The sequence below is a fragment of the Algoriphagus vanfongensis DSM 17529 genome (genome assembly GCF_000429465.1).
In the GTDB taxonomy this organism is placed as follows: Bacteria; Bacteroidota; Bacteroidia; order Cytophagales; family Cyclobacteriaceae; genus Algoriphagus; species Algoriphagus vanfongensis.
On record NZ_AUBX01000009.1, the window covers coordinates 403,213 to 460,883 of the forward strand.

Annotated in this window: 55 protein-coding genes, 2 tRNA genes and 1 riboswitch (2 of these 58 only partly in view); of the genes, 26 read left to right on the forward strand and 31 right to left on the reverse strand. The window is 42.2% G+C overall.

The window, feature by feature from the left end; all coding sequences use genetic code 11:
* A protein-coding gene (locus tag G460_RS0103000) for a hypothetical protein (RefSeq protein WP_026953981.1) crosses the window boundary here: on the forward strand, nt 1-758 show its 3' portion. Its footprint begins 412 nt before the window's first position; the window shows 758 of its 1,170 coding nt (coding positions 413-1,170); its start codon lies beyond the left edge, outside the window; it ends in the stop codon at nt 756-758.
* A 13-nt stretch (nt 759-771) separates the two neighbouring features.
* On the opposite strand, the gene G460_RS0103005 is transcribed toward G460_RS0103000, so the two are convergent.
* Complete coding sequence (locus G460_RS0103005) at nt 772-2,778, reverse strand: LTA synthase family protein (protein WP_035463789.1); 2,007 nt, start codon at nt 2,776-2,778, stop codon at nt 772-774.
* Nucleotides 2,779-2,928: 150 nt separating this feature from the next.
* Between G460_RS0103005 and G460_RS21310 the strand changes: the two genes are divergently transcribed.
* The 6 genes from G460_RS21310 (at nt 2,929) to G460_RS0103035 (ending at nt 6,705) form a co-directional block, all read left to right on the forward strand.
* The gene (locus tag G460_RS21310; protein WP_051315891.1) at nt 2,929-3,168 is read left to right on the forward strand and encodes a DUF3253 domain-containing protein; all 240 of its coding nucleotides are present in this window, start codon (nt 2,929-2,931) and stop codon (nt 3,166-3,168) included.
* A 33-nt stretch (nt 3,169-3,201) separates the two neighbouring features.
* Complete coding sequence (gene msrA, locus G460_RS0103015) at nt 3,202-3,780, forward strand: peptide-methionine (S)-S-oxide reductase MsrA (protein ID WP_026953983.1); 579 nt, start codon at nt 3,202-3,204, stop codon at nt 3,778-3,780.
* 153 nt (nt 3,781-3,933) lie between these two features.
* Nucleotides 3,934-5,604 (forward strand): DUF6909 family protein, encoded by a 1,671-nt coding sequence (locus tag G460_RS0103020; protein ID WP_026953984.1) that lies wholly within the window; start codon nt 3,934-3,936, stop codon nt 5,602-5,604.
* 70 nt (nt 5,605-5,674) lie between these two features.
* Nucleotides 5,675-6,016, forward strand: a complete 342-nt coding sequence (locus G460_RS0103025; RefSeq protein WP_026953985.1) for a hypothetical protein — start codon at nt 5,675-5,677, stop codon at nt 6,014-6,016.
* 1 nt (nt 6,017) lies between these two features.
* On the forward strand, nt 6,018-6,359 hold the full coding sequence (locus G460_RS0103030) for a hypothetical protein (RefSeq protein ID WP_026953986.1): 342 nt from the start codon (nt 6,018-6,020) through the stop codon (nt 6,357-6,359).
* A 1-nt stretch (nt 6,360) separates the two neighbouring features.
* Nucleotides 6,361-6,705 carry a hypothetical protein gene (locus G460_RS0103035; RefSeq protein WP_026953987.1) on the forward strand — a complete coding sequence of 115 codons (345 nt, stop codon included), beginning with the start codon at nt 6,361-6,363 and terminating at the stop codon, nt 6,703-6,705.
* A 1-nt stretch (nt 6,706) separates the two neighbouring features.
* Here G460_RS0103035 and G460_RS0103040 read toward each other — a convergent pair whose 3' ends face one another.
* The 4 genes from G460_RS0103040 to G460_RS0103055 all read right to left on the reverse strand — a co-directional run bounded on the left by G460_RS0103040 (nt 6,707) and on the right by G460_RS0103055 (nt 11,879).
* Nucleotides 6,707-7,156, reverse strand: coding sequence for a DUF4440 domain-containing protein (locus G460_RS0103040; RefSeq protein ID WP_026953988.1), 450 nt, complete (start codon nt 7,154-7,156; stop codon nt 6,707-6,709).
* Between the two features lie 269 nt (nt 7,157-7,425).
* Nucleotides 7,426-8,871, reverse strand: coding sequence for an amidohydrolase (locus G460_RS0103045; RefSeq protein ID WP_026953989.1), 1,446 nt, complete (start codon nt 8,869-8,871; stop codon nt 7,426-7,428).
* A 65-nt stretch (nt 8,872-8,936) separates the two neighbouring features.
* Entirely contained in the window at nt 8,937-10,805 is a 1,869-nt protein-coding gene (locus G460_RS0103050) for a gamma-glutamyltransferase family protein (protein ID WP_026953990.1), read from the reverse strand.
* 18 nt (nt 10,806-10,823) lie between these two features.
* The gene (locus G460_RS0103055) at nt 10,824-11,879 is read right to left on the reverse strand and encodes a carboxypeptidase-like regulatory domain-containing protein (protein WP_026953991.1); all 1,056 of its coding nucleotides are present in this window, start codon (nt 11,877-11,879) and stop codon (nt 10,824-10,826) included.
* Nucleotides 11,880-12,070: 191 nt separating this feature from the next.
* Here G460_RS0103055 and G460_RS21315 point away from each other — a divergent pair, with 191 nt between their 5' ends.
* From G460_RS21315 to G460_RS0103070, 3 genes are all read left to right on the forward strand, one after another.
* A complete protein-coding gene (locus G460_RS21315) occupies nt 12,071-13,411 on the forward strand; it encodes a DEAD/DEAH box helicase (RefSeq protein WP_035463791.1) in 1,341 nt (446 codons plus the stop codon).
* Between the two features lie 73 nt (nt 13,412-13,484).
* Nucleotides 13,485-14,315, forward strand: a complete 831-nt coding sequence (locus tag G460_RS0103065) for an N-acetylmuramidase domain-containing protein (RefSeq protein WP_026953992.1) — start codon at nt 13,485-13,487, stop codon at nt 14,313-14,315.
* A gap of 2 nt (nt 14,316-14,317) precedes the next feature.
* A complete protein-coding gene (locus tag G460_RS0103070; RefSeq protein ID WP_245578689.1) occupies nt 14,318-14,764 on the forward strand; it encodes a DinB family protein in 447 nt (148 codons plus the stop codon).
* 37 nt (nt 14,765-14,801) lie between these two features.
* Here the strand turns inward: G460_RS0103070 and serA are convergent, their stop codons facing one another.
* A complete protein-coding gene (gene serA, locus G460_RS0103075; RefSeq protein ID WP_026953994.1) occupies nt 14,802-16,694 on the reverse strand; it encodes a phosphoglycerate dehydrogenase in 1,893 nt (630 codons plus the stop codon).
* A gap of 232 nt (nt 16,695-16,926) precedes the next feature.
* On the opposite strand from serA, the gene G460_RS0103080 reads away from it, so the two are divergent.
* Both G460_RS0103080 and G460_RS0103085 read left to right on the forward strand, forming a co-directional pair.
* Nucleotides 16,927-17,457: a DUF4920 domain-containing protein gene (locus G460_RS0103080; protein WP_245578690.1), complete on the forward strand. Its 531-nt coding sequence runs from the start codon at nt 16,927-16,929 to the stop codon at nt 17,455-17,457.
* Between the two features lie 3 nt (nt 17,458-17,460).
* The gene (locus tag G460_RS0103085; protein WP_026953996.1) at nt 17,461-17,664 is read left to right on the forward strand and encodes a hypothetical protein; all 204 of its coding nucleotides are present in this window, start codon (nt 17,461-17,463) and stop codon (nt 17,662-17,664) included.
* A gap of 35 nt (nt 17,665-17,699) precedes the next feature.
* On the opposite strand, the gene G460_RS0103090 is transcribed toward G460_RS0103085, so the two are convergent.
* Nucleotides 17,700-18,569: an HAEPLYID family protein gene (locus G460_RS0103090; RefSeq protein WP_026953997.1), complete on the reverse strand. Its 870-nt coding sequence runs from the start codon at nt 18,567-18,569 to the stop codon at nt 17,700-17,702.
* Nucleotides 18,570-18,651: 82 nt separating this feature from the next.
* Nucleotides 18,652-18,984 carry a hypothetical protein gene (locus G460_RS21320; RefSeq protein ID WP_157366852.1) on the reverse strand — a complete coding sequence of 111 codons (333 nt, stop codon included), beginning with the start codon at nt 18,982-18,984 and terminating at the stop codon, nt 18,652-18,654.
* A 189-nt stretch (nt 18,985-19,173) separates the two neighbouring features.
* Between G460_RS21320 and G460_RS0103100 the strand changes: the two genes are divergently transcribed.
* A complete protein-coding gene (locus G460_RS0103100; RefSeq protein ID WP_281171645.1) occupies nt 19,174-19,530 on the forward strand; it encodes a DUF983 domain-containing protein in 357 nt (118 codons plus the stop codon).
* Here G460_RS0103100 and G460_RS0103105 read toward each other — a convergent pair.
* A complete protein-coding gene (locus tag G460_RS0103105) occupies nt 19,522-21,048 on the reverse strand; it encodes a BCCT family transporter (protein WP_026953999.1) in 1,527 nt (508 codons plus the stop codon). The genes G460_RS0103100 and G460_RS0103105 overlap by 9 nt on opposite strands.
* Nucleotides 21,049-21,236: 188 nt before the next feature.
* Between G460_RS0103105 and G460_RS0103110 the strand changes: the two genes are divergently transcribed.
* The 8 genes from G460_RS0103110 (at nt 21,237) to G460_RS0103145 (ending at nt 29,206) form a co-directional block, all read left to right on the forward strand.
* Nucleotides 21,237-21,914, forward strand: a complete 678-nt coding sequence (locus G460_RS0103110) for a TetR/AcrR family transcriptional regulator (protein ID WP_026954000.1) — start codon at nt 21,237-21,239, stop codon at nt 21,912-21,914.
* Nucleotides 21,907-23,613 (forward strand): peptidase domain-containing ABC transporter, encoded by a 1,707-nt coding sequence (locus G460_RS0103115; RefSeq protein WP_026954001.1) that lies wholly within the window; start codon nt 21,907-21,909, stop codon nt 23,611-23,613. Before G460_RS0103110 ends, G460_RS0103115 begins: the two co-directional genes overlap by 8 nt.
* A gap of 3 nt (nt 23,614-23,616) precedes the next feature.
* Nucleotides 23,617-24,972, forward strand: a complete 1,356-nt coding sequence (locus G460_RS0103120) for an HlyD family secretion protein (protein ID WP_026954002.1) — start codon at nt 23,617-23,619, stop codon at nt 24,970-24,972.
* Nucleotides 24,969-26,354: a TolC family protein gene (locus G460_RS0103125; protein WP_026954003.1), complete on the forward strand. Its 1,386-nt coding sequence runs from the start codon at nt 24,969-24,971 to the stop codon at nt 26,352-26,354. The genes G460_RS0103120 and G460_RS0103125 overlap by 4 nt, the downstream gene beginning before the upstream one ends.
* An 11-nt stretch (nt 26,355-26,365) precedes the next feature.
* Nucleotides 26,366-26,650 (forward strand): DUF1330 domain-containing protein, encoded by a 285-nt coding sequence (locus tag G460_RS0103130; RefSeq protein ID WP_026954004.1) that lies wholly within the window; start codon nt 26,366-26,368, stop codon nt 26,648-26,650.
* A gap of 127 nt (nt 26,651-26,777) precedes the next feature.
* Nucleotides 26,778-27,404 carry a hypothetical protein gene (locus G460_RS0103135; protein ID WP_026954005.1) on the forward strand — a complete coding sequence of 209 codons (627 nt, stop codon included), beginning with the start codon at nt 26,778-26,780 and terminating at the stop codon, nt 27,402-27,404.
* A gap of 142 nt (nt 27,405-27,546) precedes the next feature.
* Nucleotides 27,547-28,536 (forward strand): sugar kinase, encoded by a 990-nt coding sequence (locus G460_RS0103140; protein ID WP_026954006.1) that lies wholly within the window; start codon nt 27,547-27,549, stop codon nt 28,534-28,536.
* A 4-nt stretch (nt 28,537-28,540) separates the two neighbouring features.
* Complete coding sequence (locus tag G460_RS0103145; protein WP_026954007.1) at nt 28,541-29,206, forward strand: beta/alpha barrel domain-containing protein; 666 nt, start codon at nt 28,541-28,543, stop codon at nt 29,204-29,206.
* 25 nt (nt 29,207-29,231) lie between these two features.
* On the opposite strand, the gene G460_RS0103150 is transcribed toward G460_RS0103145, so the two are convergent.
* Complete coding sequence (locus G460_RS0103150; RefSeq protein ID WP_026954008.1) at nt 29,232-29,867, reverse strand: peroxiredoxin; 636 nt, start codon at nt 29,865-29,867, stop codon at nt 29,232-29,234.
* Between the two features lie 212 nt (nt 29,868-30,079).
* Between G460_RS0103150 and G460_RS21325 the strand changes: the two genes are divergently transcribed.
* Together G460_RS21325 and G460_RS0103160 are read left to right on the forward strand one after the other, a co-directional pair.
* Nucleotides 30,080-30,691, forward strand: coding sequence for a TIGR04282 family arsenosugar biosynthesis glycosyltransferase (locus G460_RS21325; protein WP_035463915.1), 612 nt, complete (start codon nt 30,080-30,082; stop codon nt 30,689-30,691).
* A 41-nt stretch (nt 30,692-30,732) separates the two neighbouring features.
* Nucleotides 30,733-31,347: a DUF6134 family protein gene (locus G460_RS0103160; RefSeq protein ID WP_026954009.1), complete on the forward strand. Its 615-nt coding sequence runs from the start codon at nt 30,733-30,735 to the stop codon at nt 31,345-31,347.
* A gap of 21 nt (nt 31,348-31,368) precedes the next feature.
* On the opposite strand, the gene gap is transcribed toward G460_RS0103160, so the two are convergent.
* The gene (gene gap / locus G460_RS0103165; protein ID WP_026954010.1) at nt 31,369-32,382 is read right to left on the reverse strand and encodes a type I glyceraldehyde-3-phosphate dehydrogenase; all 1,014 of its coding nucleotides are present in this window, start codon (nt 32,380-32,382) and stop codon (nt 31,369-31,371) included.
* A gap of 189 nt (nt 32,383-32,571) precedes the next feature.
* Between gap and G460_RS0103170 the strand changes: the two genes are divergently transcribed.
* The 3 genes from G460_RS0103170 (at nt 32,572) to G460_RS0103185 (ending at nt 36,401) form a co-directional block, all read left to right on the forward strand.
* Nucleotides 32,572-32,646 (forward strand) — tRNA-Glu (locus tag G460_RS0103170).
* Nucleotides 32,647-32,731: 85 nt separating this feature from the next.
* A tRNA-Glu gene (locus tag G460_RS0103175) sits at nt 32,732-32,803 on the forward strand.
* A 178-nt stretch (nt 32,804-32,981) separates the two neighbouring features.
* Nucleotides 32,982-36,401 carry a HEAT repeat domain-containing protein gene (locus tag G460_RS0103185; RefSeq protein WP_026954011.1) on the forward strand — a complete coding sequence of 1,140 codons (3,420 nt, stop codon included), beginning with the start codon at nt 32,982-32,984 and terminating at the stop codon, nt 36,399-36,401.
* 86 nt (nt 36,402-36,487) lie between these two features.
* Here G460_RS0103185 and G460_RS0103190 read toward each other — a convergent pair whose 3' ends face one another.
* The 20 genes from G460_RS0103190 to G460_RS0103285 all read right to left on the reverse strand — a co-directional run.
* Nucleotides 36,488-37,954 (reverse strand): hypothetical protein, encoded by a 1,467-nt coding sequence (locus G460_RS0103190; RefSeq protein WP_035463797.1) that lies wholly within the window; start codon nt 37,952-37,954, stop codon nt 36,488-36,490.
* An 11-nt stretch (nt 37,955-37,965) separates the two neighbouring features.
* Complete coding sequence (locus G460_RS0103195) at nt 37,966-40,851, reverse strand: TonB-dependent receptor (RefSeq protein WP_026954013.1); 2,886 nt, start codon at nt 40,849-40,851, stop codon at nt 37,966-37,968.
* A 299-nt stretch (nt 40,852-41,150) separates the two neighbouring features.
* On the reverse strand, nt 41,151-41,492 hold the full coding sequence (gene gldC, locus G460_RS0103200; protein ID WP_026954014.1) for a gliding motility protein GldC: 342 nt from the start codon (nt 41,490-41,492) through the stop codon (nt 41,151-41,153).
* 52 nt (nt 41,493-41,544) lie between these two features.
* A complete protein-coding gene (locus G460_RS0103205) occupies nt 41,545-42,201 on the reverse strand; it encodes a 3-oxoacid CoA-transferase subunit B (RefSeq protein WP_026954015.1) in 657 nt (218 codons plus the stop codon).
* A 26-nt stretch (nt 42,202-42,227) separates the two neighbouring features.
* Nucleotides 42,228-42,926: a CoA transferase subunit A gene (locus tag G460_RS0103210; RefSeq protein WP_026954016.1), complete on the reverse strand. Its 699-nt coding sequence runs from the start codon at nt 42,924-42,926 to the stop codon at nt 42,228-42,230.
* A gap of 9 nt (nt 42,927-42,935) precedes the next feature.
* On the reverse strand, nt 42,936-43,859 hold the full coding sequence (locus G460_RS0103215) for a bifunctional riboflavin kinase/FAD synthetase (RefSeq protein WP_026954017.1): 924 nt from the start codon (nt 43,857-43,859) through the stop codon (nt 42,936-42,938).
* On the reverse strand, nt 43,846-44,532 hold the full coding sequence (gene truB / locus G460_RS0103220; protein ID WP_026954018.1) for a tRNA pseudouridine(55) synthase TruB: 687 nt from the start codon (nt 44,530-44,532) through the stop codon (nt 43,846-43,848). The genes G460_RS0103215 and truB overlap by 14 nt, the downstream gene beginning before the upstream one ends.
* A gap of 29 nt (nt 44,533-44,561) precedes the next feature.
* Nucleotides 44,562-44,774 carry a DUF3098 domain-containing protein gene (locus tag G460_RS21330; RefSeq protein WP_035463799.1) on the reverse strand — a complete coding sequence of 71 codons (213 nt, stop codon included), beginning with the start codon at nt 44,772-44,774 and terminating at the stop codon, nt 44,562-44,564.
* Between the two features lie 2 nt (nt 44,775-44,776).
* Entirely contained in the window at nt 44,777-45,667 is an 891-nt protein-coding gene (locus G460_RS0103230) for a cell division protein FtsX (protein ID WP_026954019.1), read from the reverse strand.
* Nucleotides 45,668-45,724: 57 nt separating this feature from the next.
* On the reverse strand, nt 45,725-46,390 hold the full coding sequence (gene pdeM, locus G460_RS0103235; RefSeq protein WP_051315893.1) for a ligase-associated DNA damage response endonuclease PdeM: 666 nt from the start codon (nt 46,388-46,390) through the stop codon (nt 45,725-45,727).
* Between the two features lie 140 nt (nt 46,391-46,530).
* A complete protein-coding gene (locus G460_RS0103240; protein WP_026954021.1) occupies nt 46,531-47,583 on the reverse strand; it encodes a homoserine O-acetyltransferase family protein in 1,053 nt (350 codons plus the stop codon).
* A gap of 8 nt (nt 47,584-47,591) precedes the next feature.
* The gene (locus G460_RS0103245; protein WP_026954022.1) at nt 47,592-48,896 is read right to left on the reverse strand and encodes an O-acetylhomoserine aminocarboxypropyltransferase/cysteine synthase family protein; all 1,305 of its coding nucleotides are present in this window, start codon (nt 48,894-48,896) and stop codon (nt 47,592-47,594) included.
* 154 nt (nt 48,897-49,050) lie between these two features.
* Nucleotides 49,051-49,159: riboswitch (SAM riboswitch) on the reverse strand.
* Between the two features lie 105 nt (nt 49,160-49,264).
* Nucleotides 49,265-50,809, reverse strand: a complete 1,545-nt coding sequence (locus tag G460_RS0103250) for a SulP family inorganic anion transporter (protein ID WP_026954023.1) — start codon at nt 50,807-50,809, stop codon at nt 49,265-49,267.
* Nucleotides 50,810-50,902: 93 nt separating this feature from the next.
* The gene (gene argH / locus G460_RS0103255) at nt 50,903-52,246 is read right to left on the reverse strand and encodes an argininosuccinate lyase (protein WP_026954024.1); all 1,344 of its coding nucleotides are present in this window, start codon (nt 52,244-52,246) and stop codon (nt 50,903-50,905) included.
* 4 nt (nt 52,247-52,250) lie between these two features.
* The gene (locus tag G460_RS0103260) at nt 52,251-53,333 is read right to left on the reverse strand and encodes a M20 family metallo-hydrolase (protein ID WP_026954025.1); all 1,083 of its coding nucleotides are present in this window, start codon (nt 53,331-53,333) and stop codon (nt 52,251-52,253) included.
* Complete coding sequence (argB, locus tag G460_RS0103265) at nt 53,333-54,133, reverse strand: acetylglutamate kinase (RefSeq protein ID WP_026954026.1); 801 nt, start codon at nt 54,131-54,133, stop codon at nt 53,333-53,335. Before argB ends, G460_RS0103260 begins: the two co-directional genes overlap by 1 nt.
* Before the next feature lie 11 nt (nt 54,134-54,144).
* Nucleotides 54,145-55,098, reverse strand: coding sequence for a Rossmann-fold NAD(P)-binding domain-containing protein (locus G460_RS0103270; protein ID WP_026954027.1), 954 nt, complete (start codon nt 55,096-55,098; stop codon nt 54,145-54,147).
* Nucleotides 55,099-55,116: 18 nt separating this feature from the next.
* The gene (locus tag G460_RS0103275) at nt 55,117-56,250 is read right to left on the reverse strand and encodes an aspartate aminotransferase family protein (RefSeq protein WP_026954028.1); all 1,134 of its coding nucleotides are present in this window, start codon (nt 56,248-56,250) and stop codon (nt 55,117-55,119) included.
* Between the two features lie 144 nt (nt 56,251-56,394).
* The gene (gene argC / locus G460_RS0103280) at nt 56,395-57,363 is read right to left on the reverse strand and encodes an N-acetyl-gamma-glutamyl-phosphate reductase (protein WP_026954029.1); all 969 of its coding nucleotides are present in this window, start codon (nt 57,361-57,363) and stop codon (nt 56,395-56,397) included.
* Nucleotides 57,356-57,671, reverse strand: the end of a protein-coding gene (locus G460_RS0103285) for an argininosuccinate synthase (protein ID WP_026954030.1). 878 nt of this gene lie beyond the right edge of the window; the window shows 316 of its 1,194 coding nt (coding positions 879-1,194); the start codon falls outside the window, past its right edge — the gene reads right to left on this strand; its stop codon occupies nt 57,356-57,358. The genes argC and G460_RS0103285 overlap by 8 nt, the downstream gene beginning before the upstream one ends.

A 57,671-nucleotide genomic window follows, 5' to 3' on the forward strand; every position in this document is an offset into this window, starting at 1 on the left:
AGTTTTCCAACAAAGTCTATGGAGGTCTGGATCAAAAAGAAATCAATCTCTTGGCCCAGGCCAAGAAGCAGGAAAAGGTCATCATCGCTGAATACAATACGATGGCTTCTCCCACAACTTTGAATAACCGGGCCCAATTTGAGTTATTGATGGGCTTAAAATGGACTGGATGGATTGCTCGCTATTTTGACGAGTTGGACACCTTAGCCAATGATGAATTGCCAAACTGGCTGGTCAATAATTACCTGGAGCAAAACGATGAGCAATGGGGATTTGTAGGTCCAGGCTTAGTCTTTGTTCACGAGACTGGTGAAATCGAGATTTTCCGTCAAGGTGTCGAGTTTGAGCAAACTGTCCCTTTGATCAGAACGCAGCATTTCAACAAGCCTGAGTTTAAGCTACCAGAAATCGTCCCTTATCCGGACTGGTTTGAAGTGGTGTTTATCGATCGGGGCTATGAGGTCATTTCCTACTTTGATATAGGTCCAACAGCTCAGGGCATGGAGCGATTGAAGGAGATGGGGCTTCCCCGCTTTTTTCCGGCTGCCGTCGTCCAAAACAACGGAAAAGGCCAGCAGTATTATTTTACTGGAGATTTCTCGGATATGAGACAGAATCTTGGTTCAGCCCATTTCAAAGGACTTCCCTTCTTATTTCGTGGACTTTATTCTCCCTTGAATTACAGAGATCGGCAAAGCTTTTTTTGGAATTATTATTTGCCACTCATCAGACAGATTCTGGACCGAGTGGAGAAATAAGAAGCAGCAGGTTTTACTCTTCAGGAAAGAGCTTTCTGGTCTGAACCATGTAATTGTTTTTGTTCTTGAAGTCTTCAAACTCTCCAAGAAGCTGATTCAAGTCCTGAGGCGATTCCAGTGGATCGATATTCAAGTTGTCCGAGATCTTGTACAATTGCCCATCTGAGTAAAACAAATCTCCGTGTATATAATCCACTAGCTGATTTTTATTACGCATGAGAGGCATCGCGATTTTAGACTGGAAGTTTTGAGCAGTGTCCAGCACCTGACCGAGCCAAGTCGACTCTACTGGCATGTCCAATCCGACCTGAGAATCCAAAAACGCGAGCAAACTAGGAGTGATCTCAAAGTGTGAACTCATCCCTCTGAAATATCGAGGATCCTTGATCAGTGGAGAGTAAACAATCAAAGGAACATGAAAGCGATCCAGACGGCTCGACATCGGTATCTCCGGAAGCCTGTGATCTCCTGTGATGATGAATATTGTATTGGCAAATTCTGGTCTTTGCTTGTATGCCTGAATAAAATCCTTGACCGCATCATCAGCATAGAGCACCGTCATATAGATATCCTTATAGGCTTGATAATCTGTAATTTTAGATTGGGAAAAACCGAGGTAGTCCTCCAGATGACGGTCAAACTTCTGCTCATAATATTCCCGCTGTGGCACCAGGTAGGGATCGTGGGAAGTCTGTGTTTGAAATGCCATGATCTGAGGTTGGGTAAATGGAAAAGCCAGTTTTTCCATCCCGTTCAAGAAAAGCTCTTTATCACCATAGCCCCAGGTGTAATTGCCGGAATTTGATGGCGCCTTGCTGTACTTCGCGTCAAAGTTTTTTTCGTCTACCACAGCGACTGGATGCTGGTACTCGATGAATTCTGATACATGGTCAAAATTCTTGTCCGCTCCCGTGAAATAGCGGAATTCGTAGCCATTCTCTCCCAAAATTGCAGGGAGTGTCTTATGATTTGGAAATTCCTGATATAGTTCCAGGAAACCCTTTTCCCCATAAGGCAGACCCGCAAAGATCCCTGACTGCAGGCCAAATGTTCGTCCGGTGGATGAGATGGCATTGAGCCAAACCAAACTATGCTGTTCCAAAGAGTCTAGGAATGGCGTAAAACTTCCCAAATAGGCATCTTTTCCCGAATAGGCCCGGCCCAAACTTTCTACAAAAATGAAGACCAAGTGTGGAGCCTGCTGCAAGGAGTCAAAATAAGGACTCAATACGTCCGGATAATTTGCTTCGTGTAAAAAAGGGTAGGAGTCATCCACATATTCTTTTTGGATCAATAGGTCATCATGACTCGTCCGGAGATAAAAATCAAAGTAGTATTCACCTCCATACATCAGGTAGTCAAATGACTTCTCAGTCAAAAACCGGGTTTTATTCAATTCGAGATTTTGCTCCATCTCACTGCTGAAGGATTTAGAGTCAGCATCCCAGATCCCAAAACCAATGGCTCCGACAATCAATACGCCGGTCATAACACCGTATGTAGTCAGAGAAAATCGAAAAATCCGAGTTCCAACCTCAAATAAAAACATAAATAAGCCGATGGCTAGTAAGGCACCGATCAGGGTTTTGATATTCCAAGTCCCGGATGCCTGCAGCGTGATCTGTAGATCTTGCCAGCTATAGGCAAAAAGATCATCGCCCAAAGGAAGTAAGGTCTTGAAAAAATAGGTCATCAATGCCAAATGAATCAAAATCAACACTGTGAGCAGAACCTGAAGTATGATTTTAGAAAGCTTCCTAGAAATGAGAGACAAAAAGAAATAGCCTATAAAGATCAGCCCCAAGAGATAAAAATTCCAAGAGACATCTGCCAGCACACTATCCCAAATGACCTGTCGAAAATCCAGATTAAGCGTGTGATAAGTGTACATCAGATACAGCTCTGTGGCTCTCAGAAGAGTCATTGCTATGAAAAATACCAGTGCTGTACCCCAGAAATTTCCGAGTAAGGAACGTAATCTATATGGTAATGTAGATCGAATTGCAGCCTTTTGGGCCATAGTCTAGATTAATTTTGAAAGGATGATGGGGAAAAGATAGGTCAAATTCGGGTATCTTCAAGCGTCTGATTGATATATATCAATTAGATTGAAAAGAAATGGACTGGTTTTCGTACCCTTTGGTATACCAGACAAAACAGAAAGTAACACATGGATATTTTAGAAGTTGCGATTTTAGAGATGTGCCGAAAGTATAAGCAGGCCAGCTTTCCTGCAGAGGAGGTCGTACAGACAATGTATCCAGAAGATTGGCAGCTTTTTCTCCCTGATACTTTGCAAAAGGCCTGGGAGATGTATTTGGAAGGTGTATTGATTTTGACACAGAATGGAGAATCTTTGGACAAAACCTGCTTGCCTGTAGGTAGTTTTTATATTTCGAAACCAAAATAAAATCCCTTTGGTTTTAGAAAAAAGCAAAGAATTATGAATGAACTGAAATTGCCCACTACTGATGTAGAAATTCCAAAAGGTCAGGATGTACTTACCTTGGGAGGGGGATGTTTTTGGTGTACAGAGGCTGTTTTTCAGAGACTAGAAGGAGTTTACAAAGTGGTTTCAGGCTATGCAGGTGGGCATGTCGCGCATCCTAGCTATCAAGAAATCGGGACAGCCACCACTGGCCATGCAGAGGTGATCCAGGTGTTTTTTGATCCAAAAATCATCACCATGGTTGAGCTATTGGAGGTATTCTGGATGACACATGATCCTACCACGATGAACAGGCAAGGAGCAGATGTAGGCCCGCAATATCGATCCGTTATTTTTTATCATTCTGATATTCAGAAGGAAATAGCGGAGGATCTCAAAAGCAAATTAAATGAGGCGAAGGTATTCCCCAATCCAATTGTGACAGAGATCAGTCCTTTTTCAAATTTCTATCCGGCTGAAAATTATCATCAGGATTACTTCAAACTCAACGGGCATCAGCCATACTGTCAATTTGTAATCCGTCCCAAGGTGGAAAAGCTCCAGAAGCTCTTTGCAGTAAAGTTGAAAAATTAGTTTTAGGCTGCTGCAATGGAGGAGAAGAAATCACAATAGATTATTCTTTTCTTCATGCTGTTTTCATTCTATTTCCCAATATTTATACAGTTTTTTAACCGTTGATCCAAAAAATCAAGATATCTTTGCTGAATTTAACCTATTCAAAAAAGTATGAAGAGAACCAGAGCACAAGAGTCAAGAGCAGCTATCGAACGCTTGTACATCACAATGAGACACCTCTTTACAAGAGGAAGTTACAAGCCAATGGGGGTTTCAGGAGAAAGCTTGGTTCAGGCATTGAGAGTCCTGAGCCCGGAGATTTACGGTACGGTGACAGACCCGGAAAAAGTAGAGCTAGACGGACTTTTGTATGTGATGGAGAGACTTCCTCGCGGGATCGAAGAGTGCAGGTTTGTACGATTGATTAGCCGTGAAGGCTATGAAACTTCCCATCTGACAGCTTTGGTACCTGCCAAAAGAAAAAGGAACTGCTATCGACTCGATGAGCAGGTGATGTATGTGGAAATGACCCGAGGCAGATCAGATATATATGATATTCTGACGCATTTGACTTTTCTCTATATCGAATCCAATAAGATCTACAACAACAGCACAGACCCGAAGAGTAAAATTTCACTCAATTGGACGATGCTGGAAGAGGTCGTTCAGAAGGAAGCCAAAGGACTGGAGTTTGACAGAGAAGCCGCTGCGGCATATTTGAGTCATTTGATAGGTCGGACCTATGAAGAAACGGTCGTTGCAGTAGAGAAATTTGAGAAAAGCAGCAACTCAAACAGTCTTTTCAGTATTGTTTATCACATGGGCAAGCTGGCCCTAGAGGAATCCAAACATCATTTGGATCGTGAGATATCTTTTTCTGCTACACTTCGTGAAAGAATAGGCCATCACGTCTACGGGGAACTTTGGGCCAGAAGGATCAAGATGAACTTGCAGGAACTTGGCTTGATCAAAAGGCCAATCCATATTATATCTGCCAATCTCCATTCGGTTCTGAATACGATTTATGCTTACCAGAAGCTGGGCTCCAGTACTTATGAAGAAATCGAGCAGGTAGCGATGGACGTATCTGTGAAAGCCAAAGGAAATCATGGGAAAGCTCTTTACGACTACGCTTCCAAACATGGGTTTGTGGATCTACCAGATGAGTCTGGGACCAATATAGGTGCTCAAATAATCGATTCGGCCAAGTTTGAGAAAAATGAAATCCTGCCCGGAATCGTCCTACCGGAGGCTGCCGATAAAAAACCTGTTTTCGTGGTGATGGATTATGCGTTTGGAGAGCAAGCCTACGAGTGTTTTGATGAATTGCTAAAACCATTCAAACAGGGAGTACAACAAACCTCTCTCAATGTGGTGTCCACCTCTATTATGGGTAAAGCGGGCATTCTCTATGGAGGCAAAGGTGATCTGATGATACCGGATGCCCACGTATTTGAAGGAACAGCAGACAATTATCCATTCAAGAACGAACTCAAAAAATCTGATTTTGAAGGCTATGGCTTGGGAGTATATTCTGGGAGTATGGTCACTGTATTAGGTACATCGCTGCAAAACCGTGATATTCTCAGTTATTTCATGGAATCCTCCTGGAATGCTATAGGCCTGGAGATGGAAGGAGCTCACTACCAGAAAGCTATCCAATCTGCCTCCAAGATCCGCAAAAGCATCCGATCCAATGTGAAAGTTCTCTATGCCTACTACGCCTCAGACAATCCATTGGAAACAGGAAGCACATTGGCTTCTGGAGCCTTAGGGATGGAAGGAGTGAGGCCTACTTACTTGATCACATATAAGATTTTAGAGAAATTGTTTTCCAAATAAAACTCTCACTCAAAGAAGGCCAATGTTACGATTGGCCTTCTTTTTTCGTCTTGGGTAGGAAATGAAACGTATGAACAGACTCCCTATTTTTCTTGTCTTACTTATAGCGCTGTTTTTGATCTCCTGTCAGGATGATGAAAAGCCCATCAATGCGGACCTCTATTGGGAGCAGACCGCCTGTGCAGATCCTTGGGGTGCTAACTCCAATAGTACGGAAGCTGAAATCAAAGAAGCTTTAGAAGAATATTTTGTAGAGCAGAAGCTATTCGGAGCCAGATTTGTGGCTATTGAAACAGTTTCATCGGGACCTTTTTGTGAAGCTTGTGGCTGTACAACTGGGAAAAGAATTTACGTATCGGCATCTCTTGCTGAGCAGGAGAAATTGATTCAATTAGGCTTTATCAAACTGTAAGATGAGAAAGTATGTATTCCTGACTTTTTATCTAAGCCTGATGATGATTGTATTTGCATGCCAGCAGGATAAAGACCCCGTTCTTGCAGACTTTTATTGGAATCAGACGGGCTGTGCAGATCCATGGGATGTCCAAGGGTCTGATTCTTCGGATTTGAAACAATCGGTGGATTCCTACCTCAGAAAACAAGGAGTTCTCAGCGCTAGGGTAGTTTCTGTTCTAAATGACGGGGTCGGGGAGGGTTGCTATGCCTGTCATTGCAAAACGGGAATGAGGATTTACGTTTCGGCACCTTTATCTGAAAAAGAGAAATTGATCGAGTTGGGCTTTATCGAGAAATAAGATGAAAAATAAAATACATCTATTTTTGATGCTGGGTTTGCTGCTGCTCAGCTTTGCATGCCAAGAGGAGGAAAACCCAGATCCACTGGTTTATTGGGAGCAGACAGGCTGCGCTGATCCATGGCAAACTGGCCCCTTGGAAACTGAAGAAAAACTAATAAAGGCAGTAGAATCTTATCTTAAAGATAAGAATGTGAAAAATGCCAGAGTTACTTCAATTTTTCATGACGGAAGGGAGGGAGTATGTCTAGCTTGTACTTGCACGACCGGGAATAGAATCTATATAGCAGCTCCTCAAAATCAGAAAGAAAGGCTATTAAATCTGGGCTTCCAGTCCATCGACTGAACTATTCTTTTTCGATCCGGGTAGAGTGAAGCATATCTAGTCTCCAACCCTTGGAAGTCTTGATAGCAGTGGCAGATTCCAGCCATTCGATTTCCCGAATCACTTGCCCATCTCTGGTGATAGTTGCATAGTTGTGATAGGCGACCCAAGCTCGATTCCCATCGATTTTGGTGCTGATAAACTCAAATCGGTTCGTGCGAGTTGGCCTGTTTTCATTCTGTTTGGCTTTGGCAAAATAGTCCTGTATGATTTTCATGTCCCAAACTTCTCCCTGCTCCAAAAGCAAGAAGTCCTCGGTATAAAAGTCAAAAATTCTATCAGAATCAAATTCAGAAAATAAGTGATCAAAAGAGCCTTGGATCAGATCCTGAACTGCTTTTTCATCAGATTTTTCCTGGGCAAATCCAGAGAAAGAAACGAGTAAAAGAAAGCTAAGGAGAAGAGATTTCATAGGTGTCAATTTGGGTTAAAAAAACGCATGGCATAAAGATACATCATACTTCTTTTTTGTAAGCCACTTAAATCTGCATGGATTCGGATCGAATAGATTGCCTTTCCTCTGTAGAAGTGTTTAGCATTGGAGGATAATTCGACTCACTGCTTCAGTTCGTGTCTTCATGAACCAGAATTCAAAAGTCCCGTGGAGACACGGGATTTGGCGGTGGTATCGAAGGATAGAAAAACAAAACGCATGGTATAAAGATACCATGCGTCATGTGCTTATTGCAAATTGGATTTCAACGGCGGAGGACCATCAGGAATCATTCCTTCATAGACATAATCTCCCAAGTGCTCCTTAAAATCAGCCTTGACAGCTTCCACCAATTCAGGGTCTTGGAAGAGATCCACCATCGTCATGGAAAGAGCTTTCGCAGCGTAAGCCATTCCTTTATGTCCAATGGACATACCACCGGCAGCCACTACCGCCCAAGAATGCCAAGGGGTGCCATTTGGAGCTGTTGTAGCAGAAAGCCGGATCGTTGGAACTACATAGCTCACATCACCCACATCAGTACTGCCTCCCATGCTATGCTCGGCAGTTTCTTCCATAGGTTCGATCACTGATACCAAACCTATTTGAGGCTTTTCTGTCGCCTCTTGGATTTTTTTGGCGAATTCCTGCTCTTCTTCAGTGTATGAGATCGCTCCAAGTGTTTCCAGGTTTTTTTGCAAAGCGGCAGAACCTGTTCTGTTGACCAAAACTTCGTGAATTCCAGAAATCAAACTCACCTTGTAATCGACATTGGCCAAAATTGCGGCACCTTCTGCCATGGCCTGCACTCGTTCATAAACAGGCATCAAACCATCACGACTACTATCCCTGACACGTACCCAGATTCGGCTATAGTCCGGCACGACATTGACCACTTGTCCCGCATCTTGGATATGGTAGTGAATTCTCACTGTAGGCTTGATATGCTCTCTGTAATAGTTGATCCCATTAGAATACAATTCCAAGGCATCAGAGGCACTTCTCCCATTCCAAGGATCTCCAGAGGCATGAGCGGCCTGACCGAAGAACTCCACTTGAAAATCAACCAAAGCAAGCCCTTTTTGGACTGCGGCCTTGGTCTCGGCAGCCGGATGCCAATCCATCACCACATCCACGTCCTCAAAAAGCCCCGCACGGATCATCCAAAGCTTGCCAAAAAACTTCTCTTCAGCCGGTGTTCCATAAAATCGTATTGTTCCTTGAATCTCGCCTTTATCAATCAAATCTTTGATCGCCGCTGCAGCTCCCAGGGAAGCTACTCCGAAGAGATTGTGTCCGCAGCCATGACCGGGAGCGCCTTCGTGGAGTGGACTTTTATAAGGGACTTTGTTTTGGGAAAGTCCGGGCAAAGCATCGAACTCACCCAAAATTCCAATGATTGGCTTGCCTGATCCGTACTCTGCGACAAAGGCCGTAGGGATCTCACCGACACCTCGGGTCACTTTGAAGCCCAAGGATTCTGCATAGTCTGACAAGGCAGCCGCAGATTGTGTTTCTTGGAATGCGATTTCTTCAAAGGACCAAATCTGATCACTGAGATTGGTGAGATCGGAAAAACGGGCGTCAACTGAAGCTTGTACCGATTCTTTCAGCGCATTCGTTTGTCCATAGAGAGGTAATTGCAATCCCAAGCCGATTGCTAGTCCCAAAACAGGGAGTAAGGTTTTTTTCATGATTGTTTGGTTGATGGTATTTAGTTGTGACAAAAAGGTGATTTTGGGCTTTGTGTAATGACCTTTTACCAAGCGATGCCATAATCGTCTCCATAGTCACTAGATCCGCCCCAGAAACTTCCATGTTTCCAGTCAAACCAAATAGCATTGAGCGGACCAGAGGTCTTGTTCCAAAGCTCTATTTTATAGCCTCTTTGAGACAGTTCCTTGCTGATCCAAGAAGGCGTGTCTTCTCTTAAAACTATCGCACCCGGTCGAATCTCATGATCCCCAAAGGAGCTTTGCATCTGGTAGGAATTGAAATTGGCGGCTTCGGTAGCTTCCTGCACATCCATGCCGAATTCCACAATATTCAGAAATAGTTGAAGTAAATTCTGATCCTGAGAGTCCCCACCTTGCACAGCAAAGGCAAGTAAGGGTTTGCCGTCTTTCAAAGCTAAACTAGGTGTCAATGTAACTCTAGGTCTTTTTCCAGGTTCTGGTAGATTGTATGGATTTAGATTCTCATCCAACACAAAACTCTGCATTCGCTGAGAAAGCCCAACTCCAGTATTCCCAGCTACGACTGCAGGTATCCAACCCCCACTAGGAGTGACCGAGACCACCCAACCTTCCGCATCTGCAGTTTCCACAGAGGTAGTTCCACTTTGGAAGTCTTGAATAAATTGCGGATCTAGTTCCTGATTGAAATCATCAACGCTAAGTGCCGCAATCTCTTGTTGGTTCTTTTTCAAAAGGTCCAAATAGGGATTGGTGCCATTTTGATATGGATAAGGATCACCGGCTCCAATTTTCGGATCGTTGGATTCTTGAATCAATTTGGCTCTTTCTTTTGCATATTCTTTAGAAAGCAATCCTTCCATCGGCGAATCCACAAATGCCGGATCTCCGTAATAGAAATCTCGATCTGCAAAGGCCAAGCTCATTGCCTGATATACGGTATGGATGTAGTTGGCCGAATTATATCCCATTGACTTGAGGTCAAAGTTTTCCAAAATATTCAAAGACTGAAGCAAGGCTGGTCCCTGAGTCCATTCTTGGAGTTTATAGACATCGATTCCTTTGTAGTTGACATGAAGAGGCTCTTCGATTTTCACAGACCAATTCGCCAAGTCAGCTTCTGTGAAAAGTCCTCCTTGCTCTCTCGTTCCTCGTACGATTTCTTTAGCAATATCTCCTTTATAAAAGCGATCATAAGCGGCGTAAATAGCCTCTTTTCTAGATTTCCCAGCTGCCAAAGCTTCTCTTTCCGCCTCAACCAACTTAGAAAGTGTTTGGTACAAATCCTCTTGAACGAAAATTTCTCCTACTTCAGGTGCTTCTCTTTCTTCTCCCAAATGGGGTAGAAAGATCTTTTTGGAATAAGGCCATCCCTTGATCCTAGCTTTTTGAGCTTCGATAGCATTGGCTGTTTGCGCTTCGATGGGGTAACCTTTTGCAAGATCCATGGACGGCTTGAGGATTTGCTCCAAACTCATAGTGCCATACTCTGCCAGCATGGTCATTATCCCTCCTGGAGTTCCCGGAGTAGTAGCAGCAAGCGTTCCGTATTGGGGAGGATAGTCCATTCCCTCAGACTTATAGAAGTCGACAGTAGCACCAGTTGGAGCATATCCCAAGGCATTGATAGCGATGACTTTTTTGGTATGGGGATTATAGATCAAAGCCTGAGTTTCTCCTCCCCAAGACAATACGTCCCACATAGTGCTGGTAGCTGCTATCATGGCACAGGCTGCATCTACGGCATTTCCTCCCTGCTGAAAAATCGAAGCACCGGCAGTAGCCCCAAGAGGCTTTCCGGTGATGGCCACCCAATTTTTTCCATGGAGGATAGGTTTATTATTGGGGGTAGTACCCACACCTAAACCGGGAAGTCCCTGTCCAGAAGCGGAGAATGAGCAGATAAAAATTGCAAAGGCGTAAAGTTTCTTCATAGGGTGACTGTATGGTGGTTAATTTATTTCATCAAGTAATTGGCTCATGATGGGGCGAAATCCCTCGAACTGAGAATTGTAGTGAGTGAAAACTTTGAAGATATCACTGGCTTTTTTCACATCGAGGTTGTTAGAATCAGCAAATTCTTTGATTTCATCTGCCTGATCTCCAAATATCAGGTAAAATTTCTTCCTGTTTTTAGGGATTTCCATCAGGTTTTTTCCTTGCAAGTAATAATAATAATTCCTTTTGACGATTTCGTCATTTTTCTGACCAACCATCAATGCAGTATTGTAATTGGATTCTTTTAATACAGCCAATGTTCTTCGCATCAGCGGCTTTTCACCTTCTACTAGCACCTCAAAGAAGCCAGAAATCGGTACACCTTCATCCAAAAAGTCCATTCCATTGACAAAAAAGCGGGGAACCTTGTAAGTCGAATCCACCCAAACGATATTCTGAATACGAAGACCCGGCATGACAGAAATCAATTGGTTCTCAGGTTCCATCAGTTCAAACATATTGGAAACAATATTGTAGCGGACCCGAAACCCTTCCATCACTTGCTGATCCCGGTAGAGTAGGATGGAGGCGAGATTCCACTGCTCGTCCAGATAATTGTTTCCCTCTACAGTCTTTGGTTCTGGAGGGATTCCCATGATCATATTTCCTCCGATGAAATTGGGCCTTTCATTCAGCAAATTGACAATATTAGTAGTTCGAATGCTTTTTTGAAGTGCTGCACCTGATCCTGAGCTACCATATCGAGTCAAGATAATCGACCCCAAATCCGTATCCTTGTTCAATTTGACAATTTGCTCCAGCCGATTGTATCCTTCTAGGCTAAGCGAGACCGTGTATTGATTTGATTCCAATCCTGAAAATTGAAATTTTCCTCCTGCCGCACTCGTTTTACCATAAATGGTACCTTTCAAAGTAACACTGACACCATCCAAATGTGCTCCAGTCTCTGAATCCACTACTTGACCTGTCAATTTATATTCTTGAGATATGGCAGGGAGAGAAAAGAAAAGACTCCAAATCAATAGAAAAAATGTCGAGGTGATTTTCATGGCTTTTCAAATTTAGCTTTGGACTATTTGAATGTATTAGCAAAAGATAACCATATAATCAATCCAATACAATGGATTAAAATCCTACTACTTTGGAATCAACTGATAGCGAACTGGCAATCTGAACGATTTACTCTTATATTTGGAAAGAGCTAAGTCTCTTTTCTTTTACCTATTAATTATACTCCACTTTGGATTTCTCTTCATTTAAGTTTGAACCAGCCTTGCAGGAAGGGTTGGATGCTATGGGTTTCGAACAGCCTACGCCGATTCAGGAAAAAGCAATACCGGTCATATTAGAAGAAAAAGATTTGATTGCCTGTGCACAAACGGGTACCGGTAAGACTGCTGCATTTATCCTCCCTGTTCTCAATAAAATTTGTGAATCTGGTTCTTCGACTCTCAATACCTTGATTTTGGCTCCTACTCGGGAGCTTGCTATTCAGATTGACCAGCAGATTCAGGGCTTTGCCTATTTTCTTGGTATCAGTTCGATCCCCGTATATGGAGGTGGAGATGGAGTGGTCTGGGAGCAGCAGAAGAGAGCACTGGAAACAGGCGCTGAGATCGTAGTGGCGACACCGGGGAGATTGATAGCTTTATTGGCAGGCGGAAAAATCAATCTGGATACATTGCAGCATCTGATCCTCGATGAGGCAGATAGGATGATGGATATGGGCTTTTCGGATGATATTTTGAAAATCGTCAATTATCTTCCCAAGAAGAGACAGACTATTTTGTTTTCAGCCACTATGCCTCCGAAAATCCGGCAGTTTAGCATGAAAATACTTCATCAGCCTGAAGAGATCTCCATTGCGATCGGTAAAACGGCAGAGGGTGTCACCCAGTCATTTTATTCTGTATATGATACTCAGAAGGTAGACTTGGTCAAGCATATTCTTTCGCAGAAAGCTTATGAGGCAGTGATCATTTTTGCTTCTACAAAAGAAAATGTCAAGAACCTTTTCAAAGCTCTAAAGCGTGGATTTGACGTAGAAGCCTTCCATTCGGATTTGGAGCAGGTGGAAAGAGAAAAAATCATGTCTGCCTTTAAAAACAAGGCTGTCAAAATACTCATTGGTACTGATATCATCAGCCGTGGGATCGATGTGGTAGGCATTGAGCTCGTGATTAATTATGATACGCCTAGTGATCCCGAAGACTATGTGCACCGGGTAGGAAGGACTGCACGTGCTGATAAAGAAGGAGAGGCCATCACCTTTGTCAATCCCAAAGACCAGTACAAATTTGTCAGAATAGAAAATCTGATTGGGATGGAAGTTACCCAAAATGAGCTTCCTGAAGGATTGGAAGCTGGTCCGGTCTACAGCCGCGAGCCTAAAAAGTCCAGTGGTCCCAAAAACAAAAACCGTAAACCGAATTTCAAAAAGAAAGGAAGCAAGCCTGCCTCCAAACCGCATCACAAGCCAAAACAAGCTCCTCCAGCTCAAAATCCTTCTCCGCAAACTAAACCTGCCGGCTCTAAAAAACCGGGGAGATTTGGTCCAAGGAAGAATGTGGTCGAAGAGTAGACTGTGTTGATTTTGGTATGAAAAATCCTTAGCTTCTCAAGACTTTGATCATGGATCTTAAAATTTTTGATTGATGGACTTTATCAAATATAGAAGCAGAGGTTCCAGTGTCGCTTTTTTGCAGGAGCTTCTAGAGAAATGTGGCTATGAACTAACTGCCTCTGGATATTTTGGGCTGGAGACGGAAGAGGCGGTTAAAGATTTCCAAACTAAGAATCAGCTGGTAATAGATGGGAAGGTAGGAGTGAAGACATGGACTGTGCTTTTGTCTAAAACGCGACCTGCAGAAGCTTTTGGGGATAAGTTTCTCGAAGAAAATGACCTAATCAATTTTGCCGAGAAGCATGAACTTAAACTGGCGGCAGTCAAGGCAGTAAATGAAGTAGAGAGCAGTGGAAAGGGTTTTTTGATAGATGGAAAACCCAAGATCTTATTTGAAGGCCATGTTTTTTGGAGAGAATTAAAGAAGCGGGGGATTGATCCTAAAGCAATCTCAAATTTTTCTAATGCAGATGTACTCTATCCCAGCTGGACAAAACAGCATTACCTAGGAGGAATTAGGGAATACGAAAGACTAGAAAAAGCCAAGGGCCTGGGTGACTCGGAAAATTACAATGAAGCTGCTTTGGCTTCTTGCTCTTGGGGAAGCTATCAGATTATGGGTTTTCATGCTGAGGCTTTGGGCTACTCGTCAGTTCAGCAATTTGCAGATGAAATGGCAGGACACGAACGCAATCATCTGGAGGCTTTTGGTAAATATTTGCAAACCTATGGTTGTATGAAGCATTTACGGAATTTGGATTGGACCAAATTCGCAGAGTGCTACAATGGCCCTGCTCAGGCCCTCAATCACTATGATTCCAAAATGAAGAAAGCATACGAACGTTTTAATACAAACTCCTAATTATGATTGAATCTTTGATAGAAGTTTTCGTGCGGGATCTGAACCGTCTTAAGACTGAATTGGAAACTTTTCAGCACGAGGAAAACCTTTGGAAAACTGAAGGGGCTATCAGCAATAGTGCGGGAAATCTTGCTCTCCATCTTATAGGAAATCTCCGGGCATTCATCTGTCATGAAATGGGAGGTTTCGCCTATGTAAGAGATAGAGAATTTGAGTTTGGTGGAAAAGGAGTGGCAAGAGAGAAGATGCTGGAAGAGATACACTTGGTCATTACTCAGGTAAAAAGTAGCCTTGAGGGACTCTCAGGAGCAAATTTGGATGAAGTTTACCCGCATGAAAAGTTTGGTAAACCGATGACTTACTCCTTTTTCCTCATTCATCTTTACGGGCATTTTGACTATCATCTAGGGCAGATCAATTATCTACGGAGGGTTTTGGAACCCGCCTAAAAGTAAAAAAGAGCTCCATTGGAGCTCTTTTATTTTCTTAATACAAAATCCTAAATCGGATCGTACCAGGGATGGATTTGAGTGCTTCTATAGCTTCGGAAGTATAGGCTTTGTCGATGTCTGTAATCACATAACCGATTTTTTCATTGGTTTTTAGGTATTGACCATTGATGTTGATTTCAAAATTTGCCAGCACCTGATTGATTTTGGCCAAAACTCCTGGCTCATTCTGGTGGATGTGAATCAGTCGATGTGCATCTTTTAAGAATGGCAATTGGATGTTCGGGAAATTAACAGAGTTGAAGGTATTTCCGGTATTCACATATTCCATGATTTTGCCTGGCACAAATCGAGCAATGTTCTCTTGAGCTTCCAAAGTACTCCCTCCGATGTGTGGTGTCAGGATGGTGTTTGGTAGTCCTTTCAATTCAGATTCAAATGGCTCAGAATTATTTTTAGGCTCCTCAGGGAATACGTCCACCGCGCAGCCTGCAAGATGTCCTGAAAGGATAGCTTCCTTCAGTGCAGGAATTTCTACTACATGACCACGGCTGAGGTTTACCAAATAAGCGCCTTCCTTCATTTTCTTAATCTTCTCAGCATCGATCAGGCATTTGTTGTCTTTTCTACCGTCTACATGGAGAGAGATTACATCACAAGTGCTTAGGAGCTCATCTAAGGAATCTAACTTTGTTGCATTTCCCAAGGCAAGTTTTTCTACCACATCGTAGTAAAACACATTCATCCCCATATTTTCTGCCAGGACAGAAAGCTGAGCTCCGATATTTCCATAGCCAACAATCCCAAGTTTTTTGCCTCTGATCTCGAAGCTACCTGTGGCGGATTTGTCCCATTTGCTCTGGTGCATGGAGTGAGATTTGTCATGGAAATTTCTCATCAAAAAGATAATCTCCGCGATTGCCATCTCTACGACCGAGCGGGTATTGCTAAAAGGTGCATTGAATACTGCAATTCCTTTCTCTTGACAAGTTTCCAGATCAATCTGGTTGGTACCGATACAAAATGCGCCAACTGCAATCAGCCTGTTTGCATTTTCCAGAACTTTCTTCGTGATATTAGTCTTGGATCTAATGCCGATGATAGATACATTTTTGATCTTTTCGCAAAGTTCTTCTTCACTCATGGCAGAAGGAACCACCTCGACTTGGTAGCCTTCCTCTTTGAGTAGGTCAACGCCGATAGGATGGACATTTTCCAATAAAAGGACTTTGATCCGGCTTTTTGGGTATGAAAACTTCGTGTTCAATTTATTGATGTATAGGATTTCGTCAAGACTGGGAGCGACATGATCCGCTTTGGAGGTCACTTTGTCCCGATGGATATTTTCGGTAAAGGCATAAAATTTATTTGCCAGTCCCGAAGCTTTGATTTCGTAGTCGGTATAGCCGTCTCCAATCACATAAATATCGCCATCTAAATTGATTTTTTTGATGGTTTCTGCTTTTCCGTTGTTTTTGGAGAGTGGATTTTCGCGATTGAAATCTACAATATTTCCCTGCTCATCATACACGAAATCATTGGCAAAGACATTTTCTTTTTTGATCCCGAACTCTCCTACGATAGGGATGATGAAATCTTTGAATCCATTGGATACGATATAGATATCTTCCGCATTTTCTTGGAGAAACTCTTTATTCCTTTCAAAAGATTTGGAAACTTTCTTTCTCAAGGCATCGACCAAGTCAGATATCTGAGATTTGGTAGCTTGAAGGATTTCTAATCGTTGTTCTAAACTTTCTCGAAAGGTCACCGAACCTTCCATTCCCCGGTCTGTGATGTCTTTGATTGCCTGGAGCTTGTCACCGGCTTTTGGGTCTCCGTCAAGAGAGATTTCTCCCAATATATCAAGGGCTTCTACTTGGGTAAAGGTGCTGTCAAAATCAATGATGAATTTTTTGGTTTGAGGCATGGGTAGGGTCTATTTGTAGTATTGCCTGTAAAATTAAGGTATTGTTAATGAATCGGAAGATTTGTTGCGAAAATTGTTTTAAAAAGTTTTCTTGACCGATAAATTCGCAATCGATTGTGCTCTATTTCCTTGGAAATAGGCGTGATTATTTTTTGAAATACTCGGTCTAAAATTTCATATCCAAAGCGATTGCAGTAATTTTGAATGGTTATAAAGAAAAGTAATTATGAAAATGAATTATAAAGTTTTTGCACTTGCGCTGGCTGGATCAGCTGTTTTGGCATGTAGCCCAGAAGAGAAATCACCCTATGAAGACCTTGCTCAACATGAAATGGGCAAAGTAGTAGGAGAGATGGAAGTGGTAGAAGGAAAGTATGGAGCAGAGTTGGAGGACGGTTTTGAATTGACCAATCTCACTGAGATGGTTCAGAAAGTAGAAGCTAACGGTAACACAGAAGCAATGATCCAAGGAGAAATCAAGGAAGTATGTACTAAAAAGGGATGCTGGCTAAGTATGGAGCTTCCGAATGGAGAAAGTATGAGAGTGACTTTCAAAGATTATGGATTTTTTGTGCCGACCAATAGCCAAGGCTATCCGGTGATATTGAAGGGTGAGGCAATTCTTACGGAGACCGATGTGGAAACTTTAAGACACTATGCTGAGGATCAAGGCAAGTCGCAGGAAGAAATAGAAGCGATCACCGAACCAAAGCGTGAAATCACATTTGAGGCAGTAGGAGCTATTATTCCTGAAAAAGCCTAATAGATGGCAATCGCTTTAGACAATCTCAGAGTGGGTAGGCAATACCTGCTTACCAATCAAGGAGAAGTCAGAAAACTGGAAATCATAGCAAGACTTCAAGGTGAGAATTTCAAAGTAAAGGACTTGGAAACCTTGGAATTCTACACCATAGAGGAGCTATTGAGGTGGGGGGTAGGCAAGGACTATGACCTTGATGAATTAAGATAAAAAAAGGCCATTCGATCGAATGGCCTTTTCTATTTCTAATGGGATGTACGCGTTCCCGGCTCGTAAATTAGCCTAATAAATGTACCTAATCCTGTGTTTTTCATCTGAACAGGGATGGCACTTACGATCCCTACCATCAGATTGTCTGCGATACCTACTCTCATTTGAGGTCTGAGCGTTGTGTCAAGATGGCTACCTTCCACTGTTTGATTGATCTCTACCCCTATGAAATTCCTCGTACCAGTGATCATGTAGTGAAAATTGGAGTTAATCTCAAAAGTGCTGTTCAGTGATCCATTTCTATCTTTTTCAAAGCTAGGACCTGTGTAAAGCAGCGTATGAAAATTACTTCCCCATCTTTTGGCGATGACATAGAAGGGGTTGAATACATTTCCTTGGAAGGTGGATTGCTTGCGGATTTGCTCAAAATCCACCAACAAAAACTCGTGGATATATCCCAAAGCCATGGATAAGTTTCTTTTTTCATCTACCAAAACAGTATACTGTGCCGCCAGTTTCAGAGATTCCAGACGATTTGAAGGGGAGGATCCCTCTTCTGCTGAGCGAAATGAATAGAATGAAAAAGGGAGTTCTACTTCAAGCCCTAAGCGATCGATAGGGGCCCATTCATATTCGACTAAAGCATGGATCTCATCATAATCTCTTTTGTCTTGCAGTCCGAAACCAAGATTCCATTCCTTTTCACCTTTTCTAGCTCCAAGGTCCCGAATCAGATCTATGTATAGGGGCTCAGCGTGCAAGACTTTGGGTTTCAGTTGTGGGTTTTGGTTCCGCTCAACCTGTTCGATATATGCTGAGTCTAGTTCACTGTTTTTTTCGATTGTAGTTTGTGCATAGCTTCTCCATGCAAAGCAGCAAAGTGCTGCCAAGAGTATTTTTTTCATAGTTGAAATTCTTGTGTGTAATAAATTTCCTTTCTCTAGATCATTCTAGAATTAAGAAAAGGACGGGTAAAAAAGGGATAGATCAACTATGATCGGGTGGTGGACTTGTCAGGTTAATGGAGATCCTAGACCAATTCAAAGAAGCGGAAGGTCCATAAATTTTCAAAAAATCAATTTCAAATACATTGATAGAGAAAGCAGTTTCTACGAACAATTTGATTTTCTCAAAAGAGCTATCTTCCTGCTCAGAGTCCATGTCAGGAATAGCTTCGCCATCTCCATCCAAAAGAAACTCATAGACCAACTCAGATACTGTATCCATTGGATCCACCAATTGCTGATCGAGTGGTCCTTCATAGAAATTGGCAGAAAGATTGACAAAATTGACCAGAAGCAAAAAAATAAGAATTCTCACCCAAGTAGGCTTGGGAGGGAGTTTAGTTGGCTTTGTGTCACTTAGCGGCATAGTTTCAAAGGTAATGGAGAAATGGGGAATGTTGCTATATCAAACCTAAAATTGAATCTCAAACTGATTTTGTAGGGGTATAATTTGTATTTTTGGGCAACCAATTCGATTCGCATGTCCACTAGTTTGATCTCAGCAATGGTAGGCGCCAAATGTCCAAAATGCCGAAAAGGTAGACTGTTTCCTGTTTCAATTTTCAGCTTCAATAAGCTCATCGACATGAATAAATCATGTGATGTCTGTCAGGCTAGTTTTCAACCTGAACCACGATTTTATGATGGAGCTATGTTTATCAGCTATGCATTTTCCGTTGCTTTGGTCATTACGGTTTTTGTAGCGTTGAATCTATTTTTGGAAAAACCAGCCCTTTGGATGTATCTATCCGCTATAGTGATCATCAACTTGCTGTTGCTTCCGATGATGTTACGGTATTCCAAAGTACTTTATCTGTATGCTGTGGGTAAATTAAAGTATCAGGACACTGCTTCAAAATAGGTGTTTCTTCGGGTTAAAACTGACCACTAGCAGTCCAATCCCTATCACGAGTAGAAATATAAGAACTGGAAGTCCACCGATCACAGAAAGAATTCTGACCCCATCTATGCCAGAAAATGAAATCATAATCCAGGCTAAAATTCCTATTAGAATTCCCCAGATTATTTTGATAGGCGCAGGCGTCTGAAATGAGTCGATCAGTTTGGTCCTTAAACTCAAGCTGGCTATGGCTTCTGTGCTGGAATCCGCAGCAGTGACGTAAGAGACAAACATTCCGATCAAGAATAAACTGGTCAGAAGCTGACTGGAACCAATATCCTGAAAAACGAGATAAATAATGGATTCCGGCCCGCTATTTACAAAGGAATCTGTATAAGTATCAGGATGTAAGCTTGCAAAATCCAAAGTACTTCCTCCAAATATCCCCATCCAAATCAGACAAAATAGCGCTGGAAGTAAACAATTGACCAAAAGAAATTCTCGGACTATTCTGCCTATGGCGATTTTGGCAAGAAATAATCCAGTCATCGGAGCCCATGCCATCCACATTGCAAAATTAAAAACTGACCAATCGTAGGTCCAGGAGTTTCCTTTACCAGTCAGCTGCATACTCAAGTCCAAAAATTGAGAGACATACGAGCGAAAGCCGATTCCAATATTTTTCAGAAAAAAGCTCTCCGAAAGAAGGACAAATAGTCCTGCGAACAATAGAAAAAAGAAGAGATTGAAGAGTGAAAAAGACTTAATGCCTTTGTCGATTCCGGAACTTGCAGAAAGAACAAACGTCCCTACGATCAGAGAAGCCACCAGCAATGTCACAAAACTTCCGTTCAATGAGGGGATCAATGCCTTCAAACCTCCGGAAAGACTTAAAATTCCTGCTCCCAAGGCACCGGCCATGCCTGAAACCATTGCGAAAAGGCAAATCATATCAATTATCTCAGAAATTGATTTGGAAATTTTTGTTCCAAAAACCGGATGAAGCATAATGCTAAGCTTAAAGGCTTGCTTTTTTCGGTGAAAAAGTAACGCAAATAACAAAGCTGGGACAGCGTAGATAGCGTAAGGAGTCACGCCCCAGTGGAAGAAAAGAGCACCCAAAGCAAATTCTTTTGCTTCTGTAGTAGCTGGTGAAATGTTTCGGAAGGATGGAGGAAAAAGAAAATGAGACAAAGGTTCCGCACTTCCCCAGAATAAAATTCCAACAGCGATAGTCGTACATAGAACAATTGCAAACCAAGGAATCCATTTGAGACGGGGACGGGCATCCTTACCACCGATACGATATCCACCTAAGGGCGAGACAAAAACCCAGATAAGCACTAACACCAAAAAGAAAGAAACCCAACTAAAAGCCATCGAGAAGTTGATCAAAACCCATGACTGAATTGCTTTCATCATCGAATCAAACTCTTCAGGAATAAGCATAGAAACCGATACAGCTAAGACCAAAATCAACAGGGGAGGCCAAAAAACAGTTTTTCGAAGAGAGACCTGAGAAAACTCGTTGAGCTTCATAGCAAAAATTAAGTCAGTGAATTTTTGGAAGTTAAGGAATCTCAGATCCAAATGCGAGCGTGATTGAAAAGGATGGTCTTAGATCTGAATGAATCAGAAATTTAACTTTCTGTTAATATCACTAACTTAGTTGAAAGTTTTACTAAACAAAAATAAATCAGTTTCGTTTCAGCTTAAAAACCACACCCATGGATACCATTCTCAGGAAGCTCAAAATAGAAGTGAGTGGGAGTCTTTATCAAAAAGAACCCTTCAGCTCTGATTTGGGCTATTCCATTGTTCAAGAGGGCTCTAAGATGATTTTGGAGCTAGGCTTGGAGCAGTTTACATTCAAAAAACTTTCCCTTGTGATCGGTAGTACCGAAGCCGCTATTTATCGCTATTTTGACAATAAGCACAAGCTTCTCCTGTACCTTTCAGCCTGGTATTGGGGCTGGATGGAACATAATCTGGTTTACAGCACCGCAAATATGACTGACGCCGGTGAACGATTGGCCATGGCAGTTCGTTTGATGTCCGAAGGGCCCGTTTTTTTACAAAATGACTACCTTGAACCATCTGTCTTGCGTGACATTGTGGTCAATGAAGCTTTGAAGGGATTTTTGACCAAAGAAGTGGACCTGGAGCATGAGAGTGGATTGTTTGCGCAGGTATACAAGTTCAGTGATCGTGTTGCGACGATTATTACAGAAATAAACCCAGAATATAAGTTTCCAAAAACTTTGGTTTCCACTGTATTAGAATCAAGTCTGATGCAGTCATTTCATTCTCAGCATTTGCCGGGGATGACGGAAAATGGTCTGGAGTCGGCCTCAAGGTTTCAATTCTTCCACCAATTGGTAGTAAAAGCAATTCAAAATGATTAATAATAGCGGAATCACACCTTTGAGGCGGTTTTTCAGACTTCTGAAGGAGGAGAAAAGCCAAGTATATTCCATTTACTTTTATGCCATCCTAAACGGTCTGATCACTCTGACATTGCCTTTGGGCATTCAGGCGATCCTCAATTTTATCTTAGGTGGGAGAATTACAACATCGTGGATCTTGCTGGTACTCATCGTAGCAGTCGGGGTCGCTTTTGGGGGATTTTTGCAAATCTCTCAGTTGCAAATCATGGAGAAACTCCAGCAGCGTATTTTCACCAAATCTGGACTTTCTATAGCTTACCGACTTCCCAAAGTCAAAACAGAAATCCTTCATGGAGAATATGGTCCAGAAATCGTTAATCGATTTTTTGATACAGTCAATCTCCAAAAAGGCCTCAGTAAAATCCTGATTGATTTCTCCACGGCACTCCTTCAAGTCATTTTTGGCTTGCTTTTGCTATCGATATATCATCCTACTTTTATTCTTTTCGGCTTGGCACTGGTCGCTATCCTGGTTTTGATATTCTATATCACTGGACCTCGAGGGATGGAGACGGCTCTAAAAGAGTCTTCCTACAAATATGAAACCGCTTATTGGCTAGAAGAAATAGGCAGGACTTTGAGCACTTTCAAGTTGGTGGGAAATGGACGATTGCCGATCCTCCGAGCCGACAAACTGCTGCAATACTACGTTGACTTTCGCTCCAAACACTTTGCTGTCTTGATTTTCCAATATAAAATCATGATTGCTTTCAAGGTTTTGATTGTATCCAGTTTGCTTGTAGCAGGTAGTTTATTGCTGATCAATGATCAGATCAGTATCGGTCAGTTTGTAGCAGCAGAGGTGATTATCATTCTGGTAGTTAATTCTGTCGAAAAGTTGATTCTTTCACTAGAAACAGTCTATGACACCTTGGTAGCTACCGAAAAACTGGGGCATATCATGGACTTGGAATTAGAAAATCCTAAAGGAACAGAGAAAGTGATCCAATCTGACCCGGCAGGTTTGAAATTTGGGATGGAGCAGGTCAGCTTCCAGCCTAAAGATGCCAATGCCCCAATTCTCAAAGATATTTCATTGACTATAGAGCCCGGTAAAAAGGTAGCTGTCATGGGTAAGTCAGGAAGTGGAAAGTCTGCATTTTTGGCTTTGCTATCAGGTCTTTACGAAGACTATCAAGGGAAAATCAAAGTGAATGATCTGACTATCGATATGATTCACCTTGAAAAATTCCGCGCTATGGTGGGCGATTGTCTTGAAATGGAGCAGATTTTTCACGGGACTATCAAAGAGAACATCATAGTAGGTCGGGAGTTTGAAGAAAAGCAGTTGGATTTCATCTTGGAGCTAGTCGGTCTCAAAGATTATATCTACCACTTGCCCAATGATCTAAATACGATGCTTCAGCCAGAGGGCAAAGGGCTTTCCAAAATGTTGATTCAAAGTATTTTGGTGGCGAGATCCTTGGTAGGGAAACCTAAAGCAATCATCATGGAAAATGCACTTCTACACCTATATGATGATGTCAAGAGTAGAATCATTGATTATCTGATGAAGGGTGATTGGACGCTTTTGCTTGTGACCAAAGAGGAAGAAGCATTTGAAAAGGTTGACGAAATACTCGTATTAGATCAGGGAAAACTTGCCTTCAAAGGTACATATCAGGCTTACCAATCTTTCAATTCTCAAAGTCTCTAAGCCATGTTGAATATTTCTAAAGTAAAAATCAAAGAAACAATTCCTTTTAGTGGTGCCAAGAGTTTGGTGATGACATTGCCTGTCAAAGAAGCAAAAAAGAGAATCCGGATCTTGACCACCTTGGTTTTGATCTTTTTCTTGGTGCTTTTTCTTCCTTGGACACAAAATATCCGTTCCAAAGGCTACGTGACGGCTTTGAGGCCCGATCAGCGACCTCAGACAATTCATTCGGTGATTGCAGGTCGAATAGAGAAATGGTATGTCAATGAAGGAGCATTTGTTACCAAAGGGGATACGATTGTGAGGATTTCGGAGATCAAGGATGAATATTTTGATTCACTTTTGCTACCGCGGACTCAGCAGCAGGTAGATGCCAAGAGTCAGTCTGCCAGATCGTATAGCGGAAAGGTGGATGCTCTTCAAGGACAGATTCAGGCTTTGAGACGAAATAATGTCTTGAAGGTCCAGCAAGCTGAAAACAAGTTGAGAATGGCCGAACTGAAGGTAGAGTCGGATAGTATCAAGTACCAACAGGCACAAGTCAATTTCGAAATTGGACAGAAGCAGCTAGACCGTTGGGAAGAACTTTACAAAGAGGGACTTAGATCCCTGACCGATCTGGAGAGCCGAAGACTGAATTTCCAAGATGTACAAGCTAAAGTGATTGCTGCTGAGAATGCCTATCTCAGTAGTCAAAATGAATTGATTTCAGCTCAGATAGAACTGGAGACTGTTGACAATGAATTTAAGGACAAACTTGCCAAAGCAGAGTCTGATATGTATTCGGCGATGTCAGCGCAATTTGACGCGGAAGCAACTGTTTCCAAGCTGGAAAATCAATATTCCAATTACGAAGCTAGAACGGGCTTCCGATACATCTTGGCTCCTCAAAATGGATTTTTGGCTCGCTCAATCCAAGTCGGGATAGGAGAAACAATCAAAGAAGGGGATCCCATCTTGAATATTGTCCCGGCTGAAGCTTCATTGGCTGTGGAGATGTACGTGGCTCCTGTTGACCTACCTCTGATCAAAGTAGGAAATCGAGTTCGCTTCATCTTTGACGGCTGGCCGGCTATTGTGTTTTCTGGCTGGCCTCAGATTTCCAATGGTACATTTGGTGGTGTTGTGGTGGCTATCGACCAGTTTGCAGGTCCCAATAATCAATATCGCGTGTTGGTCACTGAGGATCCGGAAGAAGAGCCATGGCCAGAAATGCTTCGTATTGGATCGGGAGCTGATGGTATCGCACTCCTCAATGACGTCCCTGTTTGGTACGAAATCTGGAGACAACTCAACGGCTTCCCGGCAGACTATTATACCCAAGAACAAAAGGATCAATTGGCTAAAGAGAAAAAATGAAATACATCCTAACGGCTATATTTTCGGTCTTTTTGATCTCTCATAGTCAAGGCCAGGATTCGGATACCTTGCGATTAGAGGTATTTCTGGAGTGGGTAGAGAGCTATCACCCCTTGGCCCGACAAGCCGAACTCCAGCTTGAAATGGGAGAGAGGCAAGTTCAGACTGCCAGAGGTGGCTTTGATCCGCTTATCTATGGCAATCTTGATAAAAAAGACTACAAGGAAACGCTTTATTACGATAAGAGAGAAGCTGGTCTGACCATTCCTACGTGGGCTGGAGTAGAGCTAAATGGGACTTTTGAACAAAATTCAGGACAATACTTGAACCCTGAAAACAAAGTGCCTACCGGAGGCCTTTTTGCTGCCGGAGCTTCCGTAAATGTAGGGCAGGGACTTATTTTAGATGAAAGGCGGGCGGCGCTTCGTCAAGCACAAATCTATCAAGAAGCCAGTCAAGTCGAAAGACAGAAAATGCTCAACGAACTATATCTAAAAGGATTTGAAGCTTACTGGAATTGGTCTTTGGCAGCTGCCAATCTTCAGGCACTGGAAGAGGCGGTCAATCTGACGAAGATTCGCTATGATGGTATCGTGACTAGTTTTGAGCAAGGTGACGTGGCTGCGATAGATACAGTCGAGGCCTTTTCCCAGCTTCTCAATCGCCAGTACAAATTGGAAAGCGCCAAGAACTCCTACTTTGCCTCTGTTCAGTATGTGAGTTCATTTTTATGGGGAGAAGAAGGGGAGCCGATGCTTTTAGATAGCTTAATATATCCTAGTTCACTAGTGGAGATAGTGCCAGATGAAGTCAATCCTCAAGAATTGAGGTCAGCAGTAAGCGTTCATCCGGAATTGCAGCTGGTGGACTATGATCTGGCAGGGTTGGAAATAGAGCGAAAACTAAAAGGTCAATCAATTTTGCCGGTAGTGAAACTCAAATATAATTTTCTGGTAGAGAGCATGGACGGATTCAGTGAATCCCAGTTCTTTGAAAACAATTATAAGTTTGGGATTTCAGTCTATACGCCTCTGCTGTGGAGAAAAGCCCGCGGATCTGTAGGGATGACCAAAGCAAAAATAGATGTCAAGAGAAACTCCCGGAGTCTGAAGGAACTCCAATTGATGACCAAATTGGAAACAGAAATTAACAATCTCAATACACTGGACAAGCAGGTGGATCTATATGCCACCACCTTAGATAATCTGGAAAGGCTTTTGGCTGGAGAGATCAGAAAATTCCAAATGGGAGAAAGCAGTCTCTTCTTGGTCAATGCGCGGGAAGTGTCTGTGTTTGACTCCAGACTTACTCTCAATGAATTGTTAGCAAAATATAAAATCGCAATAGCCAAGACCAGAGTGGCTGCTGGACTTGGATTTTAACACATCACCTAATGTCAGCATTTGTAATCGTTCAAGTAGATATTTCTGATCCTGCACAATACGAGGAATACAAGAAATTGACACCAGCTACCATAGAAGCTTATGGTGGCAAATTTGTTTTACGAGGCAACCCTGTTGAAGTTTTGGAAGGAGAGTGGGAGCACGATAGACTTGTGATGCTAGAGTTTCCTGATAAGAAAAGTGCAACTGATTGGTATTATTCGAAGGAATATCAAGCTGCCAAGGAAGTCAGATCAAAAGGAAGCAAGGCAAAATTTTTAGTGATTGAAAATTGATCAATTAACATTTTTATTGGTTTGTAATGCAAATAATTGAAGTGTAGAGAAGTCTATTCTGAAAATATTGTTTTATTATTACGCAGCTTAATCATCAATTATTTCAATCATCCTTAAAATTATTCAAATGAGACAAATTCATTTATTGGGAAAGAACTGCCTTTTTCTTGCGATTCTTTCCATCTTGACTTACTCCTGTATTTCAGATTCGGAGGCGCCAATCCTGACGGAACTCAATTCAGAGAAAGGTCTTGTGACGGAAACACAACCCGATGGTGAAAATCTTAGGAAAAAGGGAGAATTTAGGTATCAAGAGAAATTTTCAAACCAGATATTTCCCGTTCCCTCCAGCGAGGGGATAATGCTGGCAGGTACTGGGGTAGGGAATGCTACCTTTTTAGGAAAATCACTTTCTTTCATTAATCAGCTTGCAACTAGTCCTACTACCACTGTGGGCGCACCAGTGAGTCTTGTATTTGCGGCAGAACTGGAAGAACTAGGCTTGGTAAATTTGGGAGAAGAAGTTCATTCGGTCACTGTTGACAAAAAAGGCAATGCTATATTCTTTAGTTCCTTGATTAATACTGCAAACCCAATTTCTGATATACGGACAGAATTTGAAGCAGAAATTCTAATTGTTGGAGGAGCAGGTAGTTTCGAAGGAGTTTCCGGCCAAGGTAAGGTAATAGGCTTTTACAATCCTGCTACAGGAATAGGAGAATCATCTGTTTTGGCGGATTTACAATTCAAGTAGAAGCAATCATTAATGTAAAGGGGCTTATAAACAAGCCCCTTTTTTTATTGCATTCGATTCCGAGAATATTTTCAGCGATTCACTGCTTGATTCTTTATTGATTTTCTAATTTGATATCCATTTTTAATCAACATGGATTAACATGAATAAAATAGTAACTGTGGGAGAAGTTATGCTGAGACTCTCTCCACCGGGGCATAGTAGATTTGCTCAGACGGACTCCCTAGACGTAGAGTTTGGAGGATCAGAAGCCAATGTAGGAGCTGCACTCGCCTTTTGGGGAGAAAATGTCTCGCATGTCACCGCTTTTCCAGATCATGAGCTAGGGCATCGAGCTGCCGCCCAGCTTCGCAAAAATGGCATCTCGACAGACTTAGTGGCCTTTGGACCTGGTAGACTAGGAGTATATTTTCTTGAAAACGGCGCTCTTCAGAGAAGTTCCAAAATTATTTACGACCGTTTCGAATCCAGTTTTGCCAGATATAATGGTTCTGAGGTAGATTGGGATCTAGTGTTGGATGGGGTAGATTGGGTTCACTGGTCGGGTATTTCTCCTGCCATTTCCCAAGATTCAGCAGACTTGACTTTGTCTATTCTGACTGCTGCAAGGAAGCGAAATGTTCAAGTTTCCGGAGACCTAAACTACAGAAGCAATCTCTGGCAATATGGAAAACAGGCACCAGATATAATGCCGGCATTGATGGAATTGACCACCGTAATGATCGCTGGAACACGAGATTTCAATCAGTGCTTGGGAGCAAACTATACTTCATTTGATCAAGCAAAAAGTGTAGCATTCGAAGCTTATCCCCATTTGGACTATATCTGTAAGACAAATCGAATCACCCATGATGCGACCAATAATTCAATCTCCGCCGAATTGCATACAGCGGAGGCAGTCTTCTTTAGCCAAAAGTATGAGATCTCTCCAATCGTGGATCGAGTGGGTACAGGAGACGCGTTTGCAGGAGGTTTGATCTATGGTCTTACCCATCTTGAACCGCAGCAGGCAATTGAATTTGCGATGGCTTCTGGTGTTTTAAAACATTCAGTACCAGGAGATATATTACTCTGTAGTAAAAAAGAAGTAGAAGAAGTAATGGAAGGGACATCCGGAAAAATAAAACGATAAACCTATGAGGAATCCAGAAAGTAAATTCATCCAAAAAATGGATCAGGCAGGCGTCATGCCTATATTTTTTAATCCTCAAGAAGCCATTTGTCTCAAGATGCTTGAAACGGCTTACGAAGGTGGGATACGAGTAATTGAAATGGTAAATAGAGGCAAAGAAGCTCCAGGGATATTTCCAGCATTGAGAAAACTCGCTGATCAAATGCCCGGATTAAGTCTAGGGATCGGTACAATCTATCATGAGCAAGAGGCTGAACAGTTTTTGGATATGGGGGCAGAGTTTATCGTCGCTCCTGTGATGAATCCAGCTTTGGGTGAATACCTAGCGAAAGTAGAAATTCCTTGGATCCCAGGCTGTGGAACTGTCTCTGAAGTTTGGCAGGCTCAGGAATTAGGAGCAGAACTGGTCAAAATTTATCCCGCCAATATCCTCAGTCCTGATTTTGTAAAGGCGGTACATGCTGTCCTACCCAACATAGAATTGATCCCTACAGGAGGGGTAGAGCCGAGTCTGGAAAGTATCAAGCCTTGGTTTGATGCAGGAGTACTTTGTGTAGGAATGGGCTCTCAGCTATTCCGAAAAGATCTGATTCGGGAAGGAAAATTTGATGAAATCCGTGCTAGCATCAGTCAAGTGATGGAGCAGGTAAAGGAAATCAAGGGACAATAAAAAAAGGGCTTTAAGCCCTTTTTTGTTATAAGTCCGGTTGCGGAGTAGTTCTCAAATAAGGTTTGACCACAGTATGGCCTTTCGGAAATTTGGAAGGGATATCCGCATCTTTGATCGCCGGGGCGATGACTACATCTTCTCCATGCTTCCAGTTAGCAGGTGTAGCTACAGAGTAATTGGCTGTCAACTGGAGGGAGTCGATCACTCTTAATAGCTCATCAAAGTTTCTTCCAGTACTTGCTGGATAGGTAATAATCAGTTTGATTTTCTTGTCATTTCCAATCACGAAAACTGAGCGAACGGTAAAGTTTTCGTTTGAATTGGGGTGAATCATATCATACAAACCGGCTACTTTTCTGTCTTCATCCGCTATGATAGGAAAGTTCACTTCTGTTCCCTGAGTTTCATTGATGTCACCAATCCAACCTTTGTGGCTTTCCAGTCCATCTACAGAGAGTGCCATTACTTTGGTGTTTCTCTTTGCAAATTCCTTTTGGAGCTTGGCTACAGTGCCTAGTTCTGTGGTACATACTGGAGTATAGTCTGCTGGATGAGAGAAAAGTACTCCCCATCCATCACCTAAATACTCATAAAAATCGATTTGTCCTGCTGTGGTTTCTGCCTGAAAATTTGGCGCAAGATCACCTAATCTTAATGTCATGGTTAGTTTTATTTAAAGTCTATAGGGATAATAGGATAAAGTTAAAAATTGTTCCAATTTGTTTGATTTTATTTTCACAAAAACTTTGTAACCCTGTCGATCCATTTCAATCCTAACTATTGAAATGCCAGAATATTTTATCAAATTCCGAATTTTCCTATGATTCGAATTTTAGGACTGCGACCTTTCATGACAAACCATCCGACTATTCAGTGAATTCAGAAAAGAGAGCCATTATCATTTTTCAGAAAAATCCAGAATTGGGCAAAGTCAAAACTAGGCTAGCTCAGATGATTGGAGATGAAGAGGCATTGAAAATCTATGAATATCTGGTCGATCGGACATTCGACGCTGTGGAAGATCTAAATGCAGATAAGCTTCTGTTTTTTTCACGCTTCATTCCTGATAGAAGTTCCAGTTCTTCCCACTTCTATTATCTACAAAAAGAAGGTAATCTGGGAGATAAAATGCGGGATGCCTTTGGGACTGCTTTTGACTTAGGATATTCTAAAGTGCTGATTATTGGAACTGATTGCCCGGAGATATCTACCGAACTTTTGGAGTCTGCTTTTGATAGTTTGGAACAGGCCCAAGTCACAATCGGGCCAGCAGCGGATGGAGGCTATTACCTATTGGGAATGCGCAACTATTATCCTGAGCTATTTGCAGGAGTCAACTGGAGTACGGATTCAGTTTTGAAAGAAACCATTTCAAAGATCGATGAGCTTGAGTCTAGTTATTTGCTGCTCGAAACACTATCTGATATTGATACAGAAGCAGATTGGAATGCCTATCTTCAAAGAAATGGAATTGTATATAAATAATTGGTTTTGAAAATATTATAAACTTTACTTTGAATTAAAAATTGAAAAATTTCAGATTTATAGTCTTGGCATGCAGTCTGGGAATCTTCCTAGTTTTTTCATTTGAATCTTTTGGTCAAAAAATAGATTCGGCTGCTTTTCAAATCAAGGTTTTGGGGATTAGTATCGGGAACATGGAAGCCAAAAGAACCAGAAAGGATTCTATTGAAACCTATGATTTGCAAAGCCAAGTGAGTTTTTGGTTTTTTGGAAAAATCTACCTCAACCATCAAGTCGACTGTATTTTTCGAAATGGAAAATTTATGGAGTCTACCGTGGACTCGCAGACTAATAAAGGTGATTTTTTATCTAAGATATTCTGGAAGAAAGATCATTACCAAGTTCAGTCAGAAACTTATAAATACGAAAATTCAACTCCCATTTCCGAAGAGGTATTTAGCTGTATCAGCAAACTATTTTTTACCAAACCCAAAGACGGGGATATTATTTTGTCAGAAACTTACGGACTGACCAGCCCTATCATCGAAGTCGAACCCAATGTTTTTCAAATGACCATCAATGGAAACAAAAATCAATTCTATTACGAGAACGGAGTGCTGGACAAGGTCATGATCGAGAATCCGATCAAAAACTTTGTCATGCACCGAATCTATTAATTGAATCCGATTTTTAACTAATCAAGAAAGATGACTGGCTAGTAAACCAGCTAGCTGAACCAAACGATTGGCATATCCGGCTTCATTGTCATACCAACCGACTACTTTGACCAGACTACCCTTGGAAGATGTGAGAGAAGCATCTATGATACAAGAATATGGATTGCCTATGATGTCCATAGATACAATTGGATCCTGCTCTACTTGGATGATTCCTTGGAGTTCATTTTGAGAAGCTTTGAAATATGCCTGATTGATTTGCTCTGGAGAGGCATCAGTCTTCAATTCTACGATGAGGTCAGTCAAGGACCCATCCGGGACCGGTACACGCATGGCCGATGCTTCTATTTTTCCCTCTATCTCAGGCATGACGCGGTCTAGAGCTTTCCCTGCATTAGTGGTCGTAGGGATGATAGAGTAGGCCGCAGCTCGGGCTCTTCTCAGATCACGATGTGGAGCATCATGAAGGTTTTGATCGTTGGTATAGGAGTGTACTGTCGATGCATAGCCCTTGACGATACCAAATTCCTTTTCCAGTACTTGGATCATAGGCGCTAGGCAATTGGTCGTGCAAGAGGCATTGGAAATGATTTTTTCTTCACCAGACAAGATGCTTTCATTTACACCCAACACCACCATTTTGATAGAGGGATCTTGCGAAGGAGCCGAAATGATAACCTTTTTGGCTCCAGCCTGAATGTGTTTTTCAGCAGCAGTTCTGTCAGTGAATCTACCGGTGCTTTCGATGACCAAATCAATCTTCAATTCGTCCCAAGGAAGCTTCTCGGGAGCAGACTGGCTAAGTAAGCGGATGGAATGATCGCCTACATTCAAAACAGAGTTTTGGACAGTGATGGGCAAATTCAGTTTTCCATGAATGGAATCGTACTTCAGCAAGTGTGCGATTGCCTCGTCATCGGCCAGATCGTTGATGGCTACCAATTCAAATTCGGGATGGTCCAAAATCAGCTTGGCAGTATATCTACCAATTCTTCCAAAACCATTAATTGCTATTCGGGTTACTCTTTTATTCATGACCTGTTTCTAATGCCCTGCAAAATTAGAAAAAAGGATTTCAAAGCAGTAAAAAGAAAATTTAATTGCTTGTGATCAGCTTTTTAGGAGTGAAACCAAAGAAATTTTTGTGTCCCTTTTGTTATTGTAAAATGAAGCCTCTATATTTGCACAACCTTACGGAAAAGCACGTTTTCTGAGGCAAATAATGGTCCGTTCGTCTAGGGGTTAGGACGCATCCCTTTCACGGATGAAACACGGGTTCGATTCCCGTACGGACTACCATTATTGTTGATTTTCAATCAGTTAGAGATCTGATCTTAATTATTGAAAATTCAAAAAACATTCTGATAAATACAGAATACCCCACGGTCCGTTCGTCTAGGGGTTAGGACGCATCCCTTTCACGGATGAAACACGGGTTCGATTCCCGTACGGACTACTATACAAGCTCAGTCACCGCTTGTTTAAACATTTTTGTTTTATGGTTGTTAGTGGTTAAAGTGAACAAAATCCCGATCCTTGATCGGGATTTTTGTTTTCTGGACCTTTTTGATTAATGGAATTTTTCCCAAGTTCATTTTGATTATTTTGCGTTTCTCAAAACACTATTTATCAAAATGAAACCAACCCAAAACAAACCCTCCAGGTCCATTTTGGCAATTATTGCTTCCATAGGTCTGGTGGTGGCATCCTGTGCCAAAGATGAGCCTGTAGATACCCGAATCCGTACTTTTACACCAGAAGAGTTAAAACCTCAGGCAGAAGCCGCACTTTCACAGACTAATCCTACCTACAAAGAAGGCTTGGAGCTTGCGATTTGGGGAGTTGACTCCTTAGTCTTTGACCCCATCTCTATTCAGATCACGGATCAGGGGGATCTTTATTACACTCGAACCAATCGTCAGAAGAACTCGGAATTTGATATTCGGGGTCATCAGGATTGGGAAATACGATCTATCGCCTTAGAAACCATCGAGGATAAGAGGGCCTTTCTCCGTAGTGAACTTTCACCTGAAAGAAGTGAGATGAACACTTGGCTCGCCGATGTCAATGGAGATGGTTCGCATGACTGGAAAGATATGACGGTAGAAAAAGAGCAAATCTACAAGCTCAAGGATACTGATGGGGATGGTCTGGCTGATTTCATGCAGATCGTGGCAGAGGATTTCAATGATGAAGTCACAGACGTGGCTGGAGCAGTCATGATGGGGGAGGACGCACTCTATGTAGGTGTTGGGCCGGATATGTGGAGATTGGTGGATCAGAATGGTGACGGGATCATGGATGAGAAGACCTCCATATCTCATGGCTACGGCATTCATATAGGTTTTGGAGGTCATGGCATGTCTGGTCTGGAAATGGGCCCTGATGGTCGGGTCTATTGGGGTATCGGAGACATTGGTTTCAATGGCAAAGGTCCTGACGGAAAAGAATGGAAATATCCCAATAGAGGTGTCATCGCCCGGGCAAATCCTGATGGGTCAGATTTTGAAATTTTTGCCATGGGAGTACGAAATACCCATGAATTCGTTTTTGATGCGCATACCAACTTGATCGCTGGAGACAACGACGGCGATCATCCGGGAGAAAAAGAGAGACTTGTTTATATCACCAACGGTTCTGACACTGGCTGGAGAACCAATTGGCAGTTTGGAAAATACCGCGATCCTGACAACAATACTTATAAAGTCTGGATGGATGAGGAGTATTTCAAACCTCGTTGGGACAAGCAGGCAGCATTTATCACACCTCCGATCATTAACTATGTCTCTGGACCTACAGGAATGCTTTATAATCCGGGTACCGCGCTTGGTGATCGGTGGAAAGATCATTTCTTTTTGGTCGAATTCGTCGGAAATCCAGCTAATTCAGGAATTCATGCTTTTACGCTGGAGCCAAATGGAGCAAGTTTTGAACTCAAGTCAGCAGAAAGAATTCTTTCAGGCCTTCTACCTACCGGGATGGATTTTGGTCCTGACGGGGCTTTATATTTTGCAGATTGGATCAATGGCTGGGATACCAAAAACTATGGTCGAATATGGAAATTGACAGATCCAGAATTTGCCAATAAAGAAGCCCAAGCTGATACAGAGAAAGAACTGAAGGCGGATTATTCTAAAGATTCTGAGGAAATACTTGGCGGAAAGCTTTATCACACGGATCTAAGAGTTCGCAGAAAAGCCCAGTTTGAATTGGCAAAAAGAGGCGATAAAGGCTTCGAACAATTCAAGAAAGTATTGGCAGATAAGACTTCTCAACTGGCCAGAGTTAATGCTTTGGTAGGGATCAGCCAGATAGCGCGCTTGGACAACATGGACTATGCGGATGCTTTGGTACCTTATCTGAAAGATTCAGATCCTGAGATCCAGGCTTTGTCCGCCAAATGGCTAGGAGATATCAAATACAAAAAGGCAAGTGCAGATTTGATTTCAAACTTGACGCATGAAAATGCCAGAGTTCGATTCTTTGCAGCGGAGGCTTTGGGAAGAGCAGAAGATTCCAATGCAACTGAGCCTTTGATTGCCCTTTTAGAATCAAATAATGATGAAGACGCCTACATCCGACATGCAGCGAGTTTGGCATTGTCCCGAATCGGAAATGAAAATAAACTTGCCAGCCTTCATAGTCACTCATCCGCAGCAGTGAGAATGGGAGCTGTATTGGCCCTCAGGAGAATGGCTAGTCCTGCTTTGGCAAGTTTCTTAAATGATTCTGATGAATTGATCGTCACCGAAGCTGCCAGAGCGATTCATGACGATTTTTCTGTTCCACAGGCACTTCCTGACCTGGCAGCTATCCTAAATACAACTCCTTTTGGCAATGAACCTCTCATGAGACGTGTTTTGAGTGCCAGCCAACGAGTAGGAGGAGAGAAGGAGCTCAATGAGGTCTTGGCTTATATTTCCAAAAATAATGCTTCACAGACTCTAAAATTGGAGGCCATTGCCATTGTGGGTACCTGGGCAAAACCATCCTTGGTTGACAGAGTGGACGGACGATTCAGAGGAGAGGTCACACGGGAAGCTAGCCTGATTAAGGAAAAAAGTAAAGCTACGCTGATAAATACTTTGAATAATTCTAACGCAGCCATCCGCGTGGAAGCTGCCAAAGCTATGGGAAAATTGAATCTCGAAGATGCTGGAGAGGCTTTATTGGCACATGTGAAAACCGATCCTGCGGGAGAAGTGAAAGTAGAATCCTTGCGAGCACTGGATCGTATGAAAGCTAAAGAACTTTCTGAGGCTATTTCGGCCGCCATGAATGATGCAAGTCAGGAAGTCCGAGTCGGTGGCTTGGCATTGCTTTCTGAAACAGAAATTGCGGCTGATCAAAAGGTATCTTTGCTGATGGATATCATCCAAAAGAGAACTAATCCTGAAAAACAAACAGCCTTATTGACTTTAGGCTCTATGGAAAATAGTGCATCTCTGACTGAGTGGGATACTATTTTGAAGGATTTCGAAGCTAACAAACTACCTACTGTGACTTGGATCGAACTCGAGGAAGCGATTGAAGCAACAGGTTCCGAGGAGCTTCAAAACCGTCTTAGCGCCTTATTGGATGATAAAGCTGGTGATGAACCTTGGAAAAGATTCTCTGGAGCATTGGCTGAAGGAAGCGTACGTGCAGGTCGCTCGATGTTTTTCCAAAATCAAACCGCACAATGTATCCGCTGTCATGCCTACGATGACATGGGAGGAAATGCCGGTCCGAGATTAAATGGAGTGGCAAACCGTCTGAGCAGAGAGGATCTGCTGATTGCCTTGGTAGAGCCAAGTCATAGACTGTCTCCAGGCTATGGATTTGTTACTTTGGAATTGGAAAATGGTGAAACTGTCACAGGTACCGTAATGGCAGATTCGGAGCAAAGTGTAACTGTGAAAGTGGGTTCGGAACCTGAAAAAACTTATCAAGCTTCTGAGATCAAATCCAAGAAACTGGCTCCATCCAGCATGCCAAATATGGGGGATCTCTTAAGCAAACGAGAAATCAGAGATTTGGTGAGTTTCTTGAGTGTATTGAATCAGGATGACTAAAAGCAACATTTAATCAGAAAGAATTTCCAACAAAAAAGGCTTATCAATTCGATAAGCCTTTTTCTATTGGTTGATTGGTCAAATTCTTAATTGACAGGAAGATCATTTCCTACTACTGCATTTGGATTGATCATAGGAATATTTGATCCCCATTTGGCATTGATTTGCTCAATGAATTCGTTGGCTACGAAAGCATGAGCTCTGCCATTTGGATGGATACCATCTACTGAAAAACCGCCATTTGGTGGAATAATGCTAGCAGTCAATGCCTGACCATTGTAGCTAACTCCACCCGCAAGAACCTGATTCAAAAGTCCATTGACATCTACCAAAACCAATCTGGCATCACTGCTCTGCACGGCCGCTTGGATGATTTGGTTGAAAGCGTCAATGCTTGATTGTATTTCATTTTGCTCAGCAGGGGTCAAGACATACATATCTTCCACAGGATAGCTGACGCCTCTGATACTCTGAGGATCATTGTTAACAGGCTGTCCCAAGACTTGAGAAAGCGTCAATGTGGATTTATCAGTCGAATTGCTTTGACGAATAGAAGGCAATCCAAAGCCGGACAAATCTGTGAGGTTTTCATCACTCATCAAATAGCCGTTTTGTCCTGCTACAAAATTGACTGTTCTCAATTCACGCTCAGATGCTGAAATGGCTCCCATAGCTTCTAGCTGAAGCAAACCTCCATTGTATGCTGTAAAATTCTGGTTGACAAATGCCGCAGTAGCTGCGTCAAGCGGAAGGGAGTTCCACGGTACCAAATTGAAATAAGGCAATACATTCAGATCGGGAATATTACCAACCGCACCTTTCGCTTCCGGCACGGTGCTGAGAAGGGTCCCCAAAGCTGCGTTGAATCTCATTGTAAAATCAGATTCAGAGGTAAGTAGGGCTGGATTGGAAGCTCCACCAACGGCATACCCTAGTACATCACTGCTACCAAGCCAGAAGGTAAAGAAAGTTCCACCTTGTGCTAGAGCCGCTGCAGCATCTCCGATAGGCGTAGATACGCCAGGTTGAGATGCAAATCTTGCATACAATGGATTGTAGGCTGGATTTTGCGGGACATTTGGACCTCCAGTTTGAGGGATTAATGCCAAGCCTAAAGTCATATTCGGTACTGAGAAATTATTCAAAGCAGCTTTATCACCACCGAATGCAGTTGGAAAATCACCAACTCCAATAGGGGCCGGCGCTGTAGTACCATTTTGGGTTTTTAAAATCAACCTTCCCAAAGCCACCCCTCCAGGACCTACCGCATAAAATCCATTTTCAGAATTGATATCGGGTAGATTAAAGTCGGAGCCATTGATGGTTTGCATTTGAGCAGCAAGCTGCACTGCAAAGGAGTTTTGCTGACCTCTCGAATACAGTGCACCGTCCATAAAACCAGCCGCGATTCCGTCTCCAATCACCACCATCTTGCTAAAATCCGCTTCTCCTGGAGTAGGCTCTGGAGTGGGATTCTCTGGGAAATCATAAGTACAAGAAACTGCTCCACCTATGACTAAGCCAAATGCTATATTTCTAGTTATCTTTTTCATACATATAATTTTTATCTCAACAACTCATCAAAGGTGATCGATAGGTAGTAAATGGCGCCGATAGTTGGTCCACCGTAGTTCAGAAAATACCTGTTGTTGGTCACATTGGATCCACCGAGTTTGAAGATGGATTTCATAGATGGTACTTTATAGCTTACTTGTGCGTCGAGTGTAGTCACTGCCGGCACTTCTCCTCTGGCAAATGAAGACTCCCAACGGAAAGCAGACTGACTTCTCAAAGCAACATTGAAACCTAGGTTTTTAGCCACCTTTCTGTTTCCAAAGGTGATGTTCCCTTTGTGCTCTGGAGTGTTGAAGTCATTCAAGAATCCTTCAGCAGGCTCCGTTAGCATCTTGTTGTAATTGTAATTTCCAGATATGGTAAAGTTGCTTGGCAAATTGAAAGTCAAACCTAAAGCCATACCATGAGCTTTCACCTCACTGCCTGTGAAATTGGTATAAGTCTGGAACGTATTTTCCTGACCTGGAGTAGTCACAGGAGTCAGCAAAGATGGCGCGTTGACCGCATTGATTGCCAGCTGATCACCATTGGCAGGAGTAGGATAAACTGGCCCTGGAGCTTTTCTTACCGCATTTTGAGTGATGAAATCATTGTAAACATTGTAGTAATAAGCAAAGTCTATCATGATGTTATTGTTGCTCAAAAGACTCTTGTAGCCCACTTCGATAGACTGAACCTGCTCAGGTCTCAACTCAGGGAAATCCTCCTCAGTCGCCGGCACCAACAGGGAAGTAGCTTCTGGAGAAACTGGGCTAACGCCAGCCCCAACTTTGGCCACGTAGGCTTCCACAGACGCCATGGTAAATGCATTGGTGAAAATGTCGTATTTCTCACGATAATAAGGAAGACCACCTATCAGTCGGGCAGAAACCACATTCAGATCAATGTGCTGTCCCTGTGTCGTAGGCATTCTGAAACCAGTCTGATAGGACAATCTGAAGTTGTGATTTTTCTCTGTGAACACTCCAGAAACCCGTGGGCTAAACTGGCCATCAAAGTTTTCATTTTTGTCATATCGAAGAGAAGCCATCAATTTTAGCTTGTCATTCAAGACTCTCTTTCCAGCTTGGGCATAGGCTCCAAACTCAGAAATTGTGATGTCATTTCCTTCCACATCGGCGAAGATGGTCCCGTTCGAATTCAAGTCATATACCCGATAAGAACCACCTACTTGCAGGTCCATAAATTCGATTTCATTACTGAAATCATATTGTCCCTCTAGCATATACATGCTGGACTGATCATTGAAAAGGGAACCTTCAGGAATGAAGTTGGATCGCACCTCTCTGGAGGCATTATCAAATTCAGTAGTACCCGGCATGATTCTACCTGTATCGGCAAAGCCTCTCGCAGCTTGATGCGCCAGGGCTTGCTGCTCGGTAGTACCGAGTTGACCAGGAACCACACCTTGCTGTGCAAGTGCTCCCATATAGGCGATGCCATATTCACCAAACCAAGAAGAATTGTCTTTCCAGATGCTATTGATATTCACACCAGTCAAGTCAGCGATGTAAGAGTCCCCTGAGTTTTCCCGAGTAGTATAGGCTCTTAAGAAGTAATTGCTACCTCTGAGTTCTAGCTTATGTTGGCTGATTTCGAAATCTTTCAAAGAGTACCTTTGAGCTCCAGTATAGACAGAAGTACCAGATCCATAATTCAGGGTATAGCTCAATTCAGATCTATCGTTGATTCTCCAATACAAGCCTGTGTTGACCTTGAAGTTTTTGGCACCATAATCTACCAAAAACTGCTCATCGTAGCCTGTGCGGGACACCAATTGATCTGGTAAACTCGACACATAACCACCCAATCCCAATGCATTGGCTTGTTGTTGAATAGCTGCTACGTTTTTGAGAAGGCCTATATTATTGGAAACTTCATCACCAAAAACGTGCACTCGGTTGGCTCCTGGATTAAATGGCAAGTCGCCTTGCGTAGCCATGTTCAGATCTGTCTGATCCGTTCCGTACCAATCAGTCGCCCGCATAAAGGAGGCATTGACTTTAAAAGCAAACTTGTCATTGAAAGCTTTGGCATAGCGAATCGAACCTTCATACATGGGTTGCGGACTGTTAGGCTCACCAGCCTGTCCTCCGAAATGGTTGAAGCCCTGCTTATAAAAAGCACTGAACCCTTGATATTCGAAGGCATTCTTACTGTTGACCAGCAAAATTCCATTAAATGCATTCGGGCCATATAGCGCTGAAGCAGCTCCTGGGATAAACTCGACACTTTCTACATCCAGCTCCGATGGTCCGTTGAGATTTCCGATAGGGAAATTGAGGGCAGGTGCCTGAGTATCCATTCCGTCGGTGAGTTGGACAAAGCGCGTGTTACCTGTGGAGTTAAATCCCCGAGCATTGACGATCTGGAAATTGATGGATGAACTGGTGACGTCCACGCCTTTTAGATTGGCGATGGACTTGTAATAACTATCCGAAGGGGTATCGCGGATAGCTAGGATATCCATTTTTTCGATTGAAACCGGAGATTGAAGAATATTCTCTTCAACACGTGAGGCTGATACGACGACTTCCTGACCTAGCATGGACTGCTCTTCCATCTGGATATCCAGCTTGCCCGATGGAGCACTATCAAAGTTTACCTCGATAGTTTGATATCCCACCATGGAGAAGACAAGTGTAAAAGGAAAGGGCTGATTGACATTCAGATTGAAATTGCCATCCAAATCAGTAATGGTGCCGACTACTTTTCCTTTGACCAGGATATTGACACCGACTAGGGTCTCTTGGGTATCTGCGTCTGACACTGTTCCCGATACGGAAGTCTGTCCAAAAACTGGACTGATCCCTATGGAAACCAAGAATGCGAATGCCACCAATACCCTGTAATATGACAGAGTAATATTTTTCATAGGCTAAATTGGGTTAATAAATAGGATTAGTAATAATTGAGTGAATAGGGTTGATTTCTTCCGAAATTATGTCAAAAACTGAATATTCAATGCCTATTACTAAAAAAACATTGATGGTCAATAATGGGTATAAATGGTGAAAAATGGAAACTACCCTGTCTTTACTGAAAAACTTGGAATGATTTGCAGAAACTATTAGTGAATCTCAACAAGACTTCATTTTTTATTAAAAAATCCTAAATCAAAAATCATTTTGAGATAGATCAAAAAAAAGCCTGAATCAAATTCAGGCTCTATAATTATTTGCTTTTTGCGTTTTCTTCGTTGACATGTTTGACCATCCGGTCACAAAGATCTTTCATCTCTTCTGCCATAAATTCATCTCCAGTACTCGTCAAAATCGTCTGCGCCATACCTCCGATTACGTCGATATAAAAACGCTTCATTTCAACCACAGACATTTCATCCGTCCAAAGGTCTATCCGAAGTGTACTTTGGTTGAGATTGTCCCAAACATTGACACTGATACTTTTGGTGGATTCTAATCCATCGCTTTCCTTGTCAGAAGCATCCCAAAGGATTTCTTTCGGGACATTTTGCTCGTCAAGGCTGATTTGAAATTTGATATCTGACTTTTTCATTTTATAAATTTTGGGTGAAACCAAATCTAGCTTCCCCAGGTTCCATTTTTGTTTAAAATTTCATTTCTGGAATTTCTCCAGTGATAATCAATTTCCCTTCGGTTTTGGATTGGATCTCTTCCACGCTGACTCCGGGCGCTCTTTCTTTGAGAAAAAAACCTCCAGACGGATCGATTTCCAATACGGCCATATCTGTGACTATCTTTTTCACACATCGAATTCCTGTGATTGGAAGGCTACAAGATTTGAGTAGCTTGGATTCACCACTTCTAGAGCAATGCTGCATGGCCACGATGATGTTGTCTGCTGAGGCTACCAAATCCATGGCACCACCCATTCCTTTCACCATTTTACCAGGAATCTTCCAATTGGCGATATCCCCATTTTCTGACACTTCCATGGCGCCGAGTATGGTCAAATGAACATGTCCGCCTCGTATCATAGCAAAAGATTCAGCGGAATTAAACAGGACTGAACCTTTTACCATCGTGATGGTTTGCTTGCCTGCATTGATTAAATCTGGGTCAATGTTTTCTTCTGTAGGAAAAGGGCCGATTCCAAGCAATCCATTTTCAGATTGCAAAACTACTTCCAATTCCTCAGGAATGTAATTGGCAACTAGGGTAGGGATACCGATTCCAAGATTGATATATTGTCCATTTTGGACTTCCTGAGCTATTCTTTGGGCTATTTGTTCTTTGGTCAACATGATTCTTGATGTTTTAGATTAGAAAATCAGGACTTGGATATAGTCCTTTGCTCGACTCGTTTTTCATAATCTTTTCCCTCAAAAATCCGCTGAACATAAATGCCAGGGGTATGAATCTGATTGGGATCCAATTCACCAGCCGGGACCAATTCTTCCACTTCGGCTATGCATACTTTACCGGCTGCAGCCATTATTGGATTGAAATTCCTTGCTGTACCTTTGAATATCAGGTTTCCAGCTGAATCGCCTTTCCACGCCTTTACTAAAGAAAAATCCGCTCTTAGCCAGCTCTCCATCAGATAAAGTTTGCCGTCAAACTCACGGATTTCCTTACCCTCAGCGACTTCAGTACCGACTCCAGCAGGAGTGAAGAAGGCTGGGATTCCAGCGCCACCTGCTCGGACTCTTTCTGCCAATGTTCCCTGAGGTATCAAGTCCACTTCTAATTCACCTGAAAGAAGTTGCCTTTCAAACTCTGCATTTTCTCCTACATAGCTGGAAATCATTTTTTTGACCATTTTCTTTTTGAGCAAAAGGCCAATTCCAAAGTCATCTACTCCGGCGTTGTTGGATACAATGGTCAATCCATTGATGTCTCTTTCCAGAAGGGCAGAAATGCAGTTTTCGGGAATTCCACTCAAACCAAATCCCCCCATCATCAAAAATGCACCACTGGGAATGTCCTTGACAGCTTCCCGGGCGTCTTGAATTACCTTGTTGATCATATTTTGGGTTTATAAAATGAGTTTTGCTCTCTGCTGATCTTTGTGCAATTGAGCCTTTAGTCCTTCTAAATTCTCAAATTTTTGCTCTTCTCTCAAGTAAGCACGCAGATAAATTGTGATTTGTTTATCATACAGGTCTCCTTGAAAATCAAACAGATGAGCTTCCACTGATTTTTTGCTACCATCTACGGTAGGCCGATTCCCAATATTGAGCATGGATTTGTAGATACTTCCGTTCACAGAAGCTTCCACGGCATAGACCCCATCTTTAGGGATCAATTTATAATCGTTTGGTATATGGATATTCGCTGTCGGAAAGCCGATTGATCTCCCGATTTGCTGTCCTTTGATCACCAAACCATTCAGTTCGTAGGGCCTTCCCAGATAGGAATTGGCTGTCTCAATATCACCTGATTCCAAAGCCTGACGGATTTTGGTACTGGAAACACCGATCTCATCGACATCCTGACGGGAAATCTCTTCCAGGTCAAATCCAAAGGAAGATGAGTTTGCTTTCAAATATTCAAAGGATCCTTCCCGATTTTTACCAAATCGATGATCATACCCAATAACCAGCTTTTTGGTTTGGATTTTTTGGACGATGACCTCTTCAATAAATTCTTTGGAACTGAGCTGGGAAAACTCTTTGGTAAAGGGAATCGTGACCAAATGATCAATTCCAAACTGACGGAGGAGTTTTGCTTTCTCTTCAAATGTGGAAAGCAGTCGAAGCTGATGTTCTTCTGGATAGAGCACCAGTCGGGGATGAGGCCAAAAAGTAATCAAAACCGTCTCGCCTTCTACTGATCGGGCGATTTCCCGGATTCGATGCAATATCTTCTGATGTCCCAAATGAACCCCATCAAAGGTGCCACTGGTTACTACCGGATTTTTTACAGGCAAAAACTCATTTAATCCCTCATAGATTTTCATCTGCTCTTCGGGCTTTTATTTCTTCTATCAAAGGCAAAAGGTCTTTGGCTTCTTCCAATCGAAATTCGCCAATTCTAGTTCTGCACAGAGAACTCATGTATGCGCCAACTCCCAAAATTTCACCAAGATCTCTCGCTAAACTTCGAATATAGGTTCCTTTGGAACAAGAAATCCGAAACTCAACCACTCTATCTTGAAAGGAGACAATCTCAAATTCCCTCACTTGCACAGGTCTAGGTTCCATTTTCACGTCCAAACCTTTTCTGGCTGATTCATATACACGCTTACCGTCCACCTTGATAGCAGAATGCATAGGAGGGACCTGCATGATATCTCCGGTCAATTGAAGTGCTGCTGCATAGACATCCTCCAAAGTGATATGGGATGCATCTGCAACAAACTCGACCGGTTTTTCCAGATCAAAGGATTCTGTGGTTTCTCCGATGACAAAAGTCCCGGTATATTCCTTTTCCTGTCCCATGAAGGTTTCGATCTGCTTGGTCATTTTACCAGCGCAAACGATCAATAAACCTGTAGCCAGAGGATCAAGAGTACCTGCATGGCCGACCTTTTTGATTTTTAGTGCATTCCGCACTTTTTTGACTACATCGAATGATGTCCATTCTTTGGGTTTGTCAATCAAAAAGACCTCTGCGTAGGCTTGTTCTTGCATGTGTTGAAATAGAATTTAGGCTGATTGGATCAGCTATTCTTTTCTGATTTTGCCAAGATGGCATAAAACTCAAAAATAAATCCGGCAAGGGTCACGATCGGGCCGATAGTCAAACCTAGGATACCATTACCATGCGGCTCAGAATCCAAGGAAATCAATACAAATCCCAATACGATCAAACCGATTCCGATAAACATCAGTTTGTAATTTTTTCGTGAAAATGGAAAAGATGCTTTACTCATAATTAATACAATTCGTCCAAGGTCATATTGAGATACTTGTTCACAGCACGCAAGGTACTGAGAACTGATAGAATTCCACCCACCACTACCAAAATTCCAAACAAGATCAACATCAGTTCCTGATTTTGAAGTAGTGCAAAGCCCTCAATCGCCGTCTGTGTATAGGATATCAGGCCAAATAGAATCACGGATGCAAAAGCTCCTGCAAGCATCCCAAATACCCAAGAACGCATCAAGAAAGGTTTTCTAATAAATGCTCTGGTAGCACCGACCAACTGCATGGAGCGTATCAGGAAACGCTGAGAAAACAAGGCCAGTCGGATCGTATTGTTGATGAGCATGACCACGGTAATAATCAAAATCAAGATAAAACCACCCATTACCAAGCTGACTTTTACCAAGTTTTTGTTGATGGATTCGACCAAGTCAGTCATATAGGAAACCTCAAACACTCCTGGAATCGCTTCTAGTTCTCCAGCGATGCTTTCTAACTGCTCAGCTGTCTGAAACTCCTCAGAAATTGTAATCACATAGCTATCTCTCAAGGGATTATCTTCCAGAAACTTTGTAAAATCCTCACCTGTACTTTCAATAAACGTAGCTGCAGCTTCCTCATTGGAAATGTATCGAAGGCTCACTGTATCTGCTTTGATGAGCACGAATGGCCTACTGGCTAGATTATTTTTAATAGTGGTGATTTCCTCTGCTTCAAGATTCTTATCGAGAAAAATCTGCACTTCCACATTTTCCCGAATCAGACTAGTGAGTGTTTTTGCCTGAATCAAAATGACTCCAAAAAGGCCAACAATAAAAAGGGAAAGAGTGGTGCTAAAGAGTACGCTTCCGTATTTGAAATGCCCTAAAGTCTTTTTCTTGCGAGGGTAATTTGCCATGTAGTGTTAAGAATTCTGACCAAAGCTAAGCATCCCCAAGGATTTTGCCAATTTGTTTCAGGATTGGATAAGAATCACTTTTTCTGTGGTAATTCCATAAATTTTTGCGGTCGGAGCTGCTTTCATCAGGGCGAGCCCTGTGAAATTGCCAAAGGCAGGCAAAATCAATCGTTGCTTTTCCCAAAAAAAACAAGAAATTCTCACTGATTGCCGCCCCAAACCTCTCAGGCGAATCCCTGGATGAATGTGGCCGCACAAATTCAACAAGCCTTCTGGCACAAAGTCCATTGGCTCATGGGATAGCATGAGAGCTCCATAAATAACCGGCTCTTTGTGGATTTGCAACCTGCTATCTGTATAGAAATCATCAGAAAGTATATCGTGATTTCCTAAGACAAGATGAAAGGTAACCTCCTCAAATTGATCCAAAAACTGCATCAGAACGCTCCATTGGCCATTCCAGTCACTATGAAATAAATCCCCTAAAAAATAGACATGAGTAGGCGAGTATTGCTCAAACAGGCTTGCTAATAGCTCCAAATCCCGATCATGAATCGGCTCAGGAATGGGAATCCCGGACTTTCTGAAATGAGCTGCTTTGCCAAAATGTACATCAGAGATTAAAAGAGTTTGTAATTCAGGAAGCCAGATGGCCTTCTCCTTCAAAAGCCATAATTCCAACCCCGCATGTTCAATGATTGCCTGATTCAGTTTTTGTTGCATGGTGGATCAAAGCTAATTTGAAAGCGTTGATTGAACTAGGACAAGATTGAATTTTCTGACAATAGCTGACATTCTAAAACCAAAAAACCTCCATGGAATATCCATGGAGGTTTAAAAAAACGTAATCCAAATTTTAACTTTTATTGCTGTTCCAGATAAAAGGATTGAAGAAAATAACTCAACTGCTCAAACTCGATCAAAAACGCATCGTGGCCTGCTGATGATTTGATTTCCTTGTAAGTCCCTCTTTTGACATGTTTGGAAATGAATTGAGACTCTGCTGGTAAAAAGAGTAAATCCGTATCCACACCTACAGTCAATACCTTTGCCTCGATCATAGCCAAAGCTGCTTCCAATCCACCTCTATTTCTCCCCAAATCATGGCTATCCATAGTTTTGGACAAGGTCCAATAGGATAGTGCATTGAAGCGCTTGGCTAGTTTTTGCCCTTGGTATCGCAAATAGGATGAAGCTTTGAAATTGTCCAATTTAGGATCTTGGTCCTTTTGTTTTTTCTGCAAATCCCCGGGATGACGATAGCTGAGCATAGCGATAGCTCTTGCAGTCTCCAGTCCTTTTTGACCTGCAAACTCACTTTGATCACCCCAGGTACAATCAGACTCGATGGCCATTCTCTGGGTCTCATTGAAACCGATCACCCAAGGGGATGATTGAGCTGTGGAAGCCAAAACCACTAAATTTTTCAGCTTGGAACCCAGTGTGATAGCCCATTCTAGAGCCACCTGTCCACCCAAAGAACCTCCGATTAAGGTATGAATTTGATTCAACCCTAGATGATTTCGGAGTCTTTCCAATGAATTGGACAAATCTCGCGGTGTCACGTGGGGAAAGTCATAGTAGTAAGTTTCCCCCGTATCTGGATTTTTGCTCAGGGGATTGGTAGATCCATAATTAGACCCCAGCAAATTGGCACAAATAATAAATTTGTCCGAAGGGTCAAAGAATTTGTCTTCTCCTATCAATCCACTCCACCAATCTGAAGCATTGGAGTCGCCAGTCAAAGCATGTACTACCCATACTACATTGGACTGGTCTGCATTGAGACTTCCATAAGTCGTGTAGGCAACATCAAATTGGGAAAATGACTCCCCTGACTCTAATGCCAGGGGTTCAAAGGATTGAAATAATTCCAAAGACATGGTAATCGAAGCGTATTGACTTTTAAGGTTCATTCGTGATGTTATATTGAATCAAAAGCTTGCTGTAGGTCAGCTTTGATATCTTCTATGTGTTCGATACCCAGCGATATCCGCAGCTGGGTAGGAGTGACGCCTGCGGCTTTTTGTTCTTCTTCAGAAAGCTGCTGATGCGTCGTAGCCGATGGCTGAATGATCAGAGTTTTGGCATCGCCTACATTGGCAAGGTGAGAGATCAGTTGCAGGCTATTGATGATTGCAGATGTTTGTTCTTTATCACCTTTGACTTCAAAACTCAACACTCCTCCAAATCCATTTTTTAGGTATTTTTTGGCCAGATGATGGTATGGAGAAGACTCCAATCCCGGATAGTTTACTTTTTGCACTTTCGGATGAGATTCCAGCCATTTTGCCAGTTCCAAAGCATTATCTACTGTTCTCTGCACCCTAAGAGAAAGTGTCTCCAGACCTTGCAATAGCATAAAAGAATTGAATGGACTAATAGCAGGGCCGAAGTCTCTCAATCCTTCTACTCGAGCTCTAATGGCAAATGAGATATTTGGCAGGCCAAGTGGATTTCCTTCCCCGAAAACCTCCCAGAAATTCAAGCCATGATAACCTTCTGAAGGTTCGCTGAATTGTGGGAATTTTCCATTTCCCCAGTTGAAATTACCTGCATCGATGATGACTCCTCCGATGGATGTACCATGTCCGCCTATCCATTTGGTAGCTGAATGTGTCACGATATTGGCTCCATGAGCTATAGGATTGAATAAATAACCTCCAGCACCAAAAGTATTGTCAACTACCAAAGGAATATCATGCTTCTTGGCTACCGCAGCGATCCCTTCAAAATCAGGAATATTAAACTCTGGGTTACCGATAGTTTCCAGATAAATCGCTTTGGTCTTGGTATCGATTAATTTTTCAAACGCTTCCGAGGAATCTCCCTTGGCGAATCTTGCTTCGATTCCAATTCTTTTGAAAGCAACCTTAAATTGATTGTACGTACCTCCATACAAGAATGAAGTGGAAACAAAATTTTCACCAGCCTGCAGAATATTGTTCAAAGCTAAGAACTGCGCTGCCTGACCGGAAGCTGTAGCCACAGCGGCTACGCCGCCTTCCAAAGCAGCTAGACGTTTTTCAAAAACATCTGTAGTTGGGTTCATGATTCGGGTGTAGATGTTCCCGAATTCTTTTAAGCCAAAAAGATTGGCTCCATGCTCTGCTGAGTTGAAAACATAAGATGTAGTCTGATAGAGAGGCACAGCTCTCGCATTGGTAGCGGTGTCTGGCTCTTGGCCGGCATGAAGTTGGAGTGTTTCGAAACGATAATTCGTGGACATAATGAATGGGTTTATGGTTTTAGAAAAAAGACAATGAAAAACATCCCAAACGAAAAACGCTTGTAGACGCTGAAATACTCGAAAATCTCTGAGAAAGAGTAGGGGTGGTTTTACCTGAAAGTGGGATAGAAAATCCTTTGGTCATATCGCAGAGAATTTATAGTTCCAAATGAGACCTTCTCATCTGGCAGGAATTGGCACCTTGGTATTTCCAGGTTGCCAGAGGGTCATCGAGCCTGTCTCTCGCCTCTTCTTTATAAATCCCGGCACTTAAAAAGTGAAAGGATGCTGCAAAGTAAAATGAACTAGGTGAATTTTCAAAAGGAAATTCACCTAGTTTCTAGAAATAATAAATTTTGGAAGTTGACTTAAAGCACTTTTTTGAGATTATAGTCAAATCCCTCGATGCTTACATTGATGTTTTTATCAGTAGAGGAATCTATGAAGTCATTCAATACCTCTTGGATATCATGATCAATAAACCCTGCTTGGGAAGCATTTAAGATCACATCACTTTCTGGAGGGATTTCAGAAAGCTTTTTCATCAATGAAGCTTTGTTGAGAAAGGAGACATCCTTTTGAAGCTTGACCAAGTACTTCCCGTTTTGCTGGGTCATGATGATGGCATTTTGGTAATTGGTCCGGATGACGAAAAAAATTCCAAAAACCATCCCGATACCAATCCCTACGAGAAGATCTGTGAATAGTATGGCAATCACAGTCACTACAAATGGAATGAATTGATTCCATCCTTTTTTGTATTCGTTGATGAAAAGTGCAGGTTTGGCGAGTTTATATCCGACCACGAAAAGTACAGCCGCTAAGCAACTTAGTGGTATCATATTCAGAATATTGGCAATGCCGATTACTAAAACCAACAGCAAAACGCCGTGAAAAACTGCTGACATTTTGGTTTTTGCTCCTGAATTGACATTGGCGGATGTTCTCACAATCACCGCTGTCACAGGTAGACCACCTATCAATCCAGAAACAGTATTTCCGATTCCCTGAGCTACCAGTTCTTTAGAAGCAGGAGAAATTCTTTTATAAGGGTCCATTTTGTCTCCAGCTTCCAGACATAGAAGTGTTTCTATACTTGCAATTACCGCAATGGTAAAAGCTATGATCCAAAATTCTGGGGTAAGCACCAATCCAAAATCAGGGAAAGTCAGCAAATCACCCAATCCTGCCAAACTACTGGCGACCGGAATAGACACCAGATGCTCTCCATCAAGCTGCCAGGAAGGCTGGATCACACCATACAGTTGATTGATTACGATCCCTGCAATTACGGCCCATAGTGCACCTGGGACTAGTCCAAAAATTCGGTGGTTTTTGATTTGAGGCTTTTCGAAGAAAATAATCAAGGCAAGAGAAATCAATACAATTGGAATTGCTCCCGGACTGAAATACTGGATGGCGTACCAGATTTCAGTTATTGTATTGTGGGAATCTGCTTGCAGAAAAGCTTCGTCGCCCATGGTATCCTTATCGTAGCCAAATGCATGAGGAATCTGCTTCAAAATCAAAATCAAGCCAATAGCCGTAAGCATCCCCTTGATCACAGAGTGGGGAAAATAGTACCCCAAAATACCTGCCTTGAGTAGTCCTAGTATAAACTGAATAATACCAGCTGCCACCACAGCAGCCAAAAACAATTCGAAAGTACCAAGTGAAGAAATGGCGTCCAATACGATCACCGTCAAGCCAGCGGCAGGACCACTGACACTGACATTGGAACCAGAAAATGAGCCGACTACAATGCCGCCGATAATTCCGGCAATCAATCCAGCCATGGGAGGAGCCCCACTCGCTACAGCAATCCCCAAACATAGGGGCAGGGCAACCAAAAATACGACAAGACTCGATTTGAGATCATATTTCAGGTTATCCCCAAAAAGGTTATTCTTCATAGGTAAGGGTTTTTGTTAGGTAAATCTTTGAAGATTCTACTATTTCAAAAATAACCGAATCTATTTAAAATAAAACCTTACCTATACAAAATCCTATTTGGCATTTGCTAAAAGCGCCTGAAATGCAGTGTCAATTTTTTCAAACTGAAATTCATGAACTGCCTTTTCCAATTTCTCCTGAATTTCAGAAAGATTTAAGTTGCCAATACTGCCTTCATGGCTGTGATTTAATTGACTCTGATCTGGAGCAAAATCATCTTTTTCTATATCCAAACCAACTTTTTTATATGCATCTCGGAAAGGCATTCCTTTCAGTACCAATTCATTGACCACCTCTACGGAAAACAAATGCTTGTAAAATGAATCTTTCAAAATACCAGATTTGATCTGAATCGACTTCAACATAAAAGTTGTCATCTCAATACAAGATTGAAGAGAATCAATTGCCGGGAATATTTCTTCTTTCAACAGCTGCAGATCTCTATGATAACCAGTAGTCGAATTAGTCAATAATAGAGCAATTGTGTTTGGCACTGCCTGAATCTGATTGGTTTTGGCTCGGATCAACTCAAACACGTCTGGATTTTTCTTATGGGGCATGATGCTCGATCCTGTCGTCAATTCGTCAGGAAACTTGATGAAACCAAAATGTTGATTCATAAACAAGCAAACATCATCAGCCAATCGATTGAGTGTTCCAGCCATTCCAGCAACCGCAAAACCTAGTGTTCTTTCAGTTTTTCCTCGACTATTCTGCGCATTGATCACATTGTGATGCAAATCAGCAAAACCCAGTAGTTGAGTAGTCAGAGTTCTATCCAAAGGAAAACTAGATCCATATCCGGCTGCAGAGCCCAGCGGGTTCTTATTGGTCAAGTCAAAAGCGGCTTTTAATAAGCCTAAATCTTCACTGATTCCTTCAGCGAAAGCTCCAAACCATAATCCAAAAGAAGACGGCATAGCCAATTGCGTGTGGGTATAACCCGGCATCAGATCCTTCTTGTGTTTTTCGGCCAATTCTAAAAGTAGGGAAGATAAGTCCGAACTTGCTTTTACCAGACCACGAATAGCATCCCGGTAATACAATTTCAAATCCACAAGAACTTGATCGTTTCTGCTTCTACCAGAGTGAAGCTTTTTCCCGACATCTCCATAGCGACTTGTCAACAAAAATTCAACCTGCGAGTGTACATCTTCCACACCAGGCTCGATCACGAAATCACCGGCTTCAATCTCCAGATAAATCTCCTTCAATCCCTTCTGCAAAATCTCATTTTCTTCATCTGTTAGCAATCCTATTTTTGCCAACATATGTGCATGAGCCATAGAGCCAAGGACATCAAAGGGAGCGAGAACCAAATCAAATTCGGGATCTCTACCGATAGTAAATGATTCAACTTCTTTTTTGCTATCGGTGGCTTTTTGCCAGATTTTCATGGGATTATATTTTTGAAGATTTTAGAGAGGCATATGTTTCGAGTAGCTGAATGTACCCAGCTATTCCTTTTTCTATTTCATCCAAATAGACGAATTCATCCGCTGTGTGTGAGCGTGCAGAGTCACCTGGACCGATTTTCACAGAAGGAAATGGGATCAAGGCTTGATCAGATAGAGTAGGGCTGCCATACTGTTCCAAGCCCAATTCATCAGCCACTTTCAAAATCAAATGACCTTCTGGAACATGTGAACTTTGGAGCCTCATAGAGCGTGGTTGTAGCTCTGCGACCAGACATTTTTTGAGTTCGGTCAGAGCTCCTTCCAAAGTATAAGCATCCGTCACTCTTACATCTAGCGTATATTCACACAGATCGGGAACGACATTGTGTTGACTTCCGGCATGGATGATAGTGGCTGATACTTTTGTCTTTCCCAGAAAAGGAGAAACTTTTCTGAATTCAAAGTTTCGAATCTTGATCAAGTCATCCAAAGCCTTGTAAAGCGCATTTTCACCTTCTTCTCGCGCAGCGTGACCAGCCTTGCCATGAACTTTCGCATCAATGACCATCAAGCCTTTTTCTGCCACTGCCATATTCATAAGAGTTGGTTCTCCTACAATAGCCAATTCCGGATCGGGAAGTTCCGAAAGCACATGAGCAATCCCGTGAGGGCCGGAAATTTCCTCCTCAGCAGAGGCGATAAGTATCAGATTAAATGGAAGCTCTTTGCCTTTGAAATAAAGAAAAGCTGCGATCAAAGAAACTAACGGACCTCCGGCATCATTGGAACCTAATCCAAAAAGCTTCCCATCCTCAACTATAGCTTGGTAAGGATCTTTGGTATAGCCGACATTTGGCTTGACAGTGTCATGATGTGAATTCAACCAGATACTTGGTTTGGAAGCGTCATATTTGCTGGCATACGCCCAAATATTATTGCCTTTTCGCTGAAACTCTACACTCTTACCAATAAAAAACCTGCTGATCAGAGTGGCTGTATCTTCTTCTTTTCTTGAAAGCGAAGGAGTAGCGATCAGATCCTTCAGCAGCTGAATAGCATCTTGGACAAGTGCTTTTTGCTTTTCCATCAATATAGGTCGTATCTGTGTCGCTCGATGATCGTGCCTGAAAGTTTTCCTTTGGTAGAAAGCATCAAATTCTCAGCTTTTCCGATCCATACATTGTGAACGCCTTTTTGAAGGGCTTCGAAAGCATTATCAAGCTTCGGGATCATCCCTGAGTGGATCACATTTTCCTTTCTCAGCTCGGCATAAATATCCTCATTGATCCTAGGAATAATCGAGCCTTCATTCTTTTCATCCAAAAGGACACCGCTTTTGTTAAAGCAGAAATAAAGATTGACCTGATGCTCTTTTGCCAAACTTGTGGCTAGGGCAGACGCGATGCTATCTGCATTGGTATTGAGCAGCTGTCCTTTTTTATTATGAGTAATAGCACTCAACACTGGCACTAGATCTCCACTTAACAAATGCTTGATCAAGTCAGTATTAACCTCTTGTATATCACCTACAAAACCATAGTCAATTCCTTTGACAGGACGCTTTTTTGATCGGATGATATTTCCGTCTGCTCCACTCATTCCAATTCCATTTACATGAAGGGCCTGAAGTTTTGCGACGATATTTTTATTGATCAAACCGGCATAAACCATGGTCACGACATCCAAAGTATCCTTATCTGTGATCCTTCTACCATCAACCATTTCTGGCATTACTCCCAAAGATTCACCAAATCGAGAAGCCATAACTCCTCCGCCATGGACCAAAATTTTATGACCGGGAAATTTGGCAAACTGTCCTAAAAACTCATCGAGCTTTTCAGGAAAGTCAATCACATTGCCACCGATTTTGATAATACTAATCTTCATAATAAGGGTACTTAAAAATTACTATCCAACAAGTGATTGATCACCGATTGGGCAGCGTATATTCTATTTTCTGCTTGCTTTTGTACCAAAGACCGCGACCCATCCAACATCTCATCGGATAATTCCACATTCCTTCTCACTGGCAAACAATGCATAATTTTGGCATTTGGAGCATTCTTTAAATGTTCCTCGGTCAACATCCAAGAAGGGTCTGTATGATGGATTTTACCATAATCCTGAAAAGAAGACCAGTTTTTCACATAAACAAAGTCAGCATCTTCCAAAGCCTTGGATTGATCATACTCGATTTTGGCTCCTTTGGTGAATTTCTCATCCAACTCATAACCTTCAGGATGGGTAATCGTCAGGTCATGTTCCATTCCAGACGTCCATTCTGCAAAGCTATTGGCTACAGCATGAGGAATCGCTTTGATATGAGGAGCCCAAGTCAAAACAACCTTTGGCTTTTTGCTTTCCTGACTATGTTCCCGAATCGTGATCTGATCGGCCAAACTTTGAAGTGGATGTCTGATAGCAGACTCCAAGCTGACGATAGGAGTACCGGTGTACTTCATAAACTGGCTAATCACATAATCATTGATATCGCTTTCCTTATCAGTAAGTGTAGGAAAAGCACGGATTGCCAAAATATCAAAATAAGTCCCCAAAACACCTGCAGCATCCTTGATATGCTCCACAGTACCCTGGTTCATGATAGCTCCTTCTTTCATTTCCAAAGCCCAGCCTTCTTTGTCCATATTCAGGACAATAGGTTCCATACCTAGATTTTGAGCTGCTATTTGAGTAGAAACTCTTGTTCTTAGGGAAGGATTTAGGAAAATACAACCAATCCTTTTTCCTCTTCCTTTGGTAATATCCGCACGAGGATTGGATTTGAAATAAAGAGCATCTTGGATGAGTTGCTCACCTAATGCCTTGGAGTCGAATTGTGTAAAATGGGTAATTGAAGAATTCATCAAAGATTATTTGCTCAGGATTTCCTTTAGGGCTACTAAAAACGAATTTAATTGATTCCATTCAATGGACAAGGGCGGGAGCAATCGAATCGTTTCCTTTTTGGAAGCCGAACCAGTGAATATTTTGTATTTGTTCACCAATTCAGATCTTACAGGTCCAGCGTCTCGATCCAAATCAATTCCAACCATCAATCCTGTTCCACGAACTTCCTTCACTCCTGGGATGGTTTTCAGCTCTGCAATCACTTTCTCTCCAAGCTCCTGAGACTTAGCTATTAAATTTTCCTGCTCCATCACTTCCAAGACAGCAATACCAGCTGCACACGCCAAATGGTTTCCTCCAAAAGTGGTCCCCAAAAGTCCATAGCTAGCTTGGAACTCAGGAGAGATCAACAAGCCGCCGATCGGGAAGCCATTTCCCATTCCTTTGGCCATAGTAATCAAGTCGGGAGCAATTCCTTCTACATTTTGGAAAGCAAAGAACTTCCCTGTACGTCCAAATCCAGACTGAACCTCATCCAAAATCAATTTGGCTTCATATTTTTTAGCAAGATCTGCCAGACCTTTCAAAAACTCAGGAGATGGAACTTGAATTCCACCTACACCTTGGATTCCTTCTATGATGATTCCCGCAATGTTTCCTGCTTTCAAAGTCTTTTCCACAGACTCCAAATCTCCAAAAGGAAGGATGTGAAAATCCTCTCGAGCATTACATGGAGCAACGATTTTAGGATTGTCAGTCAATGCGACAGCTCCTGAGGTTCTTCCATGAAAACCACCAGAAAAAGCAATGAAACCTGGTTTACCTGTTGCAAACGAAGCCATTTTGATAGCATTTTCGTTGGCTTCAGCGCCAGAATTACAAAGGAATAATTGATAATCAGGAAGGCCTGAAAGCTCGCCTAATTTTTCAGCATACTCTTTCTGAATAGGGATTTGGATCGAGTTGGAATAGAATCCCATTTTGTCCAATTGGTCTTTGATTCGCTTCACATAGTGAGGATGGGTGTGACCAATGGAAATAACTGCATGACCTCCGTAGAGATCTAAATATTCTTGACCATTCTCATCCCAAAGTTGAGCGCCTTGCGCTTTGTCAATTGTGACTGGAATGAGAGGATATACATCAAATAATTTCATGAGATTTACGAATTACGATTTTTGAAGTACGAGGTAAATCTCGACCTCAAACTTCTTTTCCAAAATTGAAATTTTAAATAGGGGGATGCAAAAACATGAAAAGCTTTTGCATTCTAGAATCTTGTGTCTAGCGTCTTAAGTCTATTAAAATGCTATACTTTTTAGATTCAAGCCCATCCTCTGATCCAATCCAAAAGCCAAATTGTAATTCTGAACCGCCTGCCCAGAAGCTCCTTTCAACAGGTTATCAATCGCAGAATAAACCACCAATTGTCCGGCTTCTTTTTGAATATAGACAATGCATTTATTGGTATTTACAGCCTGCTTTAAATCGATGTCCTTTTTGGAAACATGCGTAAAGGCAGCATCCTTATAAAATTCCTCATAAGCTTTGACAGCTTCTTCCTCAGTGCCTTCAAAAGGGAAGTAGGCAGTCACCCAAATCCCACGAGAGAAGTTGCCTCGATAGGGGACAAAAAGCAATTCTGAATCAAAGCCCTGATTCAATTGTCCAAAAGTCTGCTTTATTTCTTTGAGATGTTGATGCGTGAAAAGCTTGTAAACAGATAGGTTTCCAGTTCGATAGCTGAAATGGGAAGTTTCTGCCAATTTCTTTCCGGCTCCAGTGCTTCCAGTGGTTCCTGAAATATGCACAGCATCTTTCACCCATCCTTTGGAAATTGCCGGAGCCAAAGCCAATTGAATACCGGTTGCAAAACAACCTGGATTTGCTATCTTCTTAGCAGTCTTGATCTTTTCAGCATTTACCTCAGGAAGACCGTAGATGAAGTCATTGCTTTCGTCCCGGAAATCCGTTGATAAATCAATGATGACTGTAGACTCAGGGAAGGAATGTTCTTCAAGAAAACCTTTGGTTTGACCGTGTGGTAATCCTAAGAAAACTGCGTCAATTCCTTCTGTTTGTACTTCATCGGTAAAAACCAAGTCACAATCCCCAATCAAGTCAGGGTGTACTTCTGAGACAGTCTTTCCTTTTTGGCTATTTGAATGCACATAGATCAACTCACAGGCCGGATGATGAACCAATAATCTTAAAAGTTCCCCTCCGGTATAGCCTGCGGCGCCTATGACAGCTGTTTTGATCTTAGTCATCGGTACTATTTACTTTATGGAAAATTGCCGTTTGGTTACCCAAAATTCGAGTAAATCCTTTCACATCCTCTCCTGTGTATCCTTTGTTCATTTCTCCATAGCTTCCAAATTTGGAAGACATCAAATCGTGATCTGATTCGATGCCAATCAAAGTGAATCTGTAAGGCTGAAGCAGAACTTTAACATCTCCACTCACGAACTCTTGAGTGCTAGCCATAAAGGCTTCGAGGTTTCTCATCACAGGATCTAGATAGTGTCCTTCATGCAAGTGGTTACCGTAGAATTCAGCTTGCTGATTCTTCCAGAAG

Excerpts from the sequence above, each read along its gene's own strand:
- G460_RS0103250 (WP_026954023.1), bottom strand. The coding sequence starts at position 50,809 with ATGAAGAATAACCTTTTTGGGGATAACCTGAAATATGATCTCAAATCG.
- G460_RS0103090 (WP_026953997.1), bottom strand. The coding sequence starts at position 18,569 with ATGAAAAAAATACTCTTGGCAGCACTTTGCTGCTTTGCATGGAGAAGC.
- G460_RS0103215 (WP_026954017.1), bottom strand. The coding sequence starts at position 43,859 with ATGAAAATCTATGAGGGATTAAATGAGTTTTTGCCTGTAAAAAATCCG.
- argB (WP_026954026.1), bottom strand. The coding sequence starts at position 54,133 with ATGAAGATTAGTATTATCAAAATCGGTGGCAATGTGATTGACTTTCCT.
- G460_RS0103130 (WP_026954004.1), top strand. The coding sequence starts at position 26,366 with ATGTCAGCATTTGTAATCGTTCAAGTAGATATTTCTGATCCTGCACAA.
- G460_RS0103035 (WP_026953987.1), top strand. The coding sequence starts at position 6,361 with ATGAAAAATAAAATACATCTATTTTTGATGCTGGGTTTGCTGCTGCTC.
- G460_RS0103125 (WP_026954003.1), top strand. The coding sequence starts at position 24,969 with ATGAAATACATCCTAACGGCTATATTTTCGGTCTTTTTGATCTCTCAT.
- argC (WP_026954029.1), bottom strand. The coding sequence starts at position 57,363 with ATGACTAAGATCAAAACAGCTGTCATAGGCGCCGCAGGCTATACCGGA.
- G460_RS0103240 (WP_026954021.1), bottom strand. The coding sequence starts at position 47,583 with ATGAACCTTAAAAGTCAATACGCTTCGATTACCATGTCTTTGGAATTA.
- G460_RS0103115 (WP_026954001.1), top strand. The coding sequence starts at position 21,907 with ATGATTAATAATAGCGGAATCACACCTTTGAGGCGGTTTTTCAGACTT.
- argH (WP_026954024.1), bottom strand. The coding sequence starts at position 52,246 with ATGAAAATCTGGCAAAAAGCCACCGATAGCAAAAAAGAAGTTGAATCA.
- G460_RS0103070 (WP_245578689.1), top strand. The coding sequence starts at position 14,318 with ATGATTGAATCTTTGATAGAAGTTTTCGTGCGGGATCTGAACCGTCTT.
- G460_RS0103080 (WP_245578690.1), top strand. The coding sequence starts at position 16,927 with ATGAATTATAAAGTTTTTGCACTTGCGCTGGCTGGATCAGCTGTTTTG.
- G460_RS0103260 (WP_026954025.1), bottom strand. The coding sequence starts at position 53,333 with ATGGAAAAGCAAAAAGCACTTGTCCAAGATGCTATTCAGCTGCTGAAG.
- serA (WP_026953994.1), bottom strand. The coding sequence starts at position 16,694 with ATGCCTCAAACCAAAAAATTCATCATTGATTTTGACAGCACCTTTACC.
- G460_RS0103185 (WP_026954011.1), top strand. The coding sequence starts at position 32,982 with ATGAAACCAACCCAAAACAAACCCTCCAGGTCCATTTTGGCAATTATT.
- pdeM (WP_051315893.1), bottom strand. The coding sequence starts at position 46,390 with ATGCAACAAAAACTGAATCAGGCAATCATTGAACATGCGGGGTTGGAA.
- G460_RS0103055 (WP_026953991.1), bottom strand. The coding sequence starts at position 11,879 with ATGAAAATCACCTCGACATTTTTTCTATTGATTTGGAGTCTTTTCTTT.
- G460_RS0103150 (WP_026954008.1), bottom strand. The coding sequence starts at position 29,867 with ATGACATTAAGATTAGGTGATCTTGCGCCAAATTTTCAGGCAGAAACC.
- G460_RS0103040 (WP_026953988.1), bottom strand. The coding sequence starts at position 7,156 with ATGAAATCTCTTCTCCTTAGCTTTCTTTTACTCGTTTCTTTCTCTGGA.
- G460_RS0103110 (WP_026954000.1), top strand. The coding sequence starts at position 21,237 with ATGGATACCATTCTCAGGAAGCTCAAAATAGAAGTGAGTGGGAGTCTT.
- G460_RS0103275 (WP_026954028.1), bottom strand. The coding sequence starts at position 56,250 with ATGAAATTATTTGATGTATATCCTCTCATTCCAGTCACAATTGACAAA.
- msrA (WP_026953983.1), top strand. The coding sequence starts at position 3,202 with ATGAATGAACTGAAATTGCCCACTACTGATGTAGAAATTCCAAAAGGT.
- G460_RS0103050 (WP_026953990.1), bottom strand. The coding sequence starts at position 10,805 with ATGAAGAAACTTTACGCCTTTGCAATTTTTATCTGCTCATTCTCCGCT.
- G460_RS0103030 (WP_026953986.1), top strand. The coding sequence starts at position 6,018 with ATGAGAAAGTATGTATTCCTGACTTTTTATCTAAGCCTGATGATGATT.
- truB (WP_026954018.1), bottom strand. The coding sequence starts at position 44,532 with ATGCAAGAACAAGCCTACGCAGAGGTCTTTTTGATTGACAAACCCAAA.
- G460_RS0103105 (WP_026953999.1), bottom strand. The coding sequence starts at position 21,048 with ATGAAGCTCAACGAGTTTTCTCAGGTCTCTCTTCGAAAAACTGTTTTT.
- G460_RS0103045 (WP_026953989.1), bottom strand. The coding sequence starts at position 8,871 with ATGAAAAAAACCTTACTCCCTGTTTTGGGACTAGCAATCGGCTTGGGA.
- G460_RS0103085 (WP_026953996.1), top strand. The coding sequence starts at position 17,461 with ATGGCAATCGCTTTAGACAATCTCAGAGTGGGTAGGCAATACCTGCTT.
- G460_RS0103025 (WP_026953985.1), top strand. The coding sequence starts at position 5,675 with ATGAACAGACTCCCTATTTTTCTTGTCTTACTTATAGCGCTGTTTTTG.
- G460_RS0103195 (WP_026954013.1), bottom strand. The coding sequence starts at position 40,851 with ATGAAAAATATTACTCTGTCATATTACAGGGTATTGGTGGCATTCGCA.
- G460_RS0103020 (WP_026953984.1), top strand. The coding sequence starts at position 3,934 with ATGAAGAGAACCAGAGCACAAGAGTCAAGAGCAGCTATCGAACGCTTG.
- G460_RS0103100 (WP_281171645.1), top strand. The coding sequence starts at position 19,174 with ATGGTAGGCGCCAAATGTCCAAAATGCCGAAAAGGTAGACTGTTTCCT.
- G460_RS21330 (WP_035463799.1), bottom strand. The coding sequence starts at position 44,774 with ATGAGTAAAGCATCTTTTCCATTTTCACGAAAAAATTACAAACTGATG.
- G460_RS0103135 (WP_026954005.1), top strand. The coding sequence starts at position 26,778 with ATGAGACAAATTCATTTATTGGGAAAGAACTGCCTTTTTCTTGCGATT.
- G460_RS0103245 (WP_026954022.1), bottom strand. The coding sequence starts at position 48,896 with ATGTCCACGAATTATCGTTTCGAAACACTCCAACTTCATGCCGGCCAA.
- G460_RS0103230 (WP_026954019.1), bottom strand. The coding sequence starts at position 45,667 with ATGGCAAATTACCCTCGCAAGAAAAAGACTTTAGGGCATTTCAAATAC.
- G460_RS0103140 (WP_026954006.1), top strand. The coding sequence starts at position 27,547 with ATGAATAAAATAGTAACTGTGGGAGAAGTTATGCTGAGACTCTCTCCA.
- G460_RS0103145 (WP_026954007.1), top strand. The coding sequence starts at position 28,541 with ATGAGGAATCCAGAAAGTAAATTCATCCAAAAAATGGATCAGGCAGGC.
- G460_RS0103190 (WP_035463797.1), bottom strand. The coding sequence starts at position 37,954 with ATGAAAAAGATAACTAGAAATATAGCATTTGGCTTAGTCATAGGTGGA.
- G460_RS0103210 (WP_026954016.1), bottom strand. The coding sequence starts at position 42,926 with ATGATCAACAAGGTAATTCAAGACGCCCGGGAAGCTGTCAAGGACATT.
- G460_RS0103205 (WP_026954015.1), bottom strand. The coding sequence starts at position 42,201 with ATGTTGACCAAAGAACAAATAGCCCAAAGAATAGCTCAGGAAGTCCAA.
- G460_RS0103120 (WP_026954002.1), top strand. The coding sequence starts at position 23,617 with ATGTTGAATATTTCTAAAGTAAAAATCAAAGAAACAATTCCTTTTAGT.
- G460_RS0103065 (WP_026953992.1), top strand. The coding sequence starts at position 13,485 with ATGGACTTTATCAAATATAGAAGCAGAGGTTCCAGTGTCGCTTTTTTG.
- G460_RS21310 (WP_051315891.1), top strand. The coding sequence starts at position 2,929 with ATGGATATTTTAGAAGTTGCGATTTTAGAGATGTGCCGAAAGTATAAG.
- G460_RS0103005 (WP_035463789.1), bottom strand. The coding sequence starts at position 2,778 with ATGGCCCAAAAGGCTGCAATTCGATCTACATTACCATATAGATTACGT.
- gap (WP_026954010.1), bottom strand. The coding sequence starts at position 32,382 with ATGAATAAAAGAGTAACCCGAATAGCAATTAATGGTTTTGGAAGAATT.
- gldC (WP_026954014.1), bottom strand. The coding sequence starts at position 41,492 with ATGAAAAAGTCAGATATCAAATTTCAAATCAGCCTTGACGAGCAAAAT.